The organism is Pseudomonas sp. NPDC087598 (genome assembly GCF_044743525.1).
Classification (GTDB): Bacteria; Pseudomonadota; Gammaproteobacteria; order Pseudomonadales; family Pseudomonadaceae; genus Aquipseudomonas.
This window is the reverse complement of sequence record NZ_JBIUWQ010000051.1, coordinates 1-46,986: the sequence shown is the minus strand read 5'-3', so window position 1 is coordinate 46,986 and position 46,986 is coordinate 1. Positions and strand designations below refer to the sequence as shown.

Genomic DNA, 46,986 nt, shown 5'->3' with positions numbered 1-46,986 from the left:
CACCCATTTTCGGATTCCAGTAACGGGTTTGGTGACCGAAGTGCACACCGGCCTTCAGCATATCGCGCATGTTGACTTGGGACATGATAGTTCCTTAATAAGTCGGGTTTGGCCTCCACGTATCCCAATGACCAACCAGTGGCATAAAGCCAAAAGCACCCAGGTCATCGTGTCGACACGTGTGTGGATTTAAGCCTTTCGGGGTATCCCCGGAAAGCGGCGCATTTTATATCACAGGGAAGGCAGAAACGGAACCCGAAATCTGCAATCGCACCAAGGACAAGGGCTCACCCCCCTTGGAATCGGCCCCGAGCGCACCATTGTATAGAGAGAAGCGATGCACGCAGGCGCGGATTTGCTCCTTCCGTCTGGTAGAATCGCGTTTTTCAGGGTCGCAAAACGAACACCTGCCACCCTATTCGTATCAGCAAGCGCCGCCGAGCGCAGAGAGAGCCTGTATGACCGTCAACCTCAAAACCCCCGAGGACATCGCTGGCATGCGTGTCGCCGGCAAACTGGCCGCCGATGTGCTGGAAATGATTGCCGAACACGTCAAACCGGGCGTTACCACCGATGAGCTGAACCAGATCTGCCACGACTACATCGTCGACGTGCAGCAAGCCATCCCTGCCCCGCTCAACTACAAAGGCTACCCGAAGTCGATCTGCACCTCGATCAACCATGTGGTCTGCCACGGCATCCCGAATGACAAGCCACTGAAAAATGGCGACACGTTGAACATCGACGTCACCGTGATCAAGGACGGTTACCACGGCGATACCAGCCGCATGTTCCACGTCGGCACCGTGCCAGTCTGGGCCGAGCGTCTGTCGCAGATCACCCAGGAATGCATGTACAAGGCCATCGAAATCGTCAAACCCGGCTGCCGCCTGGGTGACATCGGTGAAGTCATCCAGAAGCACGCCGAAAAGAACGGCTTCTCGGTGGTTCGCGAGTTCTGCGGCCACGGCATCGGCAAGGTGTTCCACGAAGAGCCGCAGATCCTGCACTACGGCCGCGCCGGCACCGGTATGGAACTGAAGGCCGGCATGACCTTCACCATCGAGCCGATGATCAACCAGGGCAAGGCCGACACCAAAGTTTTGGGCGACGGCTGGACCGCGATCACCAAGGACCGCAAGCTTTCGGCGCAGTGGGAACACACCCTGCTGGTCACCGACACCGGCTACGAGATCTTCACCCTGCGCGCCGACGACACCATTCCGCGCATTTCGGCCTGACCCCAAGAACGCTCCCAGCCTTATAGAAGGAAAGCCAATCGATGCCGCAGGTGGATCCCGAACTCTTCGACCGTGGCCAGTTCCAGGCTGAACTGGCCCTGAAAGCGAGCCCTATCGCCGCGTTCAAGAAGGCGATCCGCCAGGCCCGCGAAGTGCTCGACGCACGTTTTCGCAACGGCCGTGATATCCGTCGGCTGATCGAGGACCGCGCCTGGTTCGTCGACAACATCCTCCAAAAGGCCTGGGAGCAGTTCAACTGGAGTGAAGACGCCGACATCGCACTGGTCGCGGTCGGTGGTTATGGTCGGGGTGAATTGCACCCCTATTCCGACATCGATCTGCTGATCCTGCTGGACAGCGCCGATCACGAAGTTTTCCGCGATTCCATCGAGCGTTTTCTCACCTTGCTGTGGGACATCGGCCTGGAAGTCGGTCAGAGCGTTCGCTCGGTCGATGAATGTGCCCAGGAGGCCCGCGCGGACCTGACGGTGGTCACCAACCTGATGGAAAGCCGCACCATTTGCGGCCCCGAGCGCCTGCGCCAGCGCATGCTCGACGTCACCAGCACCGCACACATGTGGCCGGCCAAGGAGTTCTTCCTGGCCAAGCGTGCCGAACAGAAGGCGCGTCACCACAAATACAACGATACCGAATACAACCTGGAACCCAACGTCAAAGGCTCGCCCGGCGGACTGCGGGATATTCAGACGATTCTGTGGGTTGCCCGTCGTCAGTACGGCACCCTCAATCTGCGCGCCCTCGCCGGCGAAGGCTTTTTGGTCGAAAGCGAAAACGCCCTGCTCGCCTCTTCCCAGGAGTTTCTCTGGAAAGTGCGATATGCCTTGCACATGCTGGCGGGACGCTCGGAAGACCGCTTGTTGTTCGATCATCAGCGCACCATTGCCGGACTGCTGGGTTTTGAAGGGGATGACGCCAAACAGGCCGTCGAGAACTTCATGCAACAGTATTTCCGGGTGGTGATGAGCATCGCCCAGCTCAGTGACCTGATCATCCAGCACTTCGAGGAAGTCATCCTCGCGCCGGAAGATGAAGCACCGCCACAGCCGATCAACTCCCGCTTCCAGTTGCACGACGGCTATATCGAGGCGCGCAACGATAACGTGTTCCGTCGCACGCCGTTTGCCATGCTCGAGATCTTTGTGTTGATGGCTCAGCAGCCGGAAATCAAAGGGGTGCGCGCCGACACCATTCGCCTGCTGCGGGAAAACCGTCATTTGATCGACGACAATTTCCGCAACGACATCCGCAATACCAGCCTGTTTATCGAGCTGTTCAAGTGCAAGATCGGCATCCACCGCAACCTGCGCCGGATGAACCGTTACGGCATTCTCGGGCGATATCTGCCGGAATTCGGTTTCATCGTCGGGCAGATGCAGCACGACCTGTTCCACATCTATACGGTCGATGCGCACACGCTGAACCTGATCAAGCACCTGCGTAAGCTTCAGTACACTCAGGTTTCGGAAAAATTTCCGCTGGCCGCCAAGCTCATGGCCAAACTGCCAAAGCCCGAACTTATCTACATGGCGGGCCTGTATCACGACATCGGCAAAGGCCGGCATGGCGATCACTCGGAAATCGGCGCAGTCGATGCCGAAGCGTTCTGCCAGCGCCACCAGTTACCGGTGTGGGACAGTCGCCTTATCGTCTGGCTGGTGCAAAACCACTTGGTGATGTCAACCACCGCGCAGCGCAAGGACTTGTCCGATCCGCAAGTGATTCATGACTTCGCGCAGGCCGTCGGCGACGAAACCCGCCTCGACTACCTGTATGTGCTGACCGTGGCCGACATCAACGCCACCAACCCGACCCTGTGGAACTCGTGGCGCGCCAGCCTGTTGCGCCAGCTCTACACCGAAACCAAGCGCGCCCTGCGCCGCGGTCTGGAAAACCCGGTGGATCGCGAAGAGCAGATTCGCCAGACCCAGAGCGCTGCGCTGGACATCCTGGTGCGCGGCGGCACCGATCCGGACGATGTCGAGCAATTGTGGGCGCAACTGGGCGATGACTATTTCCTGCGCCATACCGCCGGTGACGTGGCCTGGCACAGTGACGCGATCCTCCAGCAGCCGGCCGATGGCGGCCCGCTGGTGCTGATCAAAGAAACCACCCAGCGCGAGTTCGAGGGCGGCACGCAGATCTTCATTTACGCGCCGGATCAACACGACTTCTTCGCCGTAACCGTGGCCGCGATGGATCAGCTCAACCTGAACATTCACGACGCCCGGGTCATTACTTCGAGCAGCCAGTTCACCCTCGACACCTATATCGTGCTCGACAACGATGGCGAATCCATCGGCGACAACCCGGCACGGATCAAGCAGATCCGCGAGGGCCTGACCGAAGCCCTGCGCAATCCGGACGACTACCCGACGATCATTCAGCGCCGGGTACCGCGCCAGCTGAAGCATTTTGCTTTCGCACCACAGGTGACGATTCATAACGACGCTCAGCGACCGGTGACGGTGCTGGAACTCACCGCACCGGATCGTCCGGGATTGCTGGCGCGGATCGGCGGGATCTTCCTCGAGTTCGACCTGTCGCTGCAGAACGCCAAGATTGCGACCTTGGGCGAACGGGTAGAGGACGTGTTCTTTATTACCGATGCCCACAACCAACCGCTGTCCGACCCCTTGCTGTGCAGCCGCTTGCAGGATGCGATCGTTGAACAGCTGAGCGTCAATCAGGAACCGGATATCAAGCTTTCGCGAATCAGTATTTGAATCAATAAATTTCCCCTGTCGGAACCGGCAAGCTCCACTGCAAGCCTGGCAATGAAAACCATGTGGGAGCGAGCCTGCTCGCGATTGCGGTACTTCTGCACGAATGAGTGTTGAATCTGCCGCCCTCATCGCGAGCAGGCTCGCTCCCACAGGTTTGTCATCCAGCCTGAAAGTTGGAGCAAGTCCGCTCCCACATTGAACGAGGCCCAAATGAACAACGCTCTGAACCAGCTCCAGCCCTACCCGTTCGAGAAGCTCCGCGCCCTGCTCGGCACCGTAACGCCAAACCCGGACAAGCGCCCGATCGCGCTGTCGATCGGTGAGCCGAAACACCGTTCGCCAAGCTTCGTCGCCGAGGCGCTGGCAAACAGCCTGGATCAGATGGCCGTGTACCCGACCACCCTCGGTATTCCAGCCTTGCGCGAAGCCATCGCTGGCTGGTGCGAACGCCGTTTTGGCGTGCCAACCGGCTGGATCGACCCAGCGCGCAACGTGCTGCCGGTCAACGGCACGCGTGAAGCGTTGTTCGCGTTCACTCAAACCGTGGTCAACCGTGGCGACGACGCACTGGTAGTCAGCCCAAACCCGTTCTATCAGATCTACGAAGGTGCCGCGTTCCTCGCCGGGGCCAAGCCGCATTACCTGCCGTGCCTTGATGAAAACGGCTTCAACCCTGACTTTGATGCGGTTTCGCCAGAAATCTGGAAGCGCTGCCAGATCCTGTTCCTGTGCTCGCCGGGCAACCCGACCGGCGCGCTGATCCCGGTCGAGACCCTGAAAAAGCTCATCGCCCTGGCCGACGAATACGACTTCGTGATCGCCGCCGACGAGTGCTACAGCGAACTGTACTTCGACGAACAGACCCCGCCGCCAGGCCTGCTCACAGCCTGCATTGAACTGGGCCGCAAGGACTTCAAACGCTGCGTGGTGTTCCACAGCTTGTCCAAGCGCTCCAACCTGCCCGGCCTGCGCTCCGGCTTCGTCGCTGGCGACGCCGACATCCTCAAGGGCTTCCTGCTGTATCGCACCTACCACGGTTGTGCGATGCCGGTACAAACGCAACTGGCCAGCGTCGCCGCATGGAATGACGAAGTGCATGTACGCGCCAACCGTGCGTTGTATCGCGAGAAGTTCGACGCAGTTCTGGAGATTCTCGGCCCGGTGATGGACGTAAAACGGCCGGATGGCAGTTTCTACTTGTGGCCGAATGTGCAAGGCGATGATGCCGCGTTCTGTCGGGATCTGTTTGCCGAAGAACATGTGACTGTTGTGCCGGGCTCCTACTTGTCGCGTGACGTCGATGGCGTCAATCCGGGTGCGGGTCGAGTGCGGATGGCGTTGGTTGCACCACTGGCGGAATGTGTTGAAGCGGCGCTACGCATTCGAAACTTCATTATCCGACATCGCTCGTAAAACTGATATCCCGCACGGTGCAATGCCGTGCGGAAATACATAAACACGAACCGCGCTCACTCTTTAGCTTATTACTCCTGAAACCTCTCAAACTTAACCTTATTCAAAGTTGCAAACTGCAACACAAACAACCACCACAAACTTTCGAAAACCATTATCTTCCGTTCAGCACCTATTTTAATAACTCGCAAGTTATCGCCATGCGAGAAGTACCTGACAAACAACAAACAAACATAACGGAAGATAAAAATGGCCAAACTATTTAGTTGCGCAACCCTCATACCAACTGAGGATCATTCCAAAGATTCGAATAATACCGGGAGTCACCGCGAAAAGCGCAGTATTGCGTACGACACGTATTTCTGGCCGCAACATTCAACTTTAAAAGTAGGTTTTTTTGTAGAAGATCAAGATTTCATCTACCTTCTGAAATCAACGATCAAAGCCTGGACCCCGTACATCAACCTGAAGATAGAGTTCATTGACGATGTAAAAAAAGCGCACATCCGAATATCGGACAGCCCCCTCCATAATCGGGGAAATTGGTGCAATGTGGGAACAGGCGCATTAAATACACCCAAAGACCAACCCACCATGCATTTCGAGGTAGAGCCAGACGATTTACTTGAGGACCTGGAGAGAACCATTTTGCATGAATTTGGTCACGCACTTGGTTTGGCACACGAACATCAGCACCCGGATGCCACCATTGACTGGAATTTGCCTAACGTCTACAAATACCTCAAAGAACAACATGGTTGGGCGAAAGAGCTCACTTACGAACAAGTATTGAAGAAAATGGACAGAAGCCAACAATACGCCGCACCTTACGACCGAGAATCGATTATGCATTACGACTTCCCAGGCTTCATGGTCTGGAATAAAAAAGATATCTTGGGTGGCATGCTCCTTTCAAATAAAGACATAGAGTTCATCAAAACAGTCTACCCACCAAAATAGACTTCACGCCGGCAAACGCACTTCCGACCACGGTGTTTATAGAATCATCAATAGCGCCCTGGTGTTTAAGAAAGCGCCCGACATCAATTTGAAATATGTCTTTCCCGACACCAAGGAAAACATTTGCAATAGTTTACTCCCCGCCCGCTGCGACACGCAGGGCGGGGGGTTGTTATCCGTATCAAGTTACAACTTCGACCAGCCAGAAAGCACAAAGCCTATTACCTTCACCTTTCCAAAACGCGACGCCTTACGGATCAAGGCGCGACTTTCGTCATCAATAAGGATATTGACCATGCACACCTGTCATTTTGTAAGAATGCTGGAGCCCGGCACTCGCCAGGAACACAACCGACAAGACCTCACACCGGGAACGCGCCTCAGGCGCTCAGTCGCTTACTCAGACAGTCTGTGGGAAAACGCCAGCACGGTGACCTTCTCTTTCAAGGAAGGCACGCCAGCCGATCTTCGCGTAAGGATCGAATTCTGCATTCGACAATGGGAGCCCTACATCAGCCTCGCGCTCGAACTGGTAGATGACGGCGACGGTCAGATCCGCATTGCAGTGGAAGGCAACGACAGTTACTCGGCCATTGGCACATGGGCCCTGCATGAAGACCCCGACGAGCCCACCCTGGTGATAGGAAAAGCCACTGACGACCCTTTTTTCGAGCAAACACTGCTGCATGAATTCGGCCATGCGCTGGGGTTTCATCATGCGCATCTGCATCCCGACGCCAACATCCCGTGGGACAAGCCCACCGCTTACGATTTCTTCAAAAAGAACCATGGCTGGAACAAGGCTCAGGTTGATCACAACTTGTTCAACCTGGACCCCAAGCAATCGGCGCTCTTCGGCACTTATGACAAGCACTCCATCATGCATTACCCGACCCCCGAGTTTCTCACCTACAAGAAATGGGATATCGGCGACAACATGACCCTCAGCGAAGGGGACAAGCGCTTTGCCAGAAAGGCCTATCCCGCCCTCAACTACTGGGAACTGCCTACTTGACCTGTCCCAGATTTGCTTCACTCAAGTCAAGGTCGGCCAACACTTCTCTGAGCACGTCATCACCGATCTGGTGATGACGGCTGAGGCTGTACAACTCCAGGCGTTGCGCTCGCAGCGCCTTCAAGCGTAAACGGCGCTCCAGCAGATCCATCTGGAACGCCAACGCCTGGGCTTCGGCGGAATCGTTGAACACGTCGAGTTGATGGCGGTACTCGGACATGATTCGCGCCTTCAATTCTGCTGACAGCGCCGCTTGTGCCGCATCCTGCGGAGCCACCTCTTCGGTTTCCAGCGCATGGATCGCCGCTTCGGCGGTCTTGCGCCAGGCGTCGCGGACTTCCTGGCGCCGCTTGTCATCCGGACTCTTCTCAATACCGCGCAACAACAGCGGCAACGCGATGCACGCGCAAATCAGCGACAGCAGGATCACTCCGGCAGCGATGAAAATCAGCAGATCCCGCTCGGGGAACGCCTGCGCGCCCATCAACATCGGCACCGACATCACACCCGCCAACGTTACCGCGCCACGTACACCGCCAACGGTCAGCAGCCAGCAGGAACGGGCAGTCGGGACTTGCGTCAGATCGCCCTTGCCGCGCAACCGGCGCAACAGCACTGACAAACGCCAAATGCTTTGCACCCAGATAAATCGCAGCAGCACCAACGCGAGGAAAATCGCCAGCACATCGAGGCAGCGATACAGCAACGTCGGCCACAGCGTGGGCTCGTGGCTGACCACTGCTTTGATGATATCCGGCAATTGCAGACCCAGCAGCAGAAAAATCAAACCGTTGAACGCAAATTCCAGCAGCGACCAAACGCTACGGTTGAGCAGTCGTGTGCTGGTCTGGCGCGGCAACAGATCGAGCCAGCTCTGCATCATCCCCGCGGCTACCGCCGACAAGATGCCCGATACACCGAGACGCTCGGCCAGCACATAGGCGGCAAACGGCAACAACAGCATGAACACCACGTGAGTCGCCGGGTCATCCCAGCCTCGGGCGATCATCCATGCCCGCAAACGCCCGACCAGCCAGCTCAGTCCAACACCGACCGCCAAGCCTCCAAGTGCCACGACCACAAAGGTCAGGCTGGCGTTGGTCAGCGAGAAAACACCTGTCACGGCGGCAGCCAAGGCGAACTTGAATGTCACCAGACCGGACGCGTCGTTCATCAACGCTTCGCCCTGCAACATATGCATCAACGGCGTGGGCAAGCGGTTTTGCGAAATTGCCGAAACGGCCACGGCGTCGGTTGGCGACAGCACAGCGGCCAATGCGAAAGCCACCGGCAGTGGAATCGTCGGCAGCAACCAGTGAATGAAGTACCCGGCCCCCACCACCGTGAACAGCACCAGACCGACCGCCAGCGTCAGAATCGGCCCGCGCAAATGCCAGAGTTCGCGTTTGGGCATGCGCCAACCGTCGGAAAACAGCAGCGGCGGCAGGAACAGAAACAGGAACAGTTCGGGATCGAGGGCGACATGCAGACCGAGCGTCGGCCAGGCCAGCAAGGCACCGGCGGCGATCTGGACCAAAGGCAGCGGCAGCGGGATGACGCGTCCGACCAGACGGGAGACGCTGACCAGCATCAGCAGGATCAGGACGGTGTAGGCAGTTTGCATAAAGCGGAAATCTCAGACGATCGACAGCGTTGAACTGCCATATTAGCCGCTTAGGCTGTGCCTGACCGTTGCACCTATGTCGCAGCCTTGTCGCAAATCCCCTTGTAGGAGTGAGCCTGCTCGCGATAACGGTTTAACATTCAACAATGTCAGTGGCAGGTTAATCGCCATCGCGAGCAGGCTCACTCCTACAGGGTTTTGCGGTGGGAAATCGACCTCAGGCGCCGCGAAACCGTTTGGTCATGGCATAATCCGGCACCATTTTTCTCCAGCACCTGTAAAGGGGGCGATTCCTTGACCGTTTCAAGTAAAACGTTGCACCTTTTCGGCATCAAAGCCTGCGACACCATGAAGAAGGCGCGCACCTGGCTCGATGAACACGCTGTCAGCTACGACTTTCACGATTACAAAACCGCCGGTATCGACCGTGAACACTTGACCCAATGGTGTGACGAGCACGGCTGGCAAACGGTGTTGAACCGCGCAGGCACGACCTTTCGCAAACTCGACGACGAACGTAAAGCCGATCTCGACCAGTCGAAAGCCATCGAACTGATGCTCGCTCAACCCTCGATGATCAAGCGCCCGGTGCTCGATCTCGGTGACCGAACCCTGATTGGCTTCAAGCCAGATATCTACGCGGCCGCTCTGAAGTAAGCAGCCCGTCACTCTTTGTAGAGGTATTCACATGTCCAACTCCCTGTTCAGCATTGCCTTCGGTGTCGGCACGCAAAACCGCCAAGGTGCCTGGCTCGAAGTGTTCTACGCGCAACCACTGCTCAATCCTTCGGAAGAACTGGTCGCTGCCGTTGCGCCGATCCTCGGTTACACCGAAGGCAACCAGGCCATCACCTTCACCACCGCACAGGCTGCGCAACTGGCTGAAGCGGTCAAAGGCATCGACGCCGTTCAAGGCAAACTGCTGACCCGTCTGGCCGAGAGCCACAAGCCGCTGGTCGCCACTGTTCTGGCCGAAGACGCACTGCTGACCTCCACGCCTGAGGCGTACCTGAAGCTGCACCTGCTGTCCCATCGTCTGGTCAAACCGCATGGCGTGAGTCTGGCCGGGATCTTCCCGCTGCTGCCGAACGTGGCGTGGACCAGCCAAGGCGCGATCGACCTGAGCGAACTGGCCGAACTGCAACTCGAAGCACGTCTGCGTGGCGAGTTGCTGGAAGTGTTCTCGGTGGACAAGTTCCCGAAAATGACTGACTACGTTGTCCCTGCTGGTGTGCGTATCGCTGATGCTGCGCGTCTGCGTCTGGGCGCCTACGTGGGCGAAGGCACCACCGTGATGCACGAAGGTTTCATCAACTTCAACGCCGGCACCGAAGGCCCGGGCATGATCGAAGGCCGCGTATCGGCTGGCGTCTTCGTCGGCAAGGGTTCGGACCTGGGCGGCGGCTGCTCGACCATGGGCTCCCTGTCGGGCGGCGGCAACATCGTGATCAAGGTCGGCGAAGGCTGCCTGATCGGCGCCAACGCCGGTATCGGTATCCCGCTGGGCGACCGCAACACCGTCGAGTCGGGCCTGTACGTGACCGCCGGCACCAAGGTGGCGCTGCTGGACGAAAACAACAACCTGGTCAAAGTCGTGAAAGCGCGTGATCTGGCTGGCCAGACCGACCTGCTGTTCCGTCGCAATTCGGAAACCGGTGCCGTGGAATGCAAAACCCACAAATCGGCGATCGAACTGAACGAAGCGCTGCACGCTCACAACTAAGTGCCGCAGGCACTTGTGGGAGCGAGCCTGCTCGCGAAGCTTTTGCGTCCATATGGACGCCTTCGCGAGCAGGCTCGCTCCCACAGTGTCTTGTGTACACCCCGCCCAAGTTCACAGGGCTGAACAGATGATGATTCCCTCCCCCTGGCGCGCCGATTTCCCGGCTATCGCCGCCCTGCAACGGCAGGACCAGACTTACCTGGACAATGCCGCCACCACGCAGAAACCCCAGGCCCTGCTCGACGCGCTGGCGCATTACTACGCCAACGGCGCGGCCAACGTGCATCGTGCGCAACATTTGCCCGGCGCTCACGCGACGCAAGCATTCGAGGACAGTCGGCTGAAGGTTGCCCAGTGGCTGAATGCCGGTGACAGCGGGCAAATCATCTTCACCCACGGCGCCACCAGTGCGCTGAATCTCCTGGCTTATGGCCTGGAACATCTTTTCCATCCGGGCGATGAAATTGTCATCAGCGCCCTGGAGCATCACGCCAACCTGCTGCCGTGGCAGCAACTGGCGCAACGTCGCCAACTGAAACTGGTGATCCTGCCGCTGGACGACGACGGCATGATCGACCTCGCCGCCGCTGTCCATCTGATCGGCCCGCGCACCCGTTTGTTGGCGGTCAGTCAGCTATCCAACGTGCTCGGTGCCTGGCAACCACTGCCGGCGCTGCTCGGCATGGCCAAGGCGCAGAACGCCCTGACCGTGGTCGACGGTGCCCAGGGTGTGGTGCACGGTCGGCATGACGTGCAGGCGCTGGGTTGCGATTTTTATGTGTTTTCCAGCCACAAACTTTACGGCCCCGATGGCCTCGGTGCGTTGTTCGGCCGCAATGCCGCGCTTGAACAGCTGAAGCCATGGCAGTTTGGTGGTGAGATGGTGCTTGAAGCCAACTACCACGACTCACGCTTTCGCCCTGCCCCGCTGGGTTTCGAAGCAGGCACACCGCCGATTGCCAGTGTGATCGGTCTCGGCGCGACCCTTGATTATCTCGCCGGACTGGATCAGGACGCGGTGTCCGCGCATGAAGCCGCGCTGCATGACTACCTGCTACGCGGCCTCGCTGCCCGCAATGGCATTCGCCTGCTGGGCAAGCCACAACTGGCACTGGCGAGTTTTGTTGTCGAGGGAGTGCACAACGCCGATCTCGCGCACCTGCTGACCGAACAAGGCATTGCCGTGCGCGCCGGGCATCACTGCGCCATGCCGCTGTTGAAAAGCTTCGAACTGGCCGGGGCGATTCGCGTATCGCTGGCGTTGTACAACGATTCCGAAGACCTGGAACGCTTTTTTGAAGCGCTGGATCAGGCGCTGGAGTTGTTGCGATGAGTCTGCCGGTGGAAGCAGCCGAAGCGCTGCTGACCTTTCAGAATGCCGCTGGCTGGGAACAGCGGGCGCGGCTGCTGATGCAGTTTGGCGATCGCCTGCCACCGTTGAATGACGCGGACAAGTGCGAAACCAACCGGGTGCATGGCTGTGAAAGTCAGGTGTGGCTGGTGGGGGAATTGCGTGACGGGTGTTGGCAATTCAGCGCCAGCAGCGATGCGCGGATGATTCGTGGGTTGGTGGCATTGTTGCTGTTGCGGGTCAATGGCTTGTCTGCCGCTGAGTTGCAACTCGTTGACCTGCCTGACTGGTTCAATCAACTCGGCCTTTCGCGCCAGTTGTCGCCGTCGCGCAGCAATGGCCTGAATGCCGTGCTCCAGCGGATGAATGAGTTGGCGGGTTAATCCTGTGGCGAGGGGATTTATCCCCGATGGGCTGCGAAGCGGCACCAAAACCCTCACATGCGTTATGCCTGACACTCTGAGGAGCTGATCTGGGGGCGCTCCGCACCCCATCGGGGATAAATCCCCTCGCCACAAAATTTGCTAGCTTGTCGATTTGACTCGGTCAGCCGGGCGCCGGACACCCGCCACAATCTTGTCCACAGCCTTGGTCGCCGCAACCATGCCGAACGTCGCCGTGACCATCATCACCGCACCAAACCCGCCCGCGCAGTCCAGCTTCACGCCATCGCCGACAAAACTTTTCTGCAAACAGATGCTGCCATCCGGTTTCGGATAACGCAGTTGCTCGGTGGAAAACACGCACGGCACGCTGTAGTGGCGAGTCACGGTGCGCGAGAAGCCGTAGTCACGGCGCAAGGTTGAACGCACTTTCGAGGCCAGCGGATCGTTGAATGTACGGTTCAAATCGCAGACCTGAATCAGCGTCGGATCGATTTGCCCGCCCGCGCCACCCGTAGTGATGATCTGGATCTTGCGGCGCTTGCACCAGGCGATCAGCGCCGCCTTGGCGTTGACCGCATCGATGCAGTCGATCACGCAGTCGATGTTCGGCGTGATGTACTCGGCCATGGTCTCGCGGGTCACGAAATCCGCCACGACGTGCACGGTGCAATCCGGATTGATCCCGCGCAAACGCTCGGCCATCACTTCGACCTTGGGTTTGCCGACGGTGCTGTCCAGTGCATGCAACTGGCGGTTGGCGTTGCTCACGCAAACGTCGTCCAGATCGAACAGCGAAATTTCGCCGACGCCGCAACGAGCCATGGCTTCCGCTGCCCAGGAACCGACGCCACCGACGCCGACAATCGCTACATGGGCGGCGCGCAAGCGCTCCAGGCCTTCGATGCCATACAAACGGGCGATGCCTGCAAACCGCGGATCTTCTGTACTCATGACCATTACCCCAAAAACCGGCGCGCATTATAGGGCTACGCAGCGACAAGTTTTAAGCATCAAGCTACAAGTGTAAGAACTTAAGTCAAAGTCGGCTGCCCAATGTCGGGCATTTCCCTATCAGATGTACGACTGGCGAATTGCCGGTGTAGGATGCGCGCCCCTCGGGCGTATAGCCGACCGATCCTTCGTTCCACAGCCTTTGGAACCCGAAATAGCTATGTCATCGCGTAAATTTGGTCTCAACCTGGTGGTGGTTCTGGCAATCGCCGCCCTGTTCACCGGTTTCTGGGCGCTGATCAATCGCCCGGTCTCCGCGCCCAACTGGCCGGAGCAGATCTCCGGTTTCTCCTATTCGCCATTTCAGCAGGGACAATTCCCACAGAAGGATCAGTATCCGTCTGACGACGAGATGCGCCGTGATCTGGAGATCATGAGCAAGCTGACGGACAACATCCGCATCTACTCAGTCGACGGTTCTCTGCAAGACATCCCGAAACTGGCGGAAGAATTCGGCCTGCGCGTGACCCTCGGGATCTGGATCAGCCCCGACCAGGAACGCAACGAGCGGGAAATCCAGCGCGCCATCGAACTGGCCAACACCTCGCGCAGCGTGGTTCGCGTCGTGGTCGGCAACGAAGCGATCTTCCGCAAGGAAATCACCGCCGAGCAACTCAGCGTGCTGCTCGATCGCGTGCGCGCAGCGGTCAAAGTGCCGGTGACGACCTCCGAGCAGTGGCACGTCTGGGAAGAACACCCGGAACTGGCCAAGCACGTTGACCTGATCGCCGCCCACGTTCTGCCGTACTGGGAATTCATCCCGGTCGACAAGGCCGGCCAGTTTGTTTTCGACCGCGCTCGCGATCTGAAAAAGCTGTTCCCGAAAAAACCGCTGCTGCTCTCCGAAGTGGGCTGGCCGAGCAACGGCCGCATGCGCGGTGGCGCCGATGCATCGCCAGCGGATCAGGCGATCTACCTGCGCAACCTGGTCAACAAACTCAACCGCCAGGGCTTCAACTACTTCGTGATCGAAGCGTTTGACCAGCCGTGGAAGGCCAGTGATGAAGGTTCTGTCGGCGCCTATTGGGGCGTGTTCAACGCCGCGCGTCAGCAGAAATTCAACTTCGAAGGCCCGGTGGTGGCGATTCCGCAATGGCGCGTGCTGGCGGTCGGCTCGGTGGTGCTGGCGCTATTGTCGCTGACGTTGCTGATGATCGACGGCTCGGCGCTGCGCCAGCGTGGCCGAGTCTTCCTGACCTTTATCGCATTCCTCTGCGGTTCGGTGCTGGTGTGGATCGGTTACGACTACAGCCTGCAATACAGCACGTGGTTCAGTTTGACGGTCGGTTTCCTCTTGGCGCTCGGTGCACTCGGGGTGTTTATCGTGTTGCTGACCGAGGCGCATGAACTGGCCGAAGCGGTGTGGATTCACAAGCGTCGGCGCGAGTTCCTGCCGGTCGAGGGCGACTCCAGCTATCGCCCGAAAGTGTCGATCCACGTGCCTTGCTACAACGAGCCGCCGGACATGGTGAAACAGACCCTCGACGCCTTGGCCGCGCTCGATTACCCGGACTACGAAGTCCTGATCATCGACAACAACACCAAGGACCCGGCGGTGTGGGAACCGGTGCGCGACTACTGCGCAACTCTCGGCCCACGCTTCAAGTTTTTCCACGTTTCGCCCTTGGCCGGCTTCAAGGGCGGTGCGCTGAACTATCTGATTCCGCACACCGCCAAGGACGCCGAAGTGATTGCGGTGATCGACTCCGATTACTGCGTGCACCCGAACTGGCTCAAACACATGGTGCCGCACTTCGCCGATCCGAAAATTGCCGTGGTGCAGTCGCCGCAGGACTATCGCGACCAGAACGAAAGCACCTTCAAGAAGCTCTGCTACGCCGAATACAAAGGCTTCTTCCATATCGGCATGGTCACTCGCAACGACCGCGACGCGATCATCCAGCACGGCACCATGACCATGACTCGCCGTTCGGTCCTGGAAGAACTCGGTTGGGCGGACTGGTGCATCTGTGAAGACGCCGAACTCGGTCTGCGCGTGTTCGAGAAAGGCCTGTCGGCGGCGTATTACCACGACAGTTACGGCAAGGGTCTGATGCCGGACACGTTCATCGACTTCAAGAAGCAGCGTTTCCGCTGGGCCTATGGTGCGATTCAGATCATCAAGCGTCACACCCGCAGCCTGCTGCGCGGCAAGGACACCGAGCTGACCCGTGGCCAGCGTTACCACTTCCTCGCGGGCTGGCTGCCATGGGTCGCGGACGGCATGAACATCTTCTTTACCGTCGGCGCGCTGTTGTGGTCGGCGGCGATGATCATCGTGCCGCAGCGGGTCGATCCGCCGCTGCTGATTTTCGCGATCCCGCCACTGGCGCTGTTCGTGTTCAAGGTCGGCAAGATCATCTTCCTCTACCGCCGCGCCGTCGGCGTGAACCTGAAAGATGCGTTCTGCGCGGCACTGGCAGGCCTGGCGTTGTCGCACACCATCGCCAAAGCGGTGCTGTACGGCTTCTTCACCAGCAGCATTCCGTTCTTCCGCACCCCGAAAAACGCCGATAACCACGGCTTCTGGGTAGCGATTTCCGAAGCGCGGGAAGAACTGTTCATCATGCTGCTGTTGTGGGGCGCGGCGCTGGGGATCTTCCTGGTGCAAGGCATTCCGAGCAACGACATGCGTTTCTGGGTAGTCATGCTGCTGGTGCAGTCGCTGCCGTATCTGGCAGCGCTGATCATGGCGTTCCTGTCGTCGCTGCCGAAACCTGCACCCGCGCCTGAACCGGCGCCGGTCGTCTAAATCCTCCTTGATGCACTAAACGGCGGCCAATGGTCGCCGTTTTGCTTTAAGATAACCGCCATTTTGCGGGGCTTGGCGTGATACCGGTCTGACTGACCGCCCCTATCCCTGTGGGAGCGAGCCTGCTCGCGAAGGCTTTGTAACATTCAACCTTTATGTTGCCTGACATATCGCATTCGCGAGCAGGCTCACTCCTACAGTTAGTCCGCGCCCACATTCATGATCTTCGGAGTTTTCCATGACGGCCCACGCCGACCTTTCGCCGACCCTCCAACTCGCCATCGACCTGATCCGCCGTCCGTCCGTGACGCCGGTCGACGCCGATTGCCAGAAGCAGATGATGCAGCGCCTGGGCGATGCCGGTTTTACCCTCGAGCCGATGCGCATCGAAGATGTGGATAACTTCTGGGCCACCCACGGCAACAACGACGGCCCGGTGCTGTGCTTCGCCGGTCACACCGACGTGGTGCCGACCGGTCCGGTAACGGCCTGGCAGATCGACCCGTTCAACGCGCTGATCGATGAACACGGCATGCTCTGCGGCCGTGGTGCGGCGGACATGAAAGGCAGCCTCGCGTCGATGACCGTCGCCGCTGAACGTTTTGTCGCCGACTACCCGAGCCACAAGGGTAAAGTCGCGTTCCTGATCACCAGCGACGAAGAAGGCCCGGCGCATCACGGCACCAAGGCTGTGGTTGAACGTCTGGCTGCGCGCAACGAACGTCTGGACTGGTGCATCGTCGGCGAACCGTCGAGCACCACGCTGGTCGGCGACGTAGTAAAAAACGGTCGCCGTGGCTCGCTGGGCGCCAAACTCACCGTCAAAGGCATTCAGGGTCACGTCGCCTACCCGCACCTGGCGAAGAACCCGATTCACCTCGCTGCTCCGGCGCTGGCTGAACTGGCCGCCGAACATTGGGATCACGGCAACGATTTCTTCCCGCCGACCAGTTTCCAGATTTCCAACGTCAATTCCGGCACCGGCGCGACCAACGTGATCCCCGGCGATCTGGTGGCGGTGTTCAACTTCCGCTTCTCCACCGAGTCGACCGTCGAAGGCCTGCAGAAGCGTGTTGCCGACATCCTCGACAAGCACGATCTGGACTGGCACATCGACTGGGCGCTGTCCGGCCTGCCGTTCCTCACCGAACCGGGCGCGCTGCTCGACGCGGTGTCGGCGAGCATCAAGGACATCACCGGCCGCGAGACCAAGGCATCCACCAGCGGCGGTACCTCCGATGGCCGCTTCATCGCGACCATGGGCACGCAAGTGGTTGAACTGGGCCCGGTCAACGCGACCATTCACCAGGTCAACGAGCGCGTACTGGCGGCCGATCTCGACGTGCTGACCGAGATCTACTACCAGACTCTGATCAAGTTGCTCGCCTGATGCTGGCGTGTCCGATCTGCAGTGAGCCGCTGAATGCGCTGGACAACGGCGTGGTCTGCCCCGCCGGGCATCGCTTCGACCGCGCACGGCAGGGTTACCTGAACCTGCTGCCGGTGCAGCACAAGAACAGCCGCGACCCTGGCGACAACCAGGCGATGGTCGAAGCCCGCCGAGACTTCCTCAACGCCGGGCATTACGCCCCGGTGGCCAAGCGTCTGGCAGAACTGGCGGCCAGTTATGAGCCGGATCGTTGGGTCGATATCGGTTGTGGCGAGGGTTACTACACCGCGCAAATCGCTGCGGCCCTGCCGGATGCCGATGGCTACGCGCTGGACATTTCTCGCGAGGCTGTCAAACGCGCCTGCAAACGCAATCCCGCGCTGACCTGGTTGATCGCCAGCATGGCCCGCGTGCCGCTGGCGTCGGGCAGTTGCCAGTTTCTCGCCAGCGTTTTCAGTCCTCTGGACTGGGCAGAAGCCAAGCGTCTGCTCAGCGTCGGCGGCGGTCTGATGAAAGTCGGCCCGACCAGCGGCCATCTGATGGAGTTGCGCGAGCGCCTGTACGACGAAGTGCGCGAATACACCGACGACAAGCATCTGGCCCTGGTGCCGGAAGGCATGGCGCTGGCGCACAGTGAAACCCTGGAATTCAAACTGACGCTGGACAAGCCCGAAGACCGCGCCAACCTGTTGGCGATGACACCCCACGGCTGGCGCGCCAGTGCCGAGCGTCGTGCGGCGGTAATCGAGCAGGCCGAGCCGTTCGAGACCACCGTGTCGATGCGCTACGATTACTTCGTTCTTCAATAACTTTTGGTTCCGGGCAAACGCCCGGGGCCGGCTAAATCCGCGAATGGATTTTTCAGACCCGCAGTGAGGACATCCATGCGCCAACCGGACATCGAGATTTACCTGAAAGACGCCGACGTCGACCACAAGGCCATCTCGGCCTGGCTGGGCGAAGCGCTGGGCCCGTGCAGCGACTGGGTACAGAAAGGCCAGACCTACAAGTGCAAGGCCGGCAATGTGCCGGTGACCTGGCTGCCGAAAGCCGTGGGCAAATGGAACAGCCTGTACCTGGAAAGCGGCCAGACGCCTTGGGACGACGACATCGCCTGCGCCCGCGCAGCCTTTGCTGCGTTGAACGTGGAAGTGCGTTGTGCGCCAGGAACGTGGGTCGAAGAGGAAGGTGAAGAGACGGCGGATCGCTGGATTCGTATCAGCGCCGACGGTGAAGAAGAGATCACCTGGAAAACCGCGTAACAACAGGCAACGCAGATCCCATGTGGGAGCGAGCCTGCTCGCGAATGCGGTGTATCAGTCACCATTCATATCGACTGACACTACGCATTCGCGAGCAGGCTCGCTCCCACAGTGGTTTTTGGCGTTCTGAAGAGTTGTATTACAGGCCTACAACATCCTCGGCCTGCAAACCCTTCTCACCAGTAATCACTGCGTACTCGACCTGTTGACCCTCGGTCAGCGACCGATGCCCTTCGCCACGAATCGCGCGGTAGTGCACGAACACGTCCACCCCGTCCTCGCGCTGAATAAAGCCGTAGCCCTTGGCGTCGTTGAACCACTTCACGTTGCCGGTTTCACGTGTTGCCATCTGTTCATACTCCTTTTTTATTATTGAGCGGGCTTTTCGCAGGAAAGCCTCTTGAGGAACGTCAGCCTGCGCCCGACGTCCATTAAAGGGTCCCGGCGACAGACCGCCGAGTATATGACAGGCGACAAAACTCTCAACAGGAGATTACTTCGCCGCTTTTTTGCCGATTTTCGAGTAATCCGGCAAACTGTCGACCGCCCGAGCACTTGCTCGGTTTTATCCACTCATGCAGAAGCCGTATGACCCGCTCCCCGTTCCGCCGTCTTGTGTTTGGCACCTTGCGCCGACTGTTGTATCTCTGGGTTCGCTCCGAGACGATCAACCAGTCGTCGTTCACCCTCAACCTCGACCGCAGTCGTCCGGTGTTCTACGTCCTGCAAAACCCATCGCTGACCGATCTGGCGGTGGTCGATACCGAGTGCACCAAGGCCGGCCTGCCGCGTCCGGTGCTGCCGGTGTCAGTGGGTTCGCTGATCGAGCCCGCCGCGTTCTTCTATCTGACCCCGGACCCGGACTGGCTCGGTCGTCAGGACAAACGCGGCGCGCCGCCGACCCTGACACGACTGGTCAGCGCGCTCACGCAGAATGCTGCCGAAGACGCACAGATCATTCCGGTCAGCGTGTTCTGGGGGCAGTCGCCAGACAGCGAAAACAGCCCATGGAAACTGTTGTTCGCCGACAGTTGGGCCGTCACCGGACGCCTGCGTCGACTGCTGAGCATCATCGTCCTCGGGCGTAAAACCCGTGTGCAATTCTCCGCGCCGATCCACCTGCGCGAACTGATCGAACACAATAAGGGCCACGAGCGCACCGTGCGCATGGCCCAGCGCATCCTGCGTGTGCACTTCCGCAATCTGAAAGCCGCGGTCATCGGCCCGGACATTTCCCACCGCCGCAACCTGGTCAAAGGCCTGCTCAACCAGCCGCTGGTCAAGCAAGCAATCCTCGACGAAGCCGAGCGCGAGAACATCTCGCCGGAGAAAGCCAAGGCCCAGGCCCTGCGCTACGGCAACGAGATCGCCTCGGACTACACCTACACCGCGATCCGCTTCCTTGAAGTGGTGCTGAGCTGGTTCTGGAACAAGATTTACGACGGCATCAAGGTCAACCACATCGAAGGCGTGCAAAAGGTCGCCCAGGGTCACGAAGTGATCTACGTGCCGTGCCACCGCAGCCACATCGACTACCTGCTGCTGTCGTACTTGCTGTTCCGCAACGGCCTGACCCCGCCGCACATTGCCGCCGGGATCAACCTGAACATGCCGGTGATCGGCAGTCTGCTGCGTCGTGGCGGCGCGTTCTTCATGCGCCGCACCTTCAAAGGCAATCCGCTGTACACCTCGGTGTTCAACGAATACCTGCACACCCTGTTCACCAAAGGCTTCCCGGTCGAATACTTCGTCGAGGGCGGGCGCTCGCGCACCGGGCGCATGCTGCAGCCGAAAACCGGCATGCTCGCCATCACCATGCGTAGTTTCCTGCGTTCGTCGCGTATGCCGATCGTGTTTGTGCCGGTTTACATCGGCTACGAGCGCGTGCTGGAAGGTCGCACCTACCTTGGCGAACTGCGCGGCGCGAGCAAGAAGAAAGAGTCGATCTTCGACATTTTCAAAGTCATCGGCGCACTCAAGCAGCGCTTCGGTCAGGTCGCGGTGAACTTCGGAGAGCCGATTAAACTGGCGGAATTCCTCGACGCCGAACAACCGGACTGGCGCCAGCAAGAACTCGGCCCGCAGTACAAACCGGCGTGGCTTAACGAGACCACCAACCGTCTCGGCGAAAAAGTCGCCCAGCACCTCAATGAAGCGGCGGCGATCAACCCGGTCAACCTGGTGGCGCTGGCGCTGCTGTCGACCAGCCGTCTGGCACTGGATGATCGGGCAATGGCGCGGGTGCTGGATCTGTACCTGGCGCTGCTGCGCAAGGTCCCGTATTCGCCGCACACCACATTGCCGGAGGGTGATGGTCGCGCGCTGATCGAGCATGTGAAGGACATGGATCTGCTGTCCGAACAAAACGATGCGCTGGGCAAGATTCTCTATCTGGACGAGCAAAATGCCGTCCTGATGACCTACTACCGCAACAACGTGCTGCACATCTTCGCCCTGCCGGCGCTGCTGGCGAGCTTCTTCCAGAGCGCCTCGCGCATGAGCCGCGAACAGATCCTGCGCTACACCCACGCGCTGTATCCGTACTTGCAGTCGGAGCTGTTCATCCGCTGGAGCCTGGACGAACTCGACGCGGTGGTCGATCAATGGCTGGAAGCGTTCGTCGAGCAAGGCTTGCTGCGTTTCGAGAAAGACGTGTACCTGCGTCCGGCACCGAGCTCGCGGCATTTCGTGCTGCTGACCCTATTGTCGAAGAGCATCGCTCAGACCCTGCAACGCTTCTACATGACTGTCTCGCTGTTGCTCAATGCCGGCCAGCACAGCGTCAGCGCCGAAGAACTGGAAGACCTCTGCACGGTCATGGCCCAGCGCCTGTCGATCCTGCACGGCCTCAACGCCCCGGAGTTCTTCGACAAGAGCCTGTTCCGCCACTTCATCCAGACCATGCTCGACCTCGACGTGCTGCGTCGCGATGAGGCCGGCAAACTGAGCTATCACGAACTGCTCGGCGAACTCGCCGAAGGCGCGGCCAAGCGCGTATTGCCGGCGGAGATTCGTTTGTCGATCCGCCAGGTTGCACTGCATCGCAGTGAAGATGCTGCGGAAACAGCAGTTACACCTCAAGCTTGAAACTTGTAGACAACTAACGGGGGAGTGCTTCTATTCCCCCTTTGCTTTATCTATGAATTAATAGGCTCTATCAATAACTCACGATAGGGATATCGAAATGAGCCTGTTAAATGAACAACCCGGCATAGTAACTTTACACTTCAATCTGCCTACTGAGTTTCAAGTGCCGCTTACTGGCGAAAACGAAACCGTCGTCAGCGTCAAAGTTGTCAATGCCAAATCGCCGGTAACGGTCAAGGACTGGCGCCATCCTGCATTTTTTGGCAATACCTGGAAGTTTCACTTCCCACATAACTACGAAGGCGTGGGTGTGAAATACCAGGTTCATATTCAGATGTTTCACAACCAACAGCCCTTGCTGGTCGAGCTGGACTATTTCGTCGTAGTCAATCAGGCTCCCTACAGCAAGACTGTGAACCTGAGTCCGCTCGGGATGCTCTACGTCGAAGTTAAATTGCCGGAAACATCACCGGCCGAGGAAGCCATCACGATCAGCTTGCATGAGGCTACCGCTCCGAAAGTTGAACTTGTGCGCATCAAGCACGATGAACGGACAGCAACTTCTTTTTATCTCAAATATGATCCCGACAGCGTTATACCCGGTAAGCGTTATGCACTGACGGGCGTCGAAAACCGTTATCACCAGCAAGTTCAAGTGTCCCCGGGAGCTGTAGAACTCTCACCCGTTTCGCGAAATCTCAGTGCACGTCTTTTCCAGTCAGTCGCACTATGGCTGGAAAAACCCTTACGTTTGTTCACTGACGCTGGCGCCAAAATCCGCTAGATTTCATCGGCGCCGGGATTTTTCCGGCGCATCTGTCTTAGAGGTCCGGATGAAAAAATTGATTCTTCTTGCCACCGCCACGCTGTTGAGCGCCTGCCAATCGACCACCCCCGCCGGCAAAGTTGGCCTCGACGGCGAAGTGTTCTACCTGCAACGCATCGCCCTGCCTCCGAGCGCGACCCTGAGCGTGAGCCTACAGGATGTGTCACTGGCCGATGCCCCGGCCGTGGTGCTGGATGAGCAGAAAGGCCCGGTCAAGGGTCAGGTTCCGCTGCCCTTTCACTTGAGCTACGATCCGGCCCAGGTCAAACCCGGACACCGTTATTCGGTCAGCGCGCGCATTGAAGTCAACGGTGAATTGATGTTCATCACCACCGAAAACCACGCCGTACAACTCGACGGCAACGATCCACAGCCGTTGAAAATCCGCGTCGACGCCGTTCGTTAATTCATTTTCTGCAACAAGGAAGCCGCCATGCTCCGCCCTACCCTTCGCTTCGCCGGCCTCTGCGCGGGCCTCATGATCTCCGCCAACGTGCTGGCGCTGTCGCTCAACGACTTGTCGCAACAAGACGCCACCGGCGGTCTCAAGGACGCCCTGACCCAAGGCGCGCAACTGGCCGTCAAACAACTGGGCACCCCGGGCGGTTTCAGCAATAACCCTGAGGTGAAGATCGAACTGCCGGGCAAACTCGGTAAAGCCGCCAGCAAAATGAAAGCCTTCGGCATGGGCGCCCAGGTCGAAGAACTGGAAACCGCGATGAACAAGGCTGCGGAAACCGCCGTGACCCAGGCCCAGCCGATCCTTGTCGACGCAGTGAAGAAAATGAGCGTTGCCGACGCCAAAGGCATCCTCAGCGGCGGCAAGGATTCGGCCACGCAATACCTCGACAAATCCAGCCGCGAACAGATCCGCGCCAAGTTCCTGCCGATCGTCAAACAAGCCACAGACAAGGTCGGCGTAGCGCAGAAGTACAACTCGTTTGCCGGCCAGGCCGCGACCTTCGGTGTGGTGGACGCGAAGAGCGCCAACGTCGAAAACTACGTGACCGAACAAGCGCTGAATGGCTTGTTCGAAATGATCGGCAAACAGGAAGAAACAATCCGCCAGAACCCGGCCGCTGCGGCAACCAGTCTGGCGAAGAAAGTGTTCGGCACTCTTTAAGCCGGCACCGAACGGGAGCGAAGTTTCTCGCTCCCGTTTTTCAACTCATTTGCAATGTGCAAGAAGAACACCCACTCAGGGCCCATTTTTCTCTTTTCGAAAACCTGCAACTCGACCAGCCCGTTGAGCGTCGACATCGCTGATCCGTAAGTGCAGCCAAGGTGTTCCGCCACATTGCCTGCCGTAAACTCCTTCGCCATTCCGTTTTTGGCAGCCTGATACAACGACCGTTGCCGCTCTGTCAGTCGATCGAAGAATCCCGACCCCGTCAGCCATCGCTCAAAGTCCTCGTTGAGCGCCACGCTCTTGCGCCTGGCTTCATCAAAACAGCCCACCGCCCGCACAATCACCGAACACTGAAACTCGATGAAGTAGGTCAGATCCAACTCATCCGCCTCGGTATGCAGATAGGAACGTCCATACTTCACCGGTGCATTGCGCAACAACAGACTGATCGCAATGTAGCGAAACGCCGCGAACTCGTTCTTGAACATGAACCAATAAAACAACGCCCTCGCGACCCGACCGTTACCGTCGCGAAACGGATGCTCGTAGCCCAAGGCAAAGTGCAACGTGATCGCCTTGATCAGCGGATGCAGATAGTTTTTGTGGTGGGGTAATTCATGGGCGAGATTGATCCACTGCGAAAGCCGCTCCAGCCGCAAAACCAGCCCGGCGGCCGGTGGCGGCCGATGCACCGTGTTGCCCGCACCGTCCTGAACAACCACTTCATCATTCGCCCTGAACACACCGGGAGAATACCGCTCGTCATCAATCCCCTCGACGCCAATCCGATGCATCGCGCTGATCAACTCGACACTCAACGGTTCGTAGCGTTTTTCCCAGGCGAAATTCATCATCCGATAGTTGCCCATGACCATACGCTCGTCCGGCGTACGCGGCTGGCGCTGGCGCTTGAGCATATCCTTGGCCACACGCGTGGTCGTCGCAGCACCTTCCAGCTGACTGCTGGCGATCGCTTCGTCCTCGATCAGATCATTCAATAAATAACTGAAATGCGCCCGCTCGCCGATCTGACTGGTCATGTAGTCCAACGCAGCACTGGTCGTCTGCCGATCCACGATAGACAGGGTTCTCTGCGCCAACGGCGTCAGCAAATACTTGCCCCACTGCGCCGGTTCTCCCAACCGCAGCAAATTGACGTATTGCGCAACCCGCGCCTTCTTGACCAGAGCCCAACACAAATTGACATCCAGCCCCGCAGCCCAGCGATAGCGCAACGCTTCGAAGGGCAGATAACGTCCTTGATCATCGAACGGCTTGAGCAGTGCGAGATAATCCACCAAACGCTGCTTGTGAGGCGCACGCATCAACAAATCGAACACAGGATCAGTTCTGCCTTTCAATGCTGGTGGCTTTTTCATGAAGACAAACTCAGGAACGCTGGAAAGCAGAGGCTGGAGTACAGCATCCAAGGCACCGAGGCTCAATATCGGAGGTTTCTGAAAAAGATGTAGGAAGTGGCAGAGGCAGAGGCAGAGCGGGCCATGGGCATCCAGATAGAAATAAGTCGGCTGGCAGGCCGCCATCGCTGGCAAGCCAGCTCCCACAATTTGGATTGGGTGCATACAGACAGAGATTGGGTGGCTGTCAGGCCGTCATCGCGAGCAGGCTCACTCCTACAGTTGGAGTGCGTACATCTACAAAAACCAAGTCGGTTGGCAGGCCGCCATCGCTGGCAAGCCAGCTCCCACAATTTGGATTGGGTGCATACCGATAGAGATTGGGTGGCTGTCAGGGCGTCATCGCGAGCAGGCTCACTCCTACAGTTGGAGTAAGTACATCTACAAAAACCAGGTCGGCTGTCAGGCCGCCTTCGCTGGCAAGCCAGCTCCCACAATTTGGATTGGGTGCATACAGATAGAGATTGGGTGGCTGTCAGGGCGTCATCGCGAGCAGGCTCACTCCTACAGTTGGAGTGCGTACATCTACAAAAACCAGGTCGGCTGTCAGGCCGCCTTCGCGAGCAGGCTCGCTCCCACAGGAAAACAAAAGCAAAACACCACACCTCACCCGTGTCGCTCCTGGCCACTCAACAGGATGAGCGTTAGCTCGGCTGCAGCTCTTGATCTTGATCTGAAGGCCCGTCGGGAGGCTGAGTGGAGGGATTCATACGGGGAAAGCATCGAGAGGAGGTGCAGCGCAGCAAACCGTAGGCGATGCCCCCGGATGAACCCGGAGGGAAGGAACCCCGAGCCCCAGCGAGCGGGCCGGACGTCAGGGCACAGACCTTTGGTTCCTTTGGGCTGGGCCGGCACTCCGGCGTTTGCCAAAGGGACTCGCTGTAAGAGCGAAACCGCCAGCAGCAGCCCCCGAAGCAACGGATATTCACCCAAAACCCAAGAACATGGTCGGCCCGAAGGCCGCCACGTCACACAAAGATCAAACCTCCCGCCGAACCCGGAACCAAGCCGCATACAAAGCAGGCAAAAACAAAAGCGTCAGCGCAGTAGCAACAATCAACCCCCCCATGATCGCCACCGCCATCGGCCCAAAAAACACACTCCGCGACAACGGAATCATCGCCAGAACCGCTGCCAATGCCGTCAACACAATCGGCCGAAAACGCCGCACCGTCGCCTCGATAATCGCCTGCCAAGGCTTGAGCCCAGAGGCAATATCCTGCTCGATCTGATCCACCAGAATCACCGAGTTACGCATGATCATCCCGGACAACGCGATCGTCCCCAACATCGCCACGAACCCGAACGGCTGCCGGAACACCATCAAAAACAGCGTCACCCCGATCAACCCCAACGGCGCCGTCAAAAACACCATCGCCGTGCGCGAAAAACTGCGCAACTGCACCATCAGCAACGTCAGCACCACGACAATGAACATCGGCACCCCGGCATTTACCGACTTCTGCCCGCGCTCCGAATCCTCCACCGTGCCACCGACATCCAGCAGATAACCATCCGGCAATTCAGCTCGAATCGAATCCAGCGTCGGCATGATCTGCTTCACCAGCGTCGCCGGCTGCTCCTTGCCATAAATGTCCGCTCGCACAGTCACGTTCGGCAGACGATTGCGGTGCCAGATGATGCCTTCCTCGAAACCGTATTCGAGCGTGGCAATCTGCGACAACGCCACACTGCGACCGTTATCCGTCGGCACTGCCAGACTCGGCAACAACGACAGTTCAGTGCGCTCATGCACCGTGCCGCGCAGCAGAATCTCGATCAACTCATTGTCTTCGCGATACTGACTGACACTGGACCCGGTCAACGAACTCTGCAGAAACTTCGCCAGATTGGCCGTGCTCACCCCGAGCGCCCTGGCGCGATCCTGATCAATGTTCAGATAGACAACCTTGCTCGGCTCTTCCCAATCCAGATGCACATTGACCACATGCGGATTCTCGCGAACCTTGGCGGCAACCTTGCGCGCCAGTGCACGCACTTCCTCGATGTGTTCGCCAGTGACGCGGAACTGCACCGGATAACCAACCGGCGGACCATTCTCCAACCGCGTGACCCGCGAGCGCAGCGCCGGGAACTGTTCGTTGAGGGTGTCGATCAACCAGGTGCGCAAGGCTTCACGCTCCTCAATGTTTTTCGCCAACACCACAAATTGCGCAAAGCTCGCTGCGGGCAACTGCTGATCCAGCGGCAGATAAAAACGCGGCGAGCCCGTACCGACATAAGCCACATAGTTATCGATACCGGCGTGCTCCTTGAGCATCGCTTCCAGGCGCTTGACCTCACCCGTGGTGTTCGCCAGCGAAGCGCCTTCGGCCAGTTTCAGATCTACCATCAGTTCCAGCCGGTTCGAGGCCGGGAAGAACTGTTGCGGCACAAAGCGGAACAGCATCACCGAGGCAATAAACAGCCCGACAGTCAGCACGATCACGGTCTTGCGGTGCGCCACACACCACTCGACCAGACGACGCACCCGCTGGTAGAACGGCGTGCCGTACGGGTCCGGCTGTCCATCCGCCGTGCCGTGTTTGGCCGCATGAATTTTCGCCAGATCCGGCAGGAGTTTTTCCCCCAGGTACGGTACGAACATCACCGCCGCCACCCATGAAGCGAGCAGCGCGATGGTCACTACCTGAAAGATCGAGCGGGTGTATTCGCCGGTGCCAGACTGCGCCGTGGCAATCGGCAGGAAGCCTGCGGCGGTGATCAGCGTACCGGTGAGCATCGGGAACGCCGTGCTGGTCCAGGCATAGCTCGCCGCCCGGATCCGGTCGAAGCCCTGCTCCATTTTGATCGCCATCATTTCCACGGCAATGATCGCGTCGTCCACCAGCAAGCCCAGCGCCAGCACCAACGCGCCGAGGGAGATCTTGTGCAGGCCGATGCCGAGGTAATACATGCAGGCAAAGGTCATCGCCAGCACCAGCGGAATGGTCAGTGCCACGACCATGCCGGTGCGCACGCCCAGGGAAAAAAAACTCACCAACAACACAATCGCCAGCGCTTCAACCAAGACCTGGACGAACTCGCCGACACCGGTTTTCACCGCCGCTGGCTGGTCGGAGACCTTGCGCAACTGCATGCCGGCCGGGAGATTTTTCTGGATGCGCGAAAACTCGCCCTCCAGCGCTTTACCCAACACCAGAATGTCGCCACCGTCCTTCATCGCCACGGCCAGACCGATCGCGTCTTCGCCCATGAAACGCATGCGCGGCGCCGGTGGATCGTTGAAACCGCGACGCACGTCGGCGACATCGGAGATACGGAACGTACGATCGCCGACCCTTATAGGAAAGTTTTTTATCTCATCGACTGTCTGAAAATTCCCGGAAACCCGTAGCTGCAAACGCTCGCTGCTGGTCTCGAAGAAGCCGGCAGTGGATACCGCGTTCTGCTCCTGCAGCGCTTGCTGCACCGCTGCCAGCGGCAAGCCGAGGGTGGCGAGTTTGACGTTGGACAGTTCGACCCAGATCTTTTCGTCCTGCAAACCGAGCAGATCGACCTTGCCGACATCCTTGACCCGTTGCAGCTGGATCTGGACCCGGTCGGCGTAATCCTTGAGCACGGCGTAGTCAAAACCGTCACCGGTCAGTGCATAGATATTGCCGAACGTGGTGCCGAACTCATCGTTGAAAAACGGCCCCTGAATATCTGGCGGCAAGGTCTGGCGGATGTCGCCGACTTTCTTGCGCACCTGATACCAGAGGTCGGGGATTTCCTTGGAATGCATCGAGTCGCGGGCAATGAACGTGACCTGTGATTCACCAGGGCGCGAGAATGAAACAATGCGTTCGTACTCACCGGTTTCCATCAGTTTCTTTTCGATGCGTTCGGTGACCTGGCGCGAGACTTCCTGCGCGGTCGCGCCCGGCCAGCGAGTCTGAATGACCATGGCCTTGAAGGTGAATGGCGGGTCTTCACTCTGACCCAACTTGGTGTAGGACAACGCACCGACGATCGCCAGCAAAAGCATCACGAACAGTACGATCTGGCGATTACGCAACGCCCATTCAGAAAGGTTGAAGCGCATCGGGGCTTACTCCTTGTCCGCCAGATTGACCACACGGTTGGAGCGATCCACGGGACGCACCTGCTGCCCTTCGAGCAGCACATGCACGCCAGCGGCGACCACCCAATCGCTGGCGTTCAAGCCTTCGAGCACCGGCACGGTTTTCTCGCCAAACGGGCCGACGCGCACGGGGGTTTTCTTCAGGGTGTTGTTGGCGTTGACGACCCAGACGTAGGTCGCGCCGTTTTCAGCGGTCAGCGCCGACAGTGGCACGGACAGCGGCACGACATCGGCTGACTGCACGAACACCCGGGCGCTCTGGCCGAGCTCGGCCGGGACTTTGCCGCTGGTGAAAGAAATGCGTGCGGCGAAGGTTCGCGATCGCGGATCGGCGGCGGGAGACAGCTCGCGGATCTGCCCGGCGAAACGCTGGTTCTGCTGCGTCCATAACTCGACAGTCACCGGTTGGCCGACCTTGAAGCGGCCAAAGCTCTGTTCCGGCAGGCTGATCAATACCTCACGTTCGCCGTCTGTGGCGAGGGTGAACACGGTTTGCCCGGCAGCGACGACCTGGCCGACTTCCACCGAGCGCTGGGCGACCACGCCATCCTGTGGCGCACGCAAAACCGCGTAACTGGCCTGATTGGTCGAAACGTTGAATTCGGCTTTGATTTGCTTGAGGCGGGCTTCGCCGGAGCGGTAAAGGTTTTCGGCGTTGTCGTACGCGGAACGGCTGACCATCTGCCGATCCATCAAAGTCTTGTAGCGATCACGCTCGGCGCGCACCAGATTGAGATTGGCCTCGGCGGCAGCGACCTGGGCGCGGGTGGCTTCCAGTTGCAGGCGCACATCCTGCGGATCGAGTTCGGCGAGAGGCTGATCAGCCTTGACGCGCTGGCCTTCGTCGACCAGTCGTCGGCTGACTTTACCACCGATGCGGAACGCCAGATTCGGCTCGTAACGGGCGCGGACTTCGCCCGGATAACTTTCCATCGCCTGCGCCGAAGGCTCTGGCTGCACCACCATGGCTGGTCGCACGGCCACTTGCGTCGCCTCTTCCTGACCGCATGCCGATAATAAAAATGCCAGACCGGCTGGCAACGCAAAGGACAACGCATGGCGGAACATGGTGACGGACCTTTCGCTAATGGTGCTTGGAATAATTATACTGGCCGGTATGTTATTAATAGCAAACTCACCAGTCCAGTATTAAAAGCGAAGAATGTCGAACAATCTTTCAGCTCCAAACGGCCCGGGCCGCCCCAAGGATCTGGCCAAGCGCCAGGCGATCCTCGATGCGGCAAAAATTCTTTTTCTGAGTCACGGCTATGCCAACACCAGCATGGACGCGGTCGCTGCCGAGGCTGGCGTGTCGAAACTGACGGTTTACAGCCATTTCAACGACAAGGAGACGTTGTTTTCCGCCGCCGTGATGGCCAAATGCGAGGAGCAACTGCCACCGCTGTTCTTCGAATTGCCCGAGGGCATTGCTGTGGAAAGTGTGTTGCTGAACATTGCGCGAGGCTTTCATCAACTGATCAACAGCGATGAATCGGTGAATTTGCATCGCTTGATCATGGCGCTCGGCAGTCAGGACCCGAATCTGTCGCTGATCTTCTTCGAAGCGGGCCCGCAGCGCATGGTTCAGGGCATGGAGCGATTGCTCACGCGCATCCACGAGACTGGCGCATTGAACATCGACCTGCCACGTAATGCGGCCGAGCATTTCTTCTGCCTGATCAAGGGCGCGGGGAATTTTCGTTTGTTGTATGGCTGCGGCGAGCCGCTGAGCGAAGAGGCTTCAGAGAGCCATGTGCAGGAAGTGGTGGGGCTGTTTATGCGGGCATATAGACCCTAGAGATTTGGTGTTTGAGCTGGCCCCTTCGCGAGCAGGCTCGCTCCCACATTGGAATGCATTTCAAATGTGGGAGCGAGCCTGCTCGCGAAGGGCAGCGACTCGGTTTTAAGGTTTGAGCGCTTTCTTCGGGTAGATATCGTAACGGCTCGATTTACCATCCAGCGCATGACTCGGCTTCGGCCCCTCGATGCACGGCGCCTTGCGTGGGCGCTTGACCACCACGCGATGGGTCGCCAATGCCAGCGCCGCTTCCAGCAGTGCCGGGGCATCCGGATCATCCCCGACCAGCGGCCGGAACAGGCGCATTTCCTTCTTCACCAGCGCGGTTTTCTCACGATGCGGGAACATCGGGTCCAGGTAAATCACCTGCGGCGGCTCGCCTTGCCAGTTGCGCATGACCTCGATGGAGTTGCCCTTGAGCAATTTCATCCGCGCCACGATCGGTGCCACGTCGAAATCTTCCGCACCGCGCGCCAGGCCATCCTCCAGCAATGCACCGATCAGCGGTTGACGCTCGATCAGGCTCATCTCGCAACCGAGGCTGGCCAATACGAACGCATCCTTGCCCAACCCCGCCGTGGCATCCAGCACCCGCGGGCGCACGCCTTGGGCGATGCCGACAGCCTTGGCGATCATCTGGCCGCTGCCGCCGCCGTACAACCGACGGTGCGCCGCGCCGCCCTCGACGAAGTCCACGCGTACCGGCCCCGGTGCATCCGGGCCAAGTTGCTGGAGCTGTAAACCCTGCTCGCCGACCTGCAAGGCGAACTCACCGTCGGCCACTTGCAGCGGCAGGCCGAGGCGTTCGGCCCATTGCTCGGCTTGCGCTTCAAACGTCGGGCCGAGGGCTTCGACATGGATGCGGCAGGCCGCGGGTTGCTCAATCATGGAAAACACGCTCAAAAAAGTTAAGGATCGGCAAAAACCGCCGATAACCCAATCAACGCGCATTTTGCCAGAGCTGAGCGTCAACCGAAAAAAATGTCAGGCATTCTTCCCACATCGATTGGCTACATTTCGCCCCATGGCGACTTTAGCCGTCAAAACACTCAAGCACTGAGCGGCGTCAGTCACCTGTGGCAGGATTTCTTTGCCCAGGCGCTGGCCGAACAGACGAGTGAAGTGGTGCCTGCCTGCGGCAAGTTTCCGCCGGTTGACCTGAGCAGCACTGAAGAGCCGACCGTGGGCAGCGAGCTGCACGCGCACATCGTCGAGCAGCGCGAATGCAATGTCGTCGAAACCGAAGTGCGTCCGCCAGAGCCACTGTTCCTGCCGATCGCCGAATTCGAAACGGAGCTGCTGGACAAACCGTTCCCACCGTTCCCGCCGGAAGAAATCCAGGCTCAGCAGTCGCAGCAGGATTTCGACAGCAGCTGGGTTCGCCCGATCGTGATGAACAACGGCCAACCGATTCCGGAACCGGGTGCTGCGCCGCAAAAGCGTCCGCTGTACCTGCCGATTGCCGAATTCGACCTCGATCTGATGCAGAAGCCATACCCACCCTTCCCGCCGGAAGAAATCGTCGAACAGCAGAAAGCTCTGGACTTCGATAACGGCTGGGCGCGCCCGATCGTTCTGCAGAACCTGCGCATCGCCGCCTGACCCTCAGCGACACACGCTCCAGCGCCCGACATCGACATGAAAGTGATTGCGATGGGCGGCGTTGTAATCCGGACTCAACACCACACTGAACACCTCGCAGGCGCCATCACGGACCTTGCGTAGAAACTGCGCGTCCTGATTTTGCCTTGGCCAATCCTTGAGCACGCTGATGCTGCGGCCATCCGCCAGGCGAAAGCCGGCGATATCCAATGCATCAGCACTGGCATGACGACTGAGCGCGCCGCTTTCGCGGTTGTAGATATTGCGGCAGGCGAAGCTGCCTAGGTGATCGAGGCGCACGACTTTCTGACCGTAAACGGACTGCGCGGCGGGTTGCAGGGAATGGCGTTCGAACATCGCGTAGGCGACCGCCAACGGGCAACTGGCGAGGAAGCTGCTGCTCAGCGCCACCTCGCCGCCCTGCACGCGTAAGGCGCCGATCAGCGGACACTTGGCATCCGGACTGTCGGACTGCGGCGTCACACGCAACGCCGAGCTGCGCAGTGCCCGGGCACACAGTTCGGGGTCGCCGCGCAAACGCATCAGTTTGTAACCGCTCAACCAGTTGGGCGTCGCCTGCACATCCAGCGGTGCCCATGGATTCCACTCTGGCGGCACGTCCAGCCAGCCGCGCCAGACACTGACCACGGCAGCGCCAACCATCAGCAGAACGACCAGCGCAATCCACCGCGCCATGCTCAGCCTTTGAAGAACTGGTTGGCCTTGGCGTAGGGCATCGACTGCGAGGTGAAGCCGAACGTGCCGGACTGCTGGATTTCTTCCGCGGCCCGGAAGAACTCACCAAACGCCGCCAGCGCCAGCGCCGAACCGGTGCTGATCCGACGCACTCCTATTTCCTCGAGTTGCTGCACGGTCAGTTTCAGCCCGCCGGACATCAACACGTTGACCGGTTTTGGCGCTACCGCGCGCACCACCGCCAGAACTTCTTCAGCAGTGCGTAAACCTGGCGCATACAGAACATCGGCGCCGGCCTCGGCGAACGCCTGCAAGCGGCGGATGGTGTCGTTGATGTCGGGATTGCCGTGCAGATAGTTCTCCGCGCGGGCGGTCAGCAGGAAGGGAAATGGCAGCGTACGCACAGCGGCAACAGCAGCTTCGATACGCGCCACCGCGTGTTCGAAGCAATAGATCGGCGCGTCTGCACGCCCTGTGGCGTCCTCGATCGAACCACCCACCGCGCCCGCCTCGGCCGCTCGCAGCAAACTCTTCGCGCACTCGGCCGGGTCGTCGGCGAAACCGTTTTCCAGATCCACTGCCACCGGCAAATCGGTCGCCGCGACAATCGCCCGGACGTTGGCCAAGGTGTCATCGAGGCTCAAGGCACCGTCGGCTTTGCCCTGGGAAAACGCATAACCGGCACTGGTAGTCGCCAGCGCTTGATAGCCCAGACTGGCGAGCATCTTCGCCGAGCCGGCATCCCATGGATTGGGAATAATGAAAATCCCCGGACGCTCATGCAGGGCTTTGAAGGCGTGGGCTTTGCGGACTTGTTCTTGAAAGGCTGAGGCGTCCATCGGCAGGCTCCTGGGCAGGAAAAACGGGTTCGCCTCAGAGCAGGCCAAGTTGCTCCGCGGCGGGTTCTCTGTATAGCTCAGGCAGAGATGGCAGGCCAGGCAAACGTTGCATCAGTTGTGCGTGAAACCGTTGCGCCAGCTTCGCCGCCAGCAGGTTGTCGGCGGTATGCAGGAAGATGTAGGGCGTGCGGCCCTCTTCGATCCACTCGGCGATTTTCGCCACCCACGGCACCAGGAACGGATCGTTGGCTTCCAGCTCGGGATGGCCGATGAAACGCACTTGCGGGAACTGGGTGAACGCTGCGGGACGCGTCGGCACCCGCGGCTTTTTCGATTGTGCGTGGATCACCGAAGACTCGGTCGACAGGCAACTGAACAGCGCACGCGGATCGAGACAGATGCGTTCGACGCCACGGTCCAGCAGCAGCCGATTAAGCAGGCGTTCACTCTCGCCCTTGACGAAGAACTGTTCATGCCGCACTTCCACCGCCAATGGGCAGTCCAGCGCATCAATGAACGCCGCCAACTCCGGCAGCCGCTGCGGCGTGAAGCTTTTCGACAGTTGCAGCCACAGCGGCGCTACACGCTCGCCGAGGGGGTTGAGCAATTGCAGAAAGGTTTCGGCGGCGGTCAGTTGATCGCGCAAGTCGCCACTGTGGCTGATGTCACCGGGAAACTTGGCGGTAAAGCGAAAATGCGCAGGCATGATTTCGGCCCAACGCTGCACGGTGGCGGGCGAAGGGCTGGCGTAGAAAGTCGTATTGCCTTCAACGGCGTTGAACACCTGGCAGTAGAGACCGAGGAAGTCAGAGGTTTTGGCGTCTACCGGGTACAGATACTCGCGCCAGGCGTTTTCGCTCCAGGACGGGCAACCGAGGTAGTAAGGCAGATCCATCAGATGTACAGATCGAGGCCCAGCACGTCCGCATCCCAATCGACAAAACCGGCGGTGCTCAGGTAGCTGGCCAGGGCCATGGCTACGCTCTTCTTCATCGCGCGGTGATAAATCATGTCTTGCTGACGGGCAGGCAGATTGGCCAGGCGTTGGGCGGAGGCTTTGGCAGCGCGGGCGGCCATTTGCTCTTCAGTCGGGAATTCCAGCTCGCCGTCGATATCGTCGACGGATTCATCCAGCGCCGGATTGCCTTTGCGAGGCTTGCGCTTGATGGGGTAGGACTGAGAGGAAAGGCCGTCTATACGCATAAATTCATGCTCGGTATCGATGATGGCAATTTAGCGGCACTTGACCGACTTAGCAAACCGCCGAGTGATAACTAGAACACATAAAGCGCAAAAGGTTTAAAGCCCGGGGTTGGAAACTGACGATTGGCGTTGTCGGCAGAAAGCTTTTCGCGAGCAGGCTCGCTCCCACAAGGACCGCGCAGTACCTGTGGGAGCGAGCCTGCTCGCGAAAGGGGCAACTCGGTATCGAGTGAATCAACGAGCCTTGGGGGTGGCGACTTTGTCGCGCAGGTAAACCGGTTGCGCGTCATCGGCCGGAATCGACTCGCCGCGCTCCCAGGCGAACCGCGCCAGGGTCAGCAGGTCTTCAGCGTGGGGCAGCATGCCGGCGTCGGAACCGCTCAGATTGACCGCGATACGCTCGCCATATCCCCAGCCGGTACCGGCGCCGAACCAATCGCCACTGGCATCGGCCGGCAGCGCGGCGACTTCTGGCGGCAATACCGCCTCGGCACCGACGAGGCGCATTTCGCCCGCCGTCTCGCGGTAGCAACCCCAATACACCTCATCCATGCGCGCATCGATGGCGGCCGCGACCTGGCTCACGCCATGTTCACGAAAGGCCCGCTGCGCCAGCACCGCAAGATTGGACACTGGCAGCACCGGACGATCCAGCGCGAACGCCAGACCCTGCACCACGCCAATGGCGATCCGCACACCGGTAAACGCGCCCGGTCCACGACCGAAGGCAATTGCATCCACCGCTTGCAGCGTGGTGCCGGCGTCGGCGAGCAGTTGCTGGATCATCGGCAACAACTTCTGCGCGTGCAGGCGCGGGATCACCTCGTAATGGCTCGTGACCTTGCCGTCATGCAGCAAAGCAACGGAGCAAGCTTCAGTCGCGGTGTCCAGGGCCAGCAAGGTACTCATCGATGTATCCAGAACAGGGTGAGGAAAAAAGTGCGTCAGTATAAACAACTACGGCCCGCAAGCGGGCCGTGGATGATGCAGCCAATCAGCTTTTTCAGCTCAGCGCTTCAAGCACCTTGGTGGTGATCGCTTCTACCGAACCGACGCCAGGAATGTGGCTGTACTTCGGCTTGCCGTTGGCAGCCGAGAGCTTCTGGTAAAAATCCACCAGTGGCTTGGTCTGCGAGTGGTAGACCGACAGGCGATGACGCACGGTTTCTTCCGTATCGTCCTTGCGCTGTACCAGCTCTTCGCCGGTGATGTCGTCTTTGCCAGCGATTTTCGGCGGGTTGTAGACGATGTGGTAAACGCGGCCGCTGGCCTCGTGCACACGACGACCGGCAATACGCTGAACGATTTCTTCGTCTTCAACGGCGATTTCGACCACGGCGTCCAGTTCGACACCGGCAGTCACCAGGGCTTCAGCCTGCGGAATGGTGCGCGGGAAGCCGTCAAACAGGAAGCCATTGGCGCAGTCAGGTTGCGCGATGCGGTCTTGCACCAGCGCGATGATCAGGTCATCCGACACCAGGCCGCCGGCATCCATGATGCTCTTGGCTTGTACGCCCAGCGGAGTACCGGCCTTGACCGCTGCACGCAGCATGTCACCGGTGGAGATTTGCGGAATGCCGAATTTTTCGGTGATGAACTTAGCCTGAGTACCTTTACCGGCCCCGGGAGCTCCCAGCAGAATGACGCGCATTAGATGTGCTCCTCAATTTTTTTATAAAAAGCTTTTACAAAACAAGGGACTCGCCACTTTGGACGAATCCTGAAAAATACGGGTCGTGGCCGCACAAACGGCCAAAGGCTGATCAAGATACACAGCAGGCTGCGCCCACACAAGACGCCAAAAGTCGGAGAAACCGACGCCCGCCGTGCCCCCGCGACAAGGTGAGCCAAGTCGCAACCCCATCATTAACTGTCGCCTGGCGGCACTTTCCCCCTGCACGCCAAGCGGCACCCGAGGGTTATTGCGGATGCCTCGCGTCACAGCAAAAACGTTAGCCGGTATTTCGCAAACCGGCAGCAATCCCCGCCACAGACACCAGCAGCGCTTGTTCCACCGGGCTGCCCTGCTCGACATTCTGCTGCCGTGAACGGGCCAGCAATTCGGCCTGCAATAGATGCAGCGGGTCGAGGTAGGTGTTGCGCAGACGGATGAATTCCAAGGTGTCTGGGCTATGTGCCAGCAGCTGCGACTGACCAGTCAGGCCGAGCACCACCGCGCACGCCTGCGACAATAGGTCGCGTAAGTGCACGCCCAACGGCAGCAACGCCGGCTCGACCAGGCGCTGGTCATAAGACAGCGCAATATCGGCGTCCGCCTTGGCCAGCACCATTTCCAGCATGTCGATGCGCGTACGGAAGAAAGGCCACTGCTCGCGCATCTGTCCGAGCAACTCGCCCTCCCCGCGCTCCAGTGCCTTGCTCAACGCGGTTTCCCAGCCGAGCCAGGCGGGCAGCATCAGGCGCGTTTGCGTCCAGCCGAAGATCCACGGAATCGCCCGCAAACTCTCGATGCCGCCCGCGCGGCGCTTGGCTGGCCGGCTGCCCAAGGGCAAGCGCCCCAACTCCTGCTCAGGCGTGGACTGGCGGAAATACTCGACGAACTGCGGATTTTCCCGCACCACCTGACGGTAAGCACTGACGCCATCGGCGGCCAATTCGTCCATCAGATGACGCCACTCGGGCGTCGGTGGCGGCGGTGGCAACAACGTCGCTTCAAGCACGGCGGCGAGGTACAGATTGAGGTTTTGCTCGGCGATGTCTGGCAGGCCGAATTTGAAACGAATCATTTCCCCTTGCTCAGTGGTGCGGAAACGCCCCGCCACTGACCCTGGTGGCTGCGACAGAATCGCCGCGTGGGCCGGTCCACCGCCACGCCCCACAGTGCCACCGCGACCGTGGAACAACAGCAGTTCGACTTGCTGCTCGCGGCAGATTTCCACCAGCCGCTCCTGCGCCCGGTACTGCGCCCACGCTGCGGCAGTCGTGCCGGCGTCCTTGGCCGAGTCGGAATAGCCGATCATCACTTCCTGCGGGCCTTGCAGCCGCGCCCGGTAGCCCGGCAACAGCAACAGTCGTTCAATCACCGGGCCGGCGTTGTCGAGGTCGGCGAGGGTTTCGAACAACGGCACCACGCGCATTGGTCGCAGCACACCGGCCTCTTTGAGCAGCAGTTGAACGGCGAGCACATCGGAAGCCGCACCGGCCATGGAGATCACGTAGGAACCGAGCGAGGCGCCCGGTGCAGCGGCGATTTCCTTGCAGGTGTTGAGCACTTCAGCGGTGTCGGCGGAGGGTTTGAAATGCGCCGGCAGCAACGGGCGACGATTGGCCAACTCCCGACTCAGGAAAGCAATGCGTGCGTCTTCATCCCACTCTTCGTAGCGCCCGAGCCCGAGGTAATCGGTGATTTCAGTCATCGCCGCGCTGTGCCGCGACGAGTCTTGGCGCACATCGAGGCGCACCAGGAACAAACCGAAGGTCACCGCCCGGCGCAGGCAATCGAGCAGCGGGCCGTCGGCGATCACGCCCATGCCGCATTCGTGCAGCGAGTTGAAGCACAGCTCCAGCGGATCGAGCAGGTCGCGATTGTTGTGCAGTACATCGGCAGGCGCCGGCGTTGTCGCCGTCAACGACGCATGCGCCCAGTTGCGCGTGGCGCGCAGGCGTTCACGCAATTGCTTGAGCACTGCGCGATACGGCTCGGCGCTGTCGCCAGCCTTGGCCTTGAGGGCCTCGCTGGCCTGTTGCATCGACAGTTCGGCGGCCAGGTGATCGACATCGCGCAGGTACAAATCGGCGGCCATCCAGCGCGCCAGCAGCAACACTTCGCGAGTTACGGCAGCGGTGACATTGGGGTTGCCGTCACGATCGCCGCCCATCCACGAAGCGAAGCGAATCGGTGCCGCCTCCAATGGCAAACGCAGGCCGGTCGCGGCATGCAGCGCCTGATCAGCCTTGCGCATATGGTTGGGAATCGCCTGCCACAGCGAATGCTCGATCACCGCAAAACCCCACTTGGCTTCGTCTACCGGAGTCGGGCGGGTGCGGCGGATTTCTTCGGTGTGCCAGGCTTCGGCGATCAGCCGTTGCAAGGTGTTCTGGATCTGCTCGCGCTCGGCTGTGGTCAGGTCGCGATGATCTTGTGCGGCAAGTTGCGCGGCGATCGCGTCGTACTTCTGGATCAGCGTGCGGCGCGCCACTTCGGTCGGGTGCGCGGTCAGCACCAGTTCGATTTCCAGCCGCGCCAGTTGCCGGGCCAGCGACTCGGCGCTGTGGCCTTCGTTGCGCAGGCGCGCAAGTAGTTCAGGCAAGACACGAGATTCGAACGGCGCCGGCTGCGACTCTTCGCGACGATGGATCAATTGATACTGCTCGGCGATGTTCGCCAGATTCAAAAACTGGTTGAACGCCCGCGCCACCGGAAGCAATTCGTCTTCGCTCAATTGATTGAGGCTGGCGCTGAGTTCGGCGTCCATCGAGCCCCGGCGGTCGGCCTTGGCGCCCTTGCGAATCTGCTCGATCTTGTCGAGAAAGTCCTCGCCGTACTGGTCTCGAATGGTGTTGCCCAACAGCTCTCCGAGCAGGTGAACATCTTCGCGCAAGCGTGCATCAATATCGGTCATCAGCAGTTCTCCAGCGGTAATCCGGGCGGCCTAGAAACGAGTGCATGACCTAGAGAGTGCCGCTCTGCGCCGCTTCTTACAAGCAGGCCGACGAAGGGACTTTAAACCTTGTGGCCGAAAGCTAGTCTCAACAGTAAGCCGCACAACGGCTTGCCGCCGGCCCCGGCCGGACACTCACCAAGGCCTGCCACGCGCAGGTGTGACATGAGGTCATTATGAAAATCCGTGAACTCGCCCAGCATTGGGAAGAAAACGCCAAGGGTCGCCTGACCGACACTGGCTACACGATTCATCTGGATGTCGAAGCTGCTGCGCGACTGGCGGCGATTGCCGAGATGTACCCCAAACGCCACCCCGAAGAACTGCTTGGCGAACTGATTGGCGCCGCGCTCGAAGAGTTCGAAGCGAGCCTGCCGTATGTGAAGGGATCGACCGTGGTGGCGACGGATGAGGAAGGTGATCCGCTGTATGAAGACGTCGGGCCGACGCCGCGCTTTCTCGCGCTGTCGAGAAGGCATCTACAAGACCTTTCTGCCGCTGCCAGCAAACAGAAACACTGACACACCACCTATCAAATTGTAGGAGTGAGCCTGCTCGCGATGGCGATTTTTCATTCAACATTTTTGTTTCCTGATACACCGCTATCGCGAGCAGGCTCACTCCTACAAGGATCGTATTTTCAGCCAGAAAACGGTGTGTTTTCGGGTTCCGGAAACCCCGCGCGTACCACTCCATACCGCCAAAGTTCCCGCTTTAGAGCCTTGTCCATTCGGTCAAAGTTTTTTTTGGCGATAGGCCATCTTTTCTGAACTTTTGAAAAACGCCTCCGGTCGGAACCTGTAACCACGCCTGGAACGAGCGTTTCAAAAACGCGCTTTCACACGACGCTTAAGGCTCCTCGACCAGGATGGATTCAGTTGTTTTCAGGAGATGCCTAATGGAGTTGAAGACCATGAAAAACCAAACCTCGTTTACCCACCTGCGCGGTCTGAAACTGGCCGCCCTGGCAATCGGCACCAGCTTCGTACTGGCCGGTTGCGCCGGTAACCCACCGACCGAGCAGTACGCGGTGACTCAATCTGCAGTCAACAGCGCTGTCAGCGCTGGCGGTACCGAATTCGCCGCAGTCGAGATGAAGCAAGCGCAGGACAAACTGAAACAAGCCGAAATCGCCATGCACGACAAGAAGTATGACGAGGCCCGTCGCCTGTCCGAACAGGCCGAGTGGGACGCTCGCGTCGCCGAACGCAAGGCTCAGGCAGCCAAGGCCGAACTGGCTGTGAAGGATTCCCAGAAAGGTGTTCAGGAACTGCGTCAGGAAAGTCAGCGCCCAGTGCAATAAGCGCGCATCCCGACCGCAAAGCTGAAACTTTTATTGAATAGAAAGGACGACAAATTATGCGTAAGCAACTGATGATCCCCGCACTCCTCGCTGCAAGCGTTGCCTTGGCTGCCTGCTCCACCCCGCCTAACCCGAATCTGGAACAGGCGCGCACCAACTACGCCGGGCTGCAAGCCAACCCGCAGGCGAGCAAAGTCGCAGCGCTGGAAACCAAAGACGCCAGCGATTACCTGGACAAAGCCGACAAGGCTTATCTGGATAAACAAGACGCCGCCAAGGTTGACCAACTGGCTTACCTGACCAATCAGCGCGTAGAAGTGGCCAAGCAGACCATCGCCCTGCGCACCGCTGAAAACAATCTGAAGAACGCCGCTGCCCAACGTGCCCAGGCGCGTCTGGACGCTCGCGATCAACAGATCAAGCAGCTGCAGGACAGCCTCAACGCGAAACAGACCGATCGCGGTACGCTGGTGACTTTCGGTGACGTGCTGTTCGCCACCGACCGTGCCGACCTGAAATCCAGCGGTCTGGTGAACATCAACAAACTGGCGCAATTCCTCCAGGAAAACCCGGATCGCAAAGTGATCGTCGAGGGCTACACCGACAGCACCGGTACCGCCAGCCACAACCAGTCGCTGTCCGAGCGTCGCGCCAACTCCGTGCGCACCGCGCTGGTGAAAATGGGCGTTGATCCAGCTCGCATCGTCATCCAGGGCTACGGCAAGGAATACCCGGTTGCCGATAACGGCAGCGTTTCCGGCCGTGCGATGAACCGTCGTGTGGAAGTGACCATTTCCAACGACAACCAGCCAGTGATGCCACGTTCGGCTGTCAGCTCGAACTAAGCCGCACGCTGTAACGCAAAAGCCCCGCCTGACTGAGTCAGGCGGGGCTTTTTCATGCACGATCACAATTCACTTGTGGGAGCGAGCCTGCTCGCGAAAGCAGTGTGTCAGTCAACATCCATGCTGACGGTGAATCCGTATTCGCGAGCAGGCTCGCTCCCACAGTTTGATCGGGTTACTGCTCGAGCTTTTGCGGAGTCTCTTCGCCCATGCAGCGCACGGCTTTTTTCTGTGCGTTGATCAGCACACCGGTCAAACCCTTCTGCTCGGTATCGAACAACACCAGCACGCCATCAATGCACTGCGCGACCTGCGGCGCCGGGTCCAGCGAGACTTTGTAGTCTTCGCCGGGAATGGTCTTGAGCATAGTGAATTCGTTGAGCAGCAACGCATCCTCGGGTTTGGCGAAGTGCAGGTAGCCGTAGTACCACAGGGCGCCGACGGTGCCGAGGATGCTGCAGATACCGGTGATGATCAGCGGGATGGCGTTACGTTCTTCACTCATTGCGGACTCTCATCTTCAGAATTCGGGGGTTGCGGGTAATTGGGGATTTCGCCCAAACGGCGCAGGCCGTTGAAATGTTCGGGATCGTCGAGATAGCGCAGCATCACCTGGCGCCACACCGGGTCGCCGAAGGTCTGCACATGACCGCCACGGGTCAACTGCAGCACGCGCGGTGGCGGCGCAGCTTGATACAAGCGGATGCCATTGGAAAGCGGCACCAGCGGATCGTCGATGCTGTGGAAAATCAGTTTCGGTACGCCATTGAGCTGCGGCATCGAGTTGATCGCACTGTCGCCATCCGGCACCAACCACGACAGCGGAACCTGGAATGGCCAGGTCAACCAGGACGTACTGAGCGCATATTGGCCGACGCTGCGGTAACTGGCGGGTACGCCATCGAGCACCAAGGCTTTGAGTTGCTTCTGCCGCTCTGGATGCTGCACCAGCCAATGCACGGCCATCGAGCCTCCGAGGCTCTGGCCGAGCAGGATCAGCGGCTTGCCTTTGACCTCAGGGGCCTTGTCGAGCCAGGCGAATGCGGCGTCGATGTCCTGATAGATCGCCGGCAGGCTCGGTTCACCTTCGGACAAGCCATAACCGCGATAGTCCACCAGCAACACTTGGTAGCCGTTTTTCGGCAGCCACCAACTGCCACCCAAGTGCATCGGCAAATTACCGCCGTTGCCGTGCAGGTGCAGGACGGTGCCTTTGACCTCGACATCCGGTTTGGCCGGTAGCCACCAAGCGTTGAGCTTCAAGCCGTCCGCCGTTATCAGCGTAACGGTGCGGTATTCGAGTTTGGCTTTTTCCGGGGTGAAGATTTGACCGGGCTCGGGGTAGAACAACAACGAACTGCAACCGCTGAGGGTCAGGAGCAGGCAGAAGATGCCGAGGATTCTCATCCGGTGAAACCTCGCAGAATTCGGGGGCTAAACACAAATCAAAACTGTGGGAGCGAGCCTGCTCGCGAAAGCGGTGTGTCAGCCATCATTAATGTTGAATGTGAAATCGCATTCGCGAGCAGGCTCGCTCCCACAGTGGATATTGGTTGCTCAAAGAATGTTGGAATAGTCCGCTTCGATCCGGTCCAGGCTCAAATGGTTGAGGAAGTTGGAGAAGCACATCCACGCCGATAACGCGTTCAAGTCGCGGAACTGGTCCGGCAGATACTTCGGCGGCACCACCAGCCCCTCATCGACCAACTGGCGCAGGGTACGCATGTCCTCAAGCGTGGTCTTGCCACAGAACAACAGCGGGATCTGCTCAAGCTTGCCCTTACGCACGGCCAACTGAATGTAGTTGTAAACCATGATAAAGCCCTTGAGGTAGGACAAGTCTTTGGTGAATGGCAGACCGGTCGGCGTCGATCCACGGAAAACCCGACTGGCATTGCCGTAGCTTTCCGCCATTTCGAAGCCCTGCTCGCGGAAGAACTCGAACACCTGCAAGAAGTCCGCGCCCTCCTCGACCATATGAATGGCGCGGGTACGGTTGGTCAGTTTGCGCAGGCGGCTCGGGTAAGAGGCGAAAGTGATGATTTCCATCAGGATCGCCAGGCCTTCCTGAGTCACCGTCGACGAGGGCGGACCTTTGGACAGGAAGGTGCAGATCGGCTGGTTCAAACCGTTGAGCGTGGTGCCGACGTGTACCAGGCCTTCGTGAACTTCCAGTGCGCGCACGTCGCGGTCGTTGAACATCGCGTCAGTGCGGATCTTGATGTAGTCGGCGCCCGCCGCCGCGTCGGCAACGATGCCGTCGGACTCGAACACGCGGATGGTTTCCTCAGCCTCACCAAACACCTTGTTCAAGCGCGTTTGCAGCAGGTGCACGGCATCTTTGGCGGTGAGGATTTTCGGCTCGTCCTTCAGATCGCCACGGCCATCGATGTTGTTCAAATAGTCGGACATCATCAGGCCGAGGTCGGCCAGGGTCGGGTCACCGGCGTGAAACGCGTCGGACGCGGCGCCGTACAGCTCTTGCGAGATCAGGCCGAAATCCTCGGTACCGCGCGCTTCGAGCATGCGCACGACCATGCGGTACTCCTTGCACATGCGCCGCATGATCTGCCCGACCGGGTTGAACTGGCCGAGCTGGCGGGTGATGTCGCGCTCGATGTTCTGGAATTCCAGTTTGACCTTGCTCGAATCGAACGACAGCGGCCGATTGAGGTAGTAGTCACGATCCACCGCCGGCATTTCCTTGCCCTTGGCCTTAAGAAAGCCCTTGCGGATGTTCTCATCCCATTTGACGGCATCGAGGACGCGGATCGGCGTCTGCGCCAGCACGATGCGATCAGACAATATGCGTATCGACTGCTGGTAATCGTCCACCCGAAACTCCTGTAGAAAACCTGACGTACTGAATTATTTGGCGCGAGCCTGGCGCTGATAGCGTGCCGCTTCGACGAAAACATCGGAATTGGCCGGATCATCGAGGTAAGCAAAGACCTTGTCGAGGCTGCTGTCGACTTCCACGCCGTCGCCATCGTCGGTCTGGAAGGCCTGACCGTCGAGGGCTTTTTGTTTGATCGCTTGATTGATCTGCTCGAGATCGAGGTTGTACACCACCAGTTCGTGTTTGTCGGTGAGTTCGAATCCGGCAATGGTGTAATGGCCGCCATAGCGTGCTGGCACTTTCGCTGACAGATACCAGCGGCTGCCATGGCGCGACACGGTGAACGGATAGGCTTCGCGTTCGCGGGGTTTGGCCCTGAACCAGGTGACGGCCTGATAGCGGTCGTTGCCCAGCCGCGTCAGCTCAAGGTTCATCGGTTCGCCCCAGGCAGTGGTGCTCGACCATTTGCCGAGCAAGCCCTTGGGCGCCGGATCACTGGCGGGCAGCGGCTCCTTGAAGGTCACCAGACAGCCACTGAGCAGCAGGAACGACAAGGCGATCAGCGCGCCACGCCAGGCTTTCATTCAACACTCCCTATGAACGTACCACCCTGAACATCACTACAGTCCCCTGTGGGAGCGAGCCTGCTCGCGAATGCGGTCTGACATTCAACATCTGTGTTGCCTGACACACCGCTTTCGCGAGCAGGCTCGCTCCCACAGGGTGATGCAGCAGCCAATCAGACCGACGCGAGCACCAGGTGCATATAACGCGTCAGAATGCCGAGCATGTCCTGTTCGGCCAAAGGCTCGGCGTCGTTGAGCAGGCCCTGATATTCCATCCGTCCGATAATCGCCGTCAACACCTTGGCATCCTGCTGCGGTTCACGCGAGCCCAATACCTGGAACAACTGGCAGGTGCCCTGCAACAGAATCTGCTGATGGGAACGCACCAGAATCGCCAGGCGAGGGTTGAGCAGCGCTTCCTGGCGGAAGGCTTGCTCGGCCATCAGATGCTCGCGACGATTGACCAGTTGCCGATGTACGTAATCGGCCATCAGCCGCGCAATATCATCCGCCAGTTGCGAGCGCGACTCGGGGCTGCCGTCACCGCTGACCACCATTTCACGCAACAGGCCTTCGTTGTTGACCCACAGCTTGGCCATATAGGCCGCACTGCGTTCGACGTATTGAGCGAAGGTATCGGTGAGCAGATCATCGATGTCCTTGAAGTAATACGTGGTCGCCGACAGCGGCACACCGGCCTCGGCAGCCACTGCGCGGTGACGCACGGCGCGCACACCGTCACGCACGACAATGCGCATCGCCGCGTCAAGAATGTCCTGTCGCCGCTGCTCACTGCCCTGTCGGCTGGCCTTGCGGCCCTGGTACTGAACACTTTCAGCGACCGCAGTGGCGATACCCGCTGCACCCTCTTGAGCCAATGCACCCATCACGACAGCACTTCCTCTGCTATTTCAAAAGTAACCAATTGATACATTTGTACCAGACAGGCAATAAAAAGCCGCCTGTTTTAGGCGGCTTTTTAACTGAAACGTTTACGCTTGCGGTCGCATGTGCGGGAACAGGATCACATCGCGGATCGACGGCGAGTTGGTCAGCAACATCACCAGACGGTCGATGCCGATACCTTCACCGGCCGTTGGCGGCATGCCGTACTCCAGCGCGCGCACGAAGTCGGCGTCGTAGTGCATGGCTTCGTCGTCGCCGGCGTGCGGGTGGGGGGGGGGGGGCGGCGGGGGGGGGGGGGGCGGGGGGGCGGGGGGGGGGGGGGGGGGGGGGGGGGGGGGGGGGGGCGCG

The 46,986-nt window shown here is 59.3% G+C and carries 42 protein-coding genes and 1 pseudogene; 22 read left to right on the top strand and 21 right to left on the bottom strand.

Features of this window, described 5'->3' with window-relative positions:
* On the bottom strand, positions 1-85 hold an 85-nt coding region (locus ACIOWE_RS23180), incomplete at its 3' end, for a 30S ribosomal protein S2 (RefSeq protein ID WP_340658626.1).
* A 373-nt stretch (positions 86-458) separates the two neighbouring features.
* Between ACIOWE_RS23180 and map the strand changes: the two genes are divergently transcribed.
* The 5 genes from map (at position 459) to ACIOWE_RS23155 (ending at position 7,373) form a co-directional block, all read left to right on the top strand.
* Positions 459-1,241 (top strand): type I methionyl aminopeptidase, encoded by a 783-nt coding sequence (gene map, locus ACIOWE_RS23175; protein ID WP_401396291.1) that lies wholly within the window; start codon positions 459-461, stop codon positions 1,239-1,241.
* A 41-nt stretch (positions 1,242-1,282) separates the two neighbouring features.
* Positions 1,283-3,985, top strand: a complete 2,703-nt coding sequence (locus ACIOWE_RS23170; protein ID WP_401396288.1) for a [protein-PII] uridylyltransferase — start codon at positions 1,283-1,285, stop codon at positions 3,983-3,985.
* 210 nt (positions 3,986-4,195) lie between these two features.
* Positions 4,196-5,398 carry a succinyldiaminopimelate transaminase gene (gene dapC, locus ACIOWE_RS23165; protein WP_401396285.1) on the top strand — a complete coding sequence of 401 codons (1,203 nt, stop codon included), beginning with the start codon at positions 4,196-4,198 and terminating at the stop codon, positions 5,396-5,398.
* A gap of 249 nt (positions 5,399-5,647) precedes the next feature.
* Positions 5,648-6,358: a M12 family metallopeptidase gene (locus ACIOWE_RS23160; RefSeq protein WP_401396282.1), complete on the top strand. Its 711-nt coding sequence runs from the start codon at positions 5,648-5,650 to the stop codon at positions 6,356-6,358.
* Between the two features lie 61 nt (positions 6,359-6,419).
* A complete protein-coding gene (locus ACIOWE_RS23155) occupies positions 6,420-7,373 on the top strand; it encodes a M12 family metallopeptidase (protein ID WP_401396280.1) in 954 nt (317 codons plus the stop codon).
* On the opposite strand, the gene ACIOWE_RS23150 is transcribed toward ACIOWE_RS23155, so the two are convergent.
* Entirely contained in the window at positions 7,366-8,997 is a 1,632-nt protein-coding gene (locus ACIOWE_RS23150) for a Na+/H+ antiporter (protein ID WP_401396277.1), read from the bottom strand. The genes ACIOWE_RS23155 and ACIOWE_RS23150 overlap by 8 nt on opposite strands.
* A 294-nt stretch (positions 8,998-9,291) precedes the next feature.
* Between ACIOWE_RS23150 and ACIOWE_RS23145 the strand changes: the two genes are divergently transcribed.
* The 4 genes from ACIOWE_RS23145 (at position 9,292) to ACIOWE_RS23130 (ending at position 12,454) form a co-directional block, all read left to right on the top strand.
* Complete coding sequence (locus ACIOWE_RS23145; RefSeq protein WP_003222107.1) at positions 9,292-9,654, top strand: ArsC family reductase; 363 nt, start codon at positions 9,292-9,294, stop codon at positions 9,652-9,654.
* A gap of 31 nt (positions 9,655-9,685) precedes the next feature.
* Positions 9,686-10,720, top strand: a complete 1,035-nt coding sequence (gene dapD, locus ACIOWE_RS23140) for a 2,3,4,5-tetrahydropyridine-2,6-dicarboxylate N-succinyltransferase (RefSeq protein ID WP_401396274.1) — start codon at positions 9,686-9,688, stop codon at positions 10,718-10,720.
* A gap of 127 nt (positions 10,721-10,847) precedes the next feature.
* Positions 10,848-12,053: an aminotransferase class V-fold PLP-dependent enzyme gene (locus ACIOWE_RS23135; protein ID WP_401396271.1), complete on the top strand. Its 1,206-nt coding sequence runs from the start codon at positions 10,848-10,850 to the stop codon at positions 12,051-12,053.
* Positions 12,050-12,454, top strand: a complete 405-nt coding sequence (locus ACIOWE_RS23130) for a SufE family protein (protein WP_401396268.1) — start codon at positions 12,050-12,052, stop codon at positions 12,452-12,454. The genes ACIOWE_RS23135 and ACIOWE_RS23130 overlap by 4 nt, the downstream gene beginning before the upstream one ends.
* Before the next feature lie 141 nt (positions 12,455-12,595).
* Here the strand turns inward: ACIOWE_RS23130 and tcdA are convergent, their stop codons facing one another.
* Positions 12,596-13,414: a tRNA cyclic N6-threonylcarbamoyladenosine(37) synthase TcdA gene (tcdA, locus tag ACIOWE_RS23125; protein ID WP_401396265.1), complete on the bottom strand. Its 819-nt coding sequence runs from the start codon at positions 13,412-13,414 to the stop codon at positions 12,596-12,598.
* 214 nt (positions 13,415-13,628) lie between these two features.
* On the opposite strand from tcdA, the gene ACIOWE_RS23120 reads away from it, so the two are divergent.
* From ACIOWE_RS23120 to ACIOWE_RS23105, 4 genes are all read left to right on the top strand, one after another.
* Positions 13,629-16,220, top strand: a complete 2,592-nt coding sequence (locus ACIOWE_RS23120) for a glycosyltransferase (RefSeq protein ID WP_401396262.1) — start codon at positions 13,629-13,631, stop codon at positions 16,218-16,220.
* Between the two features lie 238 nt (positions 16,221-16,458).
* Positions 16,459-17,610 (top strand): succinyl-diaminopimelate desuccinylase, encoded by a 1,152-nt coding sequence (gene dapE / locus ACIOWE_RS23115; protein ID WP_401396259.1) that lies wholly within the window; start codon positions 16,459-16,461, stop codon positions 17,608-17,610.
* Entirely contained in the window at positions 17,610-18,419 is an 810-nt protein-coding gene (locus tag ACIOWE_RS23110; protein WP_401396256.1) for a putative RNA methyltransferase, read from the top strand. Before dapE ends, ACIOWE_RS23110 begins: the two co-directional genes overlap by 1 nt.
* A gap of 75 nt (positions 18,420-18,494) precedes the next feature.
* Positions 18,495-18,872: a hypothetical protein gene (locus ACIOWE_RS23105; protein ID WP_401396253.1), complete on the top strand. Its 378-nt coding sequence runs from the start codon at positions 18,495-18,497 to the stop codon at positions 18,870-18,872.
* A 139-nt stretch (positions 18,873-19,011) separates the two neighbouring features.
* On the opposite strand, the gene ACIOWE_RS23100 is transcribed toward ACIOWE_RS23105, so the two are convergent.
* A complete protein-coding gene (locus tag ACIOWE_RS23100; protein WP_007908870.1) occupies positions 19,012-19,221 on the bottom strand; it encodes a cold-shock protein in 210 nt (69 codons plus the stop codon).
* A 239-nt stretch (positions 19,222-19,460) separates the two neighbouring features.
* Between ACIOWE_RS23100 and plsB the strand changes: the two genes are divergently transcribed.
* The 4 genes from plsB (at position 19,461) to ACIOWE_RS23080 (ending at position 23,908) form a co-directional block, all read left to right on the top strand.
* The gene (gene plsB / locus ACIOWE_RS23095) at positions 19,461-21,959 is read left to right on the top strand and encodes a glycerol-3-phosphate 1-O-acyltransferase PlsB (protein WP_401396250.1); all 2,499 of its coding nucleotides are present in this window, start codon (positions 19,461-19,463) and stop codon (positions 21,957-21,959) included.
* 97 nt (positions 21,960-22,056) lie between these two features.
* Complete coding sequence (locus ACIOWE_RS23090; RefSeq protein ID WP_401396247.1) at positions 22,057-22,743, top strand: hypothetical protein; 687 nt, start codon at positions 22,057-22,059, stop codon at positions 22,741-22,743.
* Positions 22,744-22,792: 49 nt separating this feature from the next.
* Entirely contained in the window at positions 22,793-23,191 is a 399-nt protein-coding gene (locus ACIOWE_RS23085) for a YbaY family lipoprotein (RefSeq protein ID WP_201235032.1), read from the top strand.
* A 27-nt stretch (positions 23,192-23,218) separates the two neighbouring features.
* Positions 23,219-23,908, top strand: coding sequence for a DUF4197 domain-containing protein (locus ACIOWE_RS23080; protein ID WP_401396244.1), 690 nt, complete (start codon positions 23,219-23,221; stop codon positions 23,906-23,908).
* On the opposite strand, the gene ACIOWE_RS23075 is transcribed toward ACIOWE_RS23080, so the two are convergent.
* From ACIOWE_RS23075 to ACIOWE_RS23065, 3 genes are all read right to left on the bottom strand, one after another.
* Positions 23,905-25,293 (bottom strand): Fic family protein, encoded by a 1,389-nt coding sequence (locus tag ACIOWE_RS23075; protein ID WP_401396297.1) that lies wholly within the window; start codon positions 25,291-25,293, stop codon positions 23,905-23,907. The genes ACIOWE_RS23080 and ACIOWE_RS23075 overlap by 4 nt on opposite strands.
* Positions 25,294-26,311: 1,018 nt before the next feature.
* Positions 26,312-29,380, bottom strand: a complete 3,069-nt coding sequence (locus tag ACIOWE_RS23070; RefSeq protein WP_401396241.1) for an efflux RND transporter permease subunit — start codon at positions 29,378-29,380, stop codon at positions 26,312-26,314.
* A gap of 6 nt (positions 29,381-29,386) precedes the next feature.
* Positions 29,387-30,487, bottom strand: a complete 1,101-nt coding sequence (locus ACIOWE_RS23065) for an efflux RND transporter periplasmic adaptor subunit (RefSeq protein ID WP_201235036.1) — start codon at positions 30,485-30,487, stop codon at positions 29,387-29,389.
* 94 nt (positions 30,488-30,581) lie between these two features.
* On the opposite strand from ACIOWE_RS23065, the gene ACIOWE_RS23060 reads away from it, so the two are divergent.
* Positions 30,582-31,217: a TetR/AcrR family transcriptional regulator gene (locus tag ACIOWE_RS23060; protein ID WP_401396237.1), complete on the top strand. Its 636-nt coding sequence runs from the start codon at positions 30,582-30,584 to the stop codon at positions 31,215-31,217.
* Positions 31,218-31,322: 105 nt separating this feature from the next.
* Here ACIOWE_RS23060 and ACIOWE_RS23055 read toward each other — a convergent pair whose 3' ends face one another.
* Complete coding sequence (locus ACIOWE_RS23055) at positions 31,323-32,105, bottom strand: class I SAM-dependent methyltransferase (RefSeq protein WP_207197077.1); 783 nt, start codon at positions 32,103-32,105, stop codon at positions 31,323-31,325.
* A gap of 93 nt (positions 32,106-32,198) precedes the next feature.
* On the opposite strand from ACIOWE_RS23055, the gene ACIOWE_RS23050 reads away from it, so the two are divergent.
* Positions 32,199-32,819: an energy transducer TonB gene (locus ACIOWE_RS23050; protein ID WP_401396234.1), complete on the top strand. Its 621-nt coding sequence runs from the start codon at positions 32,199-32,201 to the stop codon at positions 32,817-32,819.
* Between the two features lie 3 nt (positions 32,820-32,822).
* On the opposite strand, the gene ACIOWE_RS23045 is transcribed toward ACIOWE_RS23050, so the two are convergent.
* The 7 genes from ACIOWE_RS23045 to ppc form a co-directional block, all read right to left on the bottom strand.
* Positions 32,823-33,515, bottom strand: a complete 693-nt coding sequence (locus tag ACIOWE_RS23045; RefSeq protein ID WP_401396231.1) for an extensin family protein — start codon at positions 33,513-33,515, stop codon at positions 32,823-32,825.
* 2 nt (positions 33,516-33,517) lie between these two features.
* Complete coding sequence (locus tag ACIOWE_RS23040) at positions 33,518-34,354, bottom strand: oxaloacetate decarboxylase (protein ID WP_401396228.1); 837 nt, start codon at positions 34,352-34,354, stop codon at positions 33,518-33,520.
* A gap of 34 nt (positions 34,355-34,388) precedes the next feature.
* On the bottom strand, positions 34,389-35,249 hold the full coding sequence (locus ACIOWE_RS23035; protein ID WP_401396225.1) for a DUF72 domain-containing protein: 861 nt from the start codon (positions 35,247-35,249) through the stop codon (positions 34,389-34,391).
* The gene (locus tag ACIOWE_RS23030; RefSeq protein ID WP_201235042.1) at positions 35,249-35,557 is read right to left on the bottom strand and encodes a hypothetical protein; all 309 of its coding nucleotides are present in this window, start codon (positions 35,555-35,557) and stop codon (positions 35,249-35,251) included. Before ACIOWE_RS23030 ends, ACIOWE_RS23035 begins: the two co-directional genes overlap by 1 nt.
* Before the next feature lie 234 nt (positions 35,558-35,791).
* Positions 35,792-36,466 carry a tRNA (adenosine(37)-N6)-threonylcarbamoyltransferase complex dimerization subunit type 1 TsaB gene (tsaB, locus tag ACIOWE_RS23025; RefSeq protein ID WP_201235043.1) on the bottom strand — a complete coding sequence of 225 codons (675 nt, stop codon included), beginning with the start codon at positions 36,464-36,466 and terminating at the stop codon, positions 35,792-35,794.
* 94 nt (positions 36,467-36,560) lie between these two features.
* Entirely contained in the window at positions 36,561-37,208 is a 648-nt protein-coding gene (adk, locus tag ACIOWE_RS23020) for an adenylate kinase (protein WP_401396220.1), read from the bottom strand.
* Between the two features lie 301 nt (positions 37,209-37,509).
* Positions 37,510-40,140 carry a phosphoenolpyruvate carboxylase gene (gene ppc / locus ACIOWE_RS23015; protein WP_401396217.1) on the bottom strand — a complete coding sequence of 877 codons (2,631 nt, stop codon included), beginning with the start codon at positions 40,138-40,140 and terminating at the stop codon, positions 37,510-37,512.
* A 215-nt stretch (positions 40,141-40,355) separates the two neighbouring features.
* Here ppc and ACIOWE_RS23010 point away from each other — a divergent pair, with 215 nt between their 5' ends.
* From ACIOWE_RS23010 to ACIOWE_RS23000, 3 genes are all read left to right on the top strand, one after another.
* On the top strand, positions 40,356-40,700 hold the full coding sequence (locus ACIOWE_RS23010) for a pilin assembly protein (RefSeq protein WP_401396214.1): 345 nt from the start codon (positions 40,356-40,358) through the stop codon (positions 40,698-40,700).
* 377 nt (positions 40,701-41,077) lie between these two features.
* Positions 41,078-41,482 carry a DUF4398 domain-containing protein gene (locus ACIOWE_RS23005; protein WP_103303066.1) on the top strand — a complete coding sequence of 135 codons (405 nt, stop codon included), beginning with the start codon at positions 41,078-41,080 and terminating at the stop codon, positions 41,480-41,482.
* A 56-nt stretch (positions 41,483-41,538) separates the two neighbouring features.
* On the top strand, positions 41,539-42,327 hold the full coding sequence (locus ACIOWE_RS23000) for an OmpA family protein (RefSeq protein WP_123536654.1): 789 nt from the start codon (positions 41,539-41,541) through the stop codon (positions 42,325-42,327).
* A gap of 175 nt (positions 42,328-42,502) precedes the next feature.
* Here ACIOWE_RS23000 and ACIOWE_RS22995 read toward each other — a convergent pair whose 3' ends face one another.
* The 6 genes and pseudogenes from ACIOWE_RS22995 to ACIOWE_RS22970 form a co-directional block, all read right to left on the bottom strand.
* Complete coding sequence (locus ACIOWE_RS22995; protein ID WP_201235046.1) at positions 42,503-42,832, bottom strand: hypothetical protein; 330 nt, start codon at positions 42,830-42,832, stop codon at positions 42,503-42,505.
* Positions 42,829-43,734, bottom strand: a complete 906-nt coding sequence (locus ACIOWE_RS22990) for an alpha/beta hydrolase (RefSeq protein WP_401396211.1) — start codon at positions 43,732-43,734, stop codon at positions 42,829-42,831. Before ACIOWE_RS22990 ends, ACIOWE_RS22995 begins: the two co-directional genes overlap by 4 nt.
* Positions 43,735-43,884: 150 nt before the next feature.
* Positions 43,885-45,162: a flavohemoglobin expression-modulating QEGLA motif protein gene (locus ACIOWE_RS22985; protein WP_201235048.1), complete on the bottom strand. Its 1,278-nt coding sequence runs from the start codon at positions 45,160-45,162 to the stop codon at positions 43,885-43,887.
* A gap of 33 nt (positions 45,163-45,195) precedes the next feature.
* A complete protein-coding gene (locus ACIOWE_RS22980) occupies positions 45,196-45,750 on the bottom strand; it encodes a hypothetical protein (RefSeq protein WP_401396206.1) in 555 nt (184 codons plus the stop codon).
* A gap of 155 nt (positions 45,751-45,905) precedes the next feature.
* Positions 45,906-46,619, bottom strand: coding sequence for a TetR/AcrR family transcriptional regulator (locus ACIOWE_RS22975; protein WP_401396294.1), 714 nt, complete (start codon positions 46,617-46,619; stop codon positions 45,906-45,908).
* Between the two features lie 105 nt (positions 46,620-46,724).
* Positions 46,725-46,898 (bottom strand): annotated as a pseudogene (locus ACIOWE_RS22970) (amino acid--tRNA ligase-related protein); the annotation flags it as partial.
* Between the last annotated feature and the right edge of the window lie 88 nt (positions 46,899-46,986).

Coding starts and splice junctions, on each gene's coding strand:
- dapE (WP_401396259.1), top strand. CDS start 16,459: ATGACGGCCCACGCCGACCTTTCGCCGACCCTCCAACTCGCCATCGAC.
- ACIOWE_RS23035 (WP_401396225.1), bottom strand. CDS start 35,249: ATGGATCTGCCTTACTACCTCGGTTGCCCGTCCTGGAGCGAAAACGCC.
- ACIOWE_RS23050 (WP_401396234.1), top strand. CDS start 32,199: ATGTCAGGCATTCTTCCCACATCGATTGGCTACATTTCGCCCCATGGC.
- ppc (WP_401396217.1), bottom strand. CDS start 40,140: ATGACCGATATTGATGCACGCTTGCGCGAAGATGTTCACCTGCTCGGA.
- ACIOWE_RS23055 (WP_207197077.1), bottom strand. CDS start 32,105: ATGATTGAGCAACCCGCGGCCTGCCGCATCCATGTCGAAGCCCTCGGC.
- adk (WP_401396220.1), bottom strand. CDS start 37,208: ATGCGCGTCATTCTGCTGGGAGCTCCCGGGGCCGGTAAAGGTACTCAG.
- dapD (WP_401396274.1), top strand. CDS start 9,686: ATGTCCAACTCCCTGTTCAGCATTGCCTTCGGTGTCGGCACGCAAAAC.
- ACIOWE_RS23070 (WP_401396241.1), bottom strand. CDS start 29,380: ATGCGCTTCAACCTTTCTGAATGGGCGTTGCGTAATCGCCAGATCGTA.
- ACIOWE_RS22995 (WP_201235046.1), bottom strand. CDS start 42,832: ATGAGTGAAGAACGTAACGCCATCCCGCTGATCATCACCGGTATCTGC.
- ACIOWE_RS23110 (WP_401396256.1), top strand. CDS start 17,610: ATGCTGGCGTGTCCGATCTGCAGTGAGCCGCTGAATGCGCTGGACAAC.
- ACIOWE_RS23000 (WP_123536654.1), top strand. CDS start 41,539: ATGCGTAAGCAACTGATGATCCCCGCACTCCTCGCTGCAAGCGTTGCC.
- ACIOWE_RS23100 (WP_007908870.1), bottom strand. CDS start 19,221: ATGGCAACACGTGAAACCGGCAACGTGAAGTGGTTCAACGACGCCAAG.
- ACIOWE_RS23080 (WP_401396244.1), top strand. CDS start 23,219: ATGCTCCGCCCTACCCTTCGCTTCGCCGGCCTCTGCGCGGGCCTCATG.
- ACIOWE_RS23085 (WP_201235032.1), top strand. CDS start 22,793: ATGAAAAAATTGATTCTTCTTGCCACCGCCACGCTGTTGAGCGCCTGC.
- map (WP_401396291.1), top strand. CDS start 459: ATGACCGTCAACCTCAAAACCCCCGAGGACATCGCTGGCATGCGTGTC.
- ACIOWE_RS23010 (WP_401396214.1), top strand. CDS start 40,356: ATGAAAATCCGTGAACTCGCCCAGCATTGGGAAGAAAACGCCAAGGGT.
- ACIOWE_RS22980 (WP_401396206.1), bottom strand. CDS start 45,750: ATGAAAGCCTGGCGTGGCGCGCTGATCGCCTTGTCGTTCCTGCTGCTC.
- ACIOWE_RS23120 (WP_401396262.1), top strand. CDS start 13,629: ATGTCATCGCGTAAATTTGGTCTCAACCTGGTGGTGGTTCTGGCAATC.
- ACIOWE_RS23065 (WP_201235036.1), bottom strand. CDS start 30,487: ATGTTCCGCCATGCGTTGTCCTTTGCGTTGCCAGCCGGTCTGGCATTT.
- dapC (WP_401396285.1), top strand. CDS start 4,196: ATGAACAACGCTCTGAACCAGCTCCAGCCCTACCCGTTCGAGAAGCTC.
- ACIOWE_RS23075 (WP_401396297.1), bottom strand. CDS start 25,293: ATGAAAAAGCCACCAGCATTGAAAGGCAGAACTGATCCTGTGTTCGAT.
- ACIOWE_RS23090 (WP_401396247.1), top strand. CDS start 22,057: ATGAGCCTGTTAAATGAACAACCCGGCATAGTAACTTTACACTTCAAT.
- ACIOWE_RS23045 (WP_401396231.1), bottom strand. CDS start 33,515: ATGGCGCGGTGGATTGCGCTGGTCGTTCTGCTGATGGTTGGCGCTGCC.
- ACIOWE_RS23170 (WP_401396288.1), top strand. CDS start 1,283: ATGCCGCAGGTGGATCCCGAACTCTTCGACCGTGGCCAGTTCCAGGCT.
- ACIOWE_RS23105 (WP_401396253.1), top strand. CDS start 18,495: ATGCGCCAACCGGACATCGAGATTTACCTGAAAGACGCCGACGTCGAC.
- tsaB (WP_201235043.1), bottom strand. CDS start 36,466: ATGAGTACCTTGCTGGCCCTGGACACCGCGACTGAAGCTTGCTCCGTT.
- ACIOWE_RS22990 (WP_401396211.1), bottom strand. CDS start 43,734: ATGAGAATCCTCGGCATCTTCTGCCTGCTCCTGACCCTCAGCGGTTGC.
- ACIOWE_RS23060 (WP_401396237.1), top strand. CDS start 30,582: ATGTCGAACAATCTTTCAGCTCCAAACGGCCCGGGCCGCCCCAAGGAT.
- ACIOWE_RS23030 (WP_201235042.1), bottom strand. CDS start 35,557: ATGCGTATAGACGGCCTTTCCTCTCAGTCCTACCCCATCAAGCGCAAG.
- ACIOWE_RS22975 (WP_401396294.1), bottom strand. CDS start 46,619: ATGGGTGCATTGGCTCAAGAGGGTGCAGCGGGTATCGCCACTGCGGTC.
- ACIOWE_RS23130 (WP_401396268.1), top strand. CDS start 12,050: ATGAGTCTGCCGGTGGAAGCAGCCGAAGCGCTGCTGACCTTTCAGAAT.
- ACIOWE_RS23135 (WP_401396271.1), top strand. CDS start 10,848: ATGATGATTCCCTCCCCCTGGCGCGCCGATTTCCCGGCTATCGCCGCC.
- plsB (WP_401396250.1), top strand. CDS start 19,461: ATGACCCGCTCCCCGTTCCGCCGTCTTGTGTTTGGCACCTTGCGCCGA.
- ACIOWE_RS23005 (WP_103303066.1), top strand. CDS start 41,078: ATGGAGTTGAAGACCATGAAAAACCAAACCTCGTTTACCCACCTGCGC.
- tcdA (WP_401396265.1), bottom strand. CDS start 13,414: ATGGTCATGAGTACAGAAGATCCGCGGTTTGCAGGCATCGCCCGTTTG.
- ACIOWE_RS23040 (WP_401396228.1), bottom strand. CDS start 34,354: ATGGACGCCTCAGCCTTTCAAGAACAAGTCCGCAAAGCCCACGCCTTC.
- ACIOWE_RS23150 (WP_401396277.1), bottom strand. CDS start 8,997: ATGCAAACTGCCTACACCGTCCTGATCCTGCTGATGCTGGTCAGCGTC.
- ACIOWE_RS23160 (WP_401396282.1), top strand. CDS start 5,648: ATGGCCAAACTATTTAGTTGCGCAACCCTCATACCAACTGAGGATCAT.